This is a genomic window from Chlamydia muridarum str. Nigg (assembly GCF_000006685.1).
Taxonomy (GTDB): Bacteria; Chlamydiota; Chlamydiia; order Chlamydiales; family Chlamydiaceae; genus Chlamydia; species Chlamydia muridarum.
In genome coordinates, this window is record NC_002620.2 from 807,401 (window position 1) to 865,071 (window position 57,671).

Sequence of the window (57,671 nt, forward strand, 5' to 3'; positions counted from 1 at the left end):
GACGCAGATGTTGAAATTGTTGATAAACCTGAATAATATTCCGTTTTTATCTTCCTAAACAATAGCCCCCTCTTAAGGGGGCTATTGCCTTTTCCTCATCTAAAAAAATCTTATTTTTTTTTAAATTCTCCGCTACGCTTCTTTCTTAAGAGTAATTAATCCCTTTGTTCATGTATGCTAAATGGTACGTGTCTTGACTGTTATAGCATAAACGTTCCTTCTAAAAGGCGTTGTATAATTAAAAACCGACTGCCCTAATACCTCTAGCTTCAAGATGCAAAACATTTTTAGAGGTTTGAGAAGCAAGACTGTACAGGCAGTACGACAGCAATGGAGTTTAGCTTGTGGGAAAAGCTAAAAACAAAAAGAAAGTTCTAAAAAATAAACAGCAGGTTCTGGTTCCTGGTATTTTATTCGTTCATCCTAAAAAAGGGTTCGGATTCGTTTCTCCAGATCAACCAGATCTATACCCCTTTGATATTTTTGTCCCGGCCAGTGATTTAAAAGGCGCTTTAGATGGGGATCATGTTCTTGTTGCTCTCCCCTTCTCCCAGCGTGGAGGGGAAAAAAGAAAAGGAGTGATTCATAAAGTTCTTTCTCGTGGGAAAACTGTCTTAGTAGGAACTATCATCTCCCTTATCAGCCCAACCTTGGCAATGGTTTGTGTTAATGCTATCAGTCCCGAAGTTCCTTTAAAAGCAGAGCTTCTTCCTAAAAGGACATATAAGATCGGAGATCGTCTATTACTCAAAACTCCCGGATGGAAAGAAAATTACCCAAGTAAAGAGCCTCCTCCCCTAGCTATGTTAGAATTCATGGGGAATATCTCTAATGCAAAAACAGATTTTCCTGTCATTAAGGCTGAATTTTCCATTACAGAAGAGTTCCCTGAAGCTGTTGTTCAAGAAGCTAGTCAGTTCTTGCAAAAACACGTTACACAAGCTTTACACTCCAGAAAAGATCTTCGCGATCTTTTATGCTTTACCATAGACTCTGCTTCGGCTAAAGACTTCGATGATGCCGTTTCGCTAACTTATGATCATGAAGGGAATTATATTTTAGGCGTTCATATCGCTGATGTTTCTCACTATGTTACTCCGAATTCGGCCCTAGATCAAGAGGCTGCTAAACGATGCAATTCCATCTATTTCCCAGGGAAAGTAATTCCTATGCTTCCCTCAGCTCTTTCTGATAATTTGTGCAGTTTAAAACCCAATGTGGATCGTCTAGCGGTGTCCGTGTTTATGACTTTTTCCAAGGAAGGGTTCCTCTCAGATTACAGAATTTTGCGTAGTGTTATCCGCAGTAAATACCGAATGACTTACGATGAAGTAGATGAAATTATCGAGAAGAAATTAGCTCACCCTATTTCTAAAACCATTTTAGAGATGGCTGAGCTGAGCCGTATTTTTTCCGATATCCGCGAACAACGTGGCTGCACACGTCTCGTGCTTCCCTCTTTCACAATGTCTCTTGATAATTTACAAGAACCTGTAGCCCTTGTCGAAAACAAACAAACTGCTGCCCATAAACTCATTGAAGAATTTATGCTGAAAGCTAATGAGGTGATCGCTTATCACATTTCTCATCAGGGAATCACTATGCCTTTCCGCATACATGAGCCCCCGAATGAAGAGAATCTTCTTCTTTTTAGAGAAACTGCGAAAGCTATGGGCTTCACTATCACACAAACTCCTACACAAGAGCCCGATTACCAATATTTGTTACAAGAAACCTCTGCTGGACACCCTCTGGAGCCTATTCTTCATTCCCAGTTTGTGCGCAGCATGAAGACCGCTTCTTATTCTACAGAAAACAAAGGTCATTATGGTCTTTGTTTGGATTACTATACGCATTTTACTAGCCCGATTCGTCGATATGTGGATCTTATTGTTCACAGGCTTCTTTTCCATCCGCTTTCTGTAGAAGAAGGACATCTTGAACAAATTGTTCGAGCCTGTTCATCTCAGGAACGTGTTGCAGCAAAAGCTGAAGGAGCTTTTATAAATATAAAAAAAGCTCGCTTTTTGAAAAAATTCCTTGATGAGCAGCCTGCAACACTTTACAAAGCTTTCATCATTACAGTATCTCCGGAAGGGCTCTCTTTCGTTCTTCCTGAATTGTGTCATGAAGGGTTCATCCCCGCTGCTAAGCTTCCCAAGAAATATGTCATAAAAACAAAGCTTGGATTGGAAGAGCTTCCTGAACATTTGCTCCCAGGAATACCTATTTCGGTACAACTTGCTTCCGTTACCTTACTTACACAGGCTATTGAATGGACTTTGATTGAATCTAAAGAGAGAAGCTCCTCGAAAAAAAAGAAAGCAAAAGCAAAATCCAATGCAACGCAAGTGAAGAAAAAGAGTTCTTCTAAAAAGAAGAAAGCGGTCTCCAAAGCTAAAAAAAATCGAGGAGGAAAATAGCCCTATTACTCCCTCTCTTTCAAGAAATTCTTTACAAGATTGACTTTCTTCTTTTGAAAAAGGTTTTCTTAAACAAAACGTGCTTTACTTCTTGCAGAAAAAGCGGTAAACTTGCCGTTTCGTCTGGGCAGACTCATTCGCGTCTTTTTTCAAAATCCTTCTTTTAGGAAGTTTTTTGGAATCGCATCCAGATTTTCAGGATTAGAGGCTGACTGACACTACAAGCTCATATCAAGGTAAGGAAAGATTTCCATGCATGACGCCCTCCAAAGTATTTTGGCTATCCAAGAGCTCGATATTAAGATGATTCGTTTAATGCGAGTCAAAAAAGAACATCAAAATGAGCTCGCTAAAATTCAAGCTTTGAAAACGGATATCCGTTACAAGGTAGAAGAGAAAGAACAAGAAATGGAGAAGCTGAAAGATCAGATCAAAGCTGGAGAAAAACGCATTCAAGAAATTTCTGATCAGATCAACAAATTAGAAAATCAGCAAGCTGCTGTAAAGAAAATGGATGAGTTTAATGCTCTAACTCAAGAAATGACTGCAGCAAATAAGGAACGCCGAACTTTAGAACAGCAACTCAGTGATCTGATGGATAAGCAAGCTAGCGGCGAAGATCTTCTCATCTCCTTGAAAGAAAGTCTATCTTCTACAGAAAGTAGTAGCAGTGCAATCGAAGAAGAAATCCGAGAAAATATTCGAAAGATTAATGAAGAGGGTCGTTCTTTATTAAGTCAAAGAACTCAGCTAAAAGAAGCCACGGATCCAGAGTTATTCAGCGTTTATGAACGGCTTCTTAACAATAAAAAAGACCGCGTTGTTGTCCCGATCGAAAACCGTGTTTGCAGTGGCTGTCATATAGCACTTACCCCTCAACATGAAAATCTAGTACGTAAACAAGACCATTTAGTATTTTGCGAACATTGTTCAAGGATCCTTTACTGGCAAGAACTGCAAGCTACATCGGCAGAGGGATCCACTACAAAACGTCGTCGTCGTCGTACTGCAGTGTAACGAATTAATCGGAAGGGTAAGGCAACCGCTGAGCCAGTTTTAGAAAAACTGCGTATCAGAGGAAAGTCCGGACTTCGTAAGAAAAGATGCTGGAGAAATTCCAGGGGCCGTAAGGCTACGGAAAGTGCAACAGAAAACATTCCGCTATAAATGATATCATTTATAGACAGGCTGAAAAATCCTACTTTAGGAGTAGGAGCTGCTAGGGAGACCTGGTAGACTTGTAAACCCCATCTGAAGCAAGAGAAAAAGTTATTTGTCTCTGCAAAATCCTTTCTAATGAAAGGCATAAACTTTTTCATAATCGCTTGAGGAGTACAGTAATGTGCTCCCTAGATGAATGGTTGCCCACAAGTAAGAATTTCTTATTCGTACTTGTTGACAGAATCCGGCTTACTCGCTCTTCCGAGCTTTTTTCAACTATAATAATCCCGCTCGTGCTAGCGTATGCATATGTAATAGCCCAACAATAAAACGTTGGTGTTGAGCATCTACTACAGGAAGCACAGTCACCGGATTGCCAGATTCCATCATTTCTAACCCTAATAACACATCAGAGTCTTCAGAAATTACTTTAGGCTTTCTTGTCATAACCTGCTCTAATGGACATTCCAAGATAGCACCGCCACATTCAGAAAGCCCCCGTCGTAAATCTCCATCAGTGAATATCCCTAACAATTCGAATTGCTCATTCACTACACAAACACATCCATACCCATATGAAGAAAGTACAGTAAGAGCCTCGGACACAGTGATTGAAGGAGAACAAAAAGGCACTTCCGTCCTTGGAGAAAGATAATCTCTAACTTTCCCATTAGCTTTTAAACCTATCTGTCCACTGGGATGATTCTTCCCATAATCTGACAAAGAGATCTTGCGACAACGTAAAACTGTCATCGCTAAAAGATCGGAAAAGAGCAACTGACATGTAGTTGACGTTGTAGGAATAAGGTTAAAAGGATCTAGCTCTTCTAGCTTAGGCAACATCACAACAAAATCGGAAAAAACAGCTAAACTAGAACAAGGAGAAGAAGTGATCCCAACTAGAAAAACTTGTCGATTTTTTAAATGTGGAATCCATTCTAAAATCTCTCTGGTCTCCCCACTATTCGAAAATAGACAAACAATATCCCCTGAAGAAACAACGCCTAAATCCCCGTGAAGAAGATCACCTGAAAGAAAAAAAGCCTTCTCTCCAAATGATTGCATCGTGGCAACTAATTTACGCGCAATACAACCACTTTTCCCTATTCCAGAAAAAAATACCGCTCCCTGATGACAAAGCAATCTTTCTGTAAGTTGGCGAACAACATCACAATGAAAGTTGGCGAAGTACCGCGAAATAACCTGCTTTTGCTTATGAAAAATATCTAAACAAAGGTCTTCTGCAACATCAGGCACGTACATGAATTCGCCCGCCTATTAAAAATCTTTTTTAGCTCATCGTAACAGACTCTAAACGATTTTTCAAAGCGGTTAAAAATTCTCCGCCGTAAATCCCATCTAAAACTCGATGATCAAATGTCAAAGTAACATACATCATTTTTCTAATAGCCAACGAATCATCCTCTCTCACAACAACACGTTTTTGGATGGTTCCTATTCCTAAGATCGCCACTTCTGGATAACGGATAATTGGCATACCAATAAGAGCTCCTGTCATACCAAAGTTAGTTAGGGTGACACTCCCTCCTTTAGCTTCTGAAGCATCTAACTTACTAGCTCGAGCCCTAGAAGAGAGATCAGCAAGGGCTTTGGCGATACTCACTAATCCTCTATCCTGACAATTATGAATGACAGGCACAACCACGCCTTCTTTATTTAAATTTACAGCTACACCTACATTCACAGCTTTCTTTAAAACAATCGTATCTCCATCTAAAGATCCATTGAGCAAGGGAAATTGTTCCAAAGACTTGGCTAAGCATTGTATAATGAAGCTTGTAATTGTAAGCTTAACTCCATGAGCGGCCGCAAAACGCTCCCGTTCTAAAGAGATAAGATTCATTAAATCTGTTACATCCACATCAACAACTAAAGAGGCATGCGGAACCTCTTCCGAGGACTGTCGCAAAGAAGAAGCGATAGCCCGACGCAAGGGAGACATAGGGATTCTATTTTCTTCCTTAGAACAGATTGGAGCTCTAGCCTCTCTTTTATCAGAAAGATAACGTTCTACATCTTTTCGAGTAATTCGACTATTCTCTCCCGTACCAGAAATCTTTTGCAATTCTTGGAGATCTAGTCCTTCTCTTTGCACGATTCCTAGAACTGCGGGAGATAACCACTGATTCTCTCTGTTTACAAGAGATTCTTCCTTAATAGGACTTTCTTCTACGGAAGTGGGTACCGATGTATCTACAGGTGAAATTTCTCGCAAACGCGCTAAAACATCTCCAGGGGAAACCTCCTCCCCTTCTTGAACTAAACACTCTTCTAAAACACCTGCTTGCGAAGGAGATAACTCCGTTGCAATCTTATCTGTTGAGACCTCGATCAATGGCTCATCTTTCTGAATAGAATCCCCGACCTGTTTCAACCATCGGACAACTATACCCCCAGATGCGGTCTCCCCTATTTTTGGAAATCGAAACTCAAACATGAATCCCCTTATCTCTGAACTAGTAAACGTTTTAGTGTTTTTCAACTCAACATGAAGTGAAGGCAATATCTTTTTACAGATAAGAAACGATCTCTTGAAGATCTAATGGCCCATAAGACGTTAAAATATTTCTCATGTTACACTAAACACTTTTTGAAGCTACAGAAAAGAATTCAGGGAATCTTAAAAAGAAAACGAAGAGAGTTTTCTCTCTTCGTTAAAAACGTCTTCTAACCATTTTGAGGAAGAGCTTCCTCTTCTTCTGGAGAAGCCAACTCTCCTTCTCCATTAGCGACATATAACGCAACAACAGAATCTCCTAAAATGTTCATAGGAGTACCGATAATATCTCGTAAGCGATCAATACCAGCTAAAACTGCAATCCCTTGGATAGGTAGTCCTACAGAGGCTAGAACAGAACCTAGCGTAATCATTCCTCCTCCAGGAACCCCTGCACTGCCTACAGCAGAAAATGTTGCTGTCACAACTAAAAGAAGCAAACTTGTTAAAGAAAGAGGGCAATTATATGCCTGAGCGATAAACACTGCGGCCATCCCTTGAAAAATCGCTGTACCATTCATATTTACAGTTGCTCCTAAAGGAAGCACAAATCCCGATATTTCAGAAGAAACACCAAGATTTTTTGAAACACAACGCATGGTAACAGGTAGTGTTGCAGAACTACTTGCAGTAGATACAGCACAAGAAATCGCGTCCATCATCGACGACAAAAAGCCGCTGAACGAACGTCTACATCCCAACCGAACTAAACCACCAAACACCAACACGGCATGACAAATACAGGCGATATAATAGACGACAAGGAACTTCCCTAATTGAAGTAAAACGGTTAACCCATGATTTCCAGATATCCAGGCCATACTTGCTGCTACCCCATAAGGAGCAAAAGACATGATCATATTGACCATTCGTAACATAATTTCGTTACATCCGTGGATCACCTGTTCTACAGGACGAGCTACCTCTCCTGCCAAACGCAGGGCAATTCCTGTAAATAAAGCGAATATAATGATTTGCAAAATATTTCCTTCAACAAAAGAACGCATGGGGTTGGAAGGGAAAACCTGTGCAAATGCAGTTAAAAAATTGATCTCACTAGGTTGACCAGCAGAAAAATCTATCCCATTAAATCCCTGAAGATCGCATCCCCTCCCCGGGCAAAAGAAAAGAGCAAAGGCCAAGCCGATGCCAATCGCAACAGCAGTGGTCCCTAAATACAATCCTAGGCTTCTCAAGCCTATACGCCCCAATTTTTTCATATCACTAATCGAAGCAATTCCTAGAACCATAGAGCAAAAAACTAAAGGATACACCACCATGCTCAGTAGATTTAAAAATATATCCCCAAAAGGCTTAACAAAAACTGCTTTGTCTTCTAGAACCAAGCCAGAAACAACTCCGATGATTAGGCCTATAAAGATTTTCATCCATAATTTCATGTAGTCACCTTCTTATTCTTCTGGATGGCTTCTATTGCATCCAACATGGCTACCATTCGTTCTTCATTACACACACAAGAAAACCGCATACGGACTTCTCCTATTGGCAATGACATTTCCTCAGCGAAAGCTTCTATTTTTACGCTATCCTTTTCTGTGCATAGGATACCAACTCCTTGGCGCAAAATAATTTTCTTACAAAAAAGTTCTAACTCTTGTTTTGTTATTCCCGAATGATCCGGCAATAAATGCGTCCCTAAAACATGGATTCCCGCATTTCTCAACATAGTCAAAAACCCTTTAGGAAAACCTAAACCACAAAAAACCCCTACTCCTAAACCTTCCCAATGATCTCGAGGCATATTTGCAGACTTGTTCAACCACACAATTTCCGAAATCTGCGGTTCAACAAGAATTTTGGCTGCAGGGTTTAATAGATCTAACTCACGCTGATCGGATGGTGAGCACTTACCGTTAACAATTACGTAATTCGCCTTAGCTAATCTTTCTGGAAAGTCCCGTAGCCTCCCTTTTGGGAAAAAGGCTCTTCCACCAAAAGGATCCGATCCATTCACCAATACAATCTCTACATCCTTATGAAGACGATTGCATTGAAAACCATCGTCTAATAACAATACATCGAAGGCCCCTGCACTTTTTTCAGCAAGAGCTTTACGGTCTTTTTGTATTCTCACAGTTCCCGCTGGCAAATGCTTGGCTAAAAGCAATGGCTCATCACCAACACATGCCGCTGTATGTAGCGCGGGATCTACAATAGTAAACGACTTCCTTTGGCTACACTTCCCTTTGTACCCTCTTGATAAAACAGCGCAAGAAATCCCCCTCTCATTTAAAGCCTGCGCTAACCACAGTACCAAGGGTGTCTTTCCAGTCCCTCCGACAACAATATTCCCTACGCTTACAACCGTGGCCTGTACCTGATGAGGAGGTTTTGCAATCTTATATCGCAGCCAAACGGAACCGGAAAACACCTTGGCAATAGCTCCCCAAACCCAGCCCAAACGATCAGACAAAGCCCCAGAAGCCGCAGAGATGATGAAATGACGGAAAAGGTCTCGAATTCCAGACAAGAAACTAAATCTCATGGGTGCCTCTTTACTCAAGTTCTTCCTAAACGAACAACCTGCAAAAACTACGACAACCCTAAAGGGCTGAGACAGACTCTTCGTCCCCTTTACCTAAACAGCCCTTCCAAATGAAGATACCCTACAGAATTACATATAAAACATTAAAAATCAAGTTTTAAGCCAGAACGCCAAAAAATTTTTATGACAATAGTGTCATCTACTTCTTTGACGCACAACCTCATAAGCAACTGCTGCAACAGAAGAAGAGAGGTTCAATGAATCCGCTTTCCCTAGCATAGGCAAAGCGATGTTACAAAAACTTCCATCTAACCAAGAGGGGGAAAGTCCATCCTTTTCTGAGCCAAACACCACAGCCAATGGTTGGCAAAAATTTTGATCAAAATAAAAAGTTTGAGTAGATGGAGTAGTGGTAAAAATTTTCCACTCTTGTTCACGAACTAGAGCCAAAACTTCCTCCAAAGAGGCCTGCCAAATAGGTACTGTGAACACAGCGCCTAAGGAGGAGCGAATGACATTAGGATTATATAAATCCACTACGGGATCACAAAGAATGACTCCATCGACTCCAGCTCCATCAGCAATTCTCAACAATGCCCCAATATTCCCTGGTTTTTCTGCTTGCTCAACAATCAAATAAAAGGGTTGCTGATTCTTGCGCTGTAATCTCAAAAACTCTTGGCAAGAGAGCCGTTTTTTTTCAAAAACAGCAATGAAATTATCCGGATGCTCCTTAAAAGAGAGCCTCTCTAATATCTCTTTAGGACAAGGTAATTTTTCGATGCCAAGAGCAGTTAGCTCTTTATCAAGATCCCGCTCCTTATCAGATATCAATTCTCCGCAAAACACATGTAAACAATGGTACCCGGAAATCAAGGCCCGGTGAATCTCGCGGAACCCTTCTAATAAAAAGTATGAACTATTACGTGCTCGCTGTCGCTTTAAAGCAAGAGCCGCTTTAACACGAGCATTATTTTTTCCTATAAACTCCATTGCGCAAAAACTCCCGAAGGCAACCGTTGATCTCCCTCACCACAAAAATTCTCTCCCAACCGCCATTTTTGGGAAGAAAGCATAGGAAGCGCCCTTTTAGCTAAGCAATGCAAAAATTCAGGGGTATGTCCTGGCGTATGCGAAGTAATCAACATATGCGAAAAAGAACTAGAAAGCAGCTGTGAACAGGCCTCCAATAATGGGAAAAAATCCCGATCTATTTTAAAGGTTTCTCCATCAGGACCTCGTCCATAAGTTGGGGGGTCCAAAAGAATCACATCATAGGTTTTTCCCCTACGAATTTCTTTTTTTAGAAATGAAAAAACATCTTCTATGATCCAAAAAATTCTTTTTTCTGAAAAAGAATTCCCTTCCACATTTTTTTGAGCCCATTTTACAGCAGCCTTAGAAGCATCTACATGATAGACAGCAGCCCCCTGCTGGGCACAAAAAATAGAAGAAGCTCCAGTATAAGCAAATAAATTCAAGACCTTACAAGAAGGCTTCGATAAAGAGGGGCTTAGATCTTGCCAGAATGTAGCATGCTCAGGGAAAATCCCCACATGACCAAAGGGAGTAAGCTTCAACAAGCATGACACAGAATCAATAGTTATCCACCATTCCTTAAGATGTGAATTGCGGTATTTCCACTCTCCTTTCTCCCCAACACGAACAAACTCAGCAGAATATTGTTTCCACAAAGCTGGTGAAGTTTTTGGCCAAATAGCCGTAGCAGAAGGACGAATTAAAACAACATCCTTAAATCGCTCAAGTTTCTTACCATCCCCGCTATCTAATAATTCGTAATCCATCATTTGCCTATCTTTTCGGCCTGGAACCGCATAACTGTATCCACCTGCATTTTTGTCATCATATCGGGCTCCATATTTACGTGAGAACCAACCTGTTTGTAACCCAAAGAAGTCCGAGCTCGAGTTTCAGGAATCACGCTGACGGAAAAGATATCTCCCCTTACCTGAGCGATCGTCAAACTAATACCATCAATAGCGATAAAGCCTTTTTCGAGTACATAAGGCACCAAATTTGTTGGAGCCTTAAAAAACATATAAGATTTTTCTACGGCAATGATGGTACCCACACCACAGACATGACCAGAAACAAAATGCCCACCTATTTCATCCCCTAATCGAACAGAACGCTCTAAATTCACCATACTCCCCACGGTGTAATTTTTAATCGTGGTACAAGCCATGGTCTCTTCTGTCACATCAAAAAATAGTAATTCGAATTCTCTTTTGACTAAAGTCAAACAGATCCCATCAACAGCGATACTACTTCCCGGAACCCCATCTACTAGATTACGTGCAAAAATTCCTATCTCCATGGAATCCCCGTAATGATGAATAAGGTCTACACGTGCTACCTCTTGAATAATGCCTGAAAACATGGATAACCAAACACCTTTGCTAGGCTGTGACAAAATAATTCTTAGTAACTTAAGAAACTAGATACACGAAAAAGCCTCTGGATCACATTGAGGCAAACTACGGTTGCTTATAATCAAAAAATGATTATACTCCGAGACCGCCTATAGAGAAAAACCTTTCCAAAAAATGGGATCTTTTCAGAACAAGAGACAGGATTTTATCCATTAAAATAAAAACCATGGTATCTTGGGCGTCCCACAGATATTAGGCGACTTTTGAAAAAAAATCATCACAAATCACAATCAAGAATTGTGTTACCAGATCCACTAAACTACATCTTTCATTTCTGAAGGACCTTTCAGTAGTCAATAAGGATCCAATGTTTGAATTTTTAGGAGGAATCTCCCATGCTATGCCCATTTTGTAACCATGGAGAGCTTAAAGTTATTGACTCTCGAAACTCCCCTGAGGCGAACGCAATTAAACGCCGCCGCGAATGTTTACGATGTAGTCAAAGATTCACCACCTTTGAAACTGTCGAATTAACGATACAGGTGTTAAAACGGGATGGTCGCTATGAAAACTTCCAAGAAGCTAAGCTGATAAATGGACTTAAAGCTGCTTCCAGTCACACAAGAATCGGGCAAGAACAAGTACAAGCTATAGCCTCCAATATCAAACAAGATCTACTTGGAAAACAAAATCGAGAAATTTCTACCAAAGAAATAGGTGAACTAGTAATGAAATATCTAAAAAAAGCAGATATGATTGCGTACATTAGGTTCGCCTGCGTTTATAGAAGATTTAGAGATGTAGGAGAGCTCATGGAAGTTTTATTATCTGCAACCCCAGACGGTGAAAAATAAATACGAAAAGGAGAATTTTATGCCCCTAACGGACGAAGAAATAGCCGATTTTAAAACACGTCTTCTAGAAATGAAGGCAAAATTGTCTCATACTTTAGAAGGAAACGCCCAAGAAGTTAAAAAACCTAATGAAGCAACTGGGTATTCCCAACACCAAGCAGATCAAGGCACGGATACGTTTGACCGAACCATCAGCTTGGAAGTGACAACTAAAGAATATAAACTTCTTAGACAGATTGATCGCGCCTTAGAAAAAATAGAAGAATCCTCTTATGGTATTTGCGATGTGAGTGGAGAGGAAATTCCATTAGCAAGATTAATGGCAATTCCTTACGCTACAATGACTGTAAAATCACAAGAAAAATTCGAAAAAGGCCTTCTTTCCGGAAACTAGTTACAATGACGACCCGCTCTCTATCGACCTTCCTCACCTCTTTTCTCCTAGTCTCTCTTGATTGGGTCTCAAAACTAGTTGTGTTACTAAAGAGCTGTCAGCTCTCCCCCCACTCCCCTGCTTTACTTTATAGCTATGTGTGGGGACATTTCTCTTTTCTCATTGTGCCCTCTTTCAATGAGGGAGCGGCCTTTGGCCTATTTGCTCAATACAAAATACCCCTGCTCATTTTCAGAGTTTTCGTTATCTTATGTCTTTTTTTATTCTTAGGAATTAAATTTAGATCTTTACATATTAGAACGCGAATCGCTTTAACCCTAATTCTTGCAGGAGCTCTGGGTAACGTTGGAGACATCTTATTTCATGGTAAGGTGGTCGATTTCCTCTCTATTAACTACTATTCTTGGAGTTTCCCCTCCTTCAATTTAGCAGATGCTTTCATCTCCCTTGGCACTCTCCTCCTTGTCGGGCATCTGTATTTCAGCAAAGAAGATAAAAAATATTTTTAATAAAAATTGTTCTCTAAAAGATCCTCTACCAAACAAAAAAGAAAAAGAGGATAATATAGGGCAATTTTCAGAAGAAAATGATTTAAATTACATATTTTATGAACACGTTTCTATCTTTTTTGACAGCTTTTGATGACTTTATTTGGTCATATGTAGCGTTTATTTTAATCCTTTCGCTCGGAGTCGTGTTCACGTACAAATCGAATTTCGCACAATTCACGCAGCTTCCTTCATTTTTTAAACTGTTCTATCGATTCTCGAAGGAGTCTTCGTCTACACAGAAAGATCTGAAGAAAGGTGTTCATCCATTAAAAGTTTTTTTCGCTTCCGCTGGAGGAAATATTGGTATAGGGAACGTTGTTGGGGTAGTCACTGCTGCTAGTGTCGGAGGCCCTGGAGCGCTCTTTTGGGTCTGGATAGCAGGGATTCTTGGATCTATCGTTAAATACTCTGAAGTTTATCTAGGAATTAAATTCCGCCAATCCGACGCACATGGTGTGTATCACGGAGGACCCATGTTCTTCCTTGATAAGGCCTATAAAACCCGTATTGTCTCCATCATTGTGGCCATTCTTCTCTGTATCTATGGAGTGGAGATTTACCAATTTTCGGTGATTACAAACACTTTAACCTCCTGCTGGAACGTTCCTAAAATTATTTCTATCGCCTCCCTTCTTTTCTTAGTTATTTTTGCTGTGCAAGGAGGTCTGCAACGAATAGGGAAAATCTGTTCCTTAGTTTTACCCTTCTTCATGTTGATTTACTGCGGAATGGCTTTTTACATCTTAGCTCATGAAATCCATACCCTTCCAACGCTTTTCTCAAGCATCTTCCGTTCCGCCTTTACAGGTCATGGCGCTATTGGAGGATTTGCTGGCTGCACCGTTGCATCCACTATTCGCCAAGGGCTCTCTAGAGCTGCCTATTCGGGAGACATCGGTATTGGGTTTGATTCCATTATCCAAAGCGAGACATCGGCTACAAATCCCCAGACACAAGCTCAACTCAGCATTGTCGGAGTTGTTGTAGATAATCTTGTCTGTACATTAAGTCTTCTCATCGTCCTCGCTTCTGGTGTTTGGCACAGAGTAGGCCTGGAGGGATCTGAGGTTGTGGAACAAGCCCTTTCCTCATATTTCCCCTATATTCGTATATTCCTTCCTGCATTCCTTTTTGCGACAGGATATACAACGATTATTTCTTACTTCCTTGTAGGGAAGAAATGCGCGAATTTTATTTGCGGTAACAAAGGATCTAAATTCTATACCTGTTATGGTATTTTAGCTTTGCCAGCTTTCTGCTTTCTACCACAAGATACGGCATTACTCGTTATGTCTGTCTCAGGGGCATTGTTGCTATGCATCAATCTATTCGGAGTTTTTTTAATGCGAAAAGAACTCGTCTTCCCCAAAAAAGCTGAGGAAACTCTTGAAGTATCTGGATCCTCTTTCTCTTCTTAGTGAGAAAGAGGTATAAAGCTGTTGCCGATCAAAGTGACGTTCCTTATATATGGTTCTTCTGACACCATAAAAAATTTTTAGAAACTTATAGGTAGTTTTTCCATTACAAACGAAATTTTTCTGTTATAGGAAGAGCCTTGTCGGAGAGGAGTCTAAAACCTCTCTTATTCAAGGCCAAAATTCCCCAGACTTTTTAACTTCTAATGTCATATAATGATGGCTTGCAACCAAGAACTTCTTTCGCCTAGAGGCTTAGATTTGCTCAGCAAAAATTCTCATTCTAATCTTACTCCTACGATATTCTATCCGTCGGACCACAATATTGATCTGCAAAGCTTCTCTCCTCATGCCCTTTCCGTTGTGAGAACTTTAAAAAAAGCTGGGTATGAGGCCTATATCGTTGGAGGATGTATTCGTGATCTCCTACTAAAAACGGAGCCTAAAGATTTCGATGTCTCTACTTCTGCCAAACCTGAAGAAGTTAAAGCCTTATTCAAAAATTGTATTCTCGTAGGCAAACGTTTTCGTTTAGCTCATATCCGCTTCCCCAATCAAATCATAGAAGTCTCTACCTTTAGATCCGGTAGTAACGAAGAAGATTCTTTAATTACAAAAGATAATCTTTGGGGATCCGCTGAAGAGGATGTACTGCGAAGAGACTTTACTATTAATGGCCTTTTCTATGATCCGAGCTCCGAAGTCATCATTGACTACACGGGAGGGGTGGAAGACTTAAAAAATCGCTATTTAAGAACCATTGGCGATCCTTTTCTCCGATTCAAACAAGACCCTGTGCGCATGCTGCGCCTATTAAAAATCTTGTCTCGCTACGCCTTTACTGTGGATCCAAAAACTCTTGAAGCTCTTCGAGAGTCTCGCCATGAGCTAATAAAAAGCTCTCAACCAAGAGTATTTGAAGAGCTTATAAAAGTATTAAGCTCCGGAGAATCCACTATTTTTTTCCAGCTAGCTTCAGAATATCGGATCTTAGAAATTCTGTTCCCTTATATGTCTAAAGCTTTTGGCTTAAGCAAAGTTCTCCAAGATCAGACTTTTGCTAGCTTAACGGCTTTGGATGCTAAAGTGCGGCAGCGTTCTTTCTGCTTAGAAAGACATCTTCTGTTGTCGATATTGTTGTTCCCTATCGTAAACTTCAATGTTCGATATAAATATAGTCAGCATCCAACAATGTCTATTCAGGATATTTTTGATTATATTAAAAACTTTTTAACAGAATTTTTTGCCGACTCTTTTACCAGCTGCTCAAAGAAAAACTTTATTTTGACAACTTTACTTTTACAGATGCAGTATAGGCTGACCCCTCTAGCTCCATTAAAAAAAGAAAGAAATTCGTTCTTCAATAAAAAGCTTTTACGCCATACCTACTTTCTTGAAGCTCTTTACTTGTTAGAAATCCGCAGTCAGGTATTTCCAAAAGTAAAAGCTCCGTATGAGGAGTGGCTCAACCAGTATGAACGAATTTCGGAGTAATCATTCCTAGTTAAAATTAGGAAAATTCTTCTCCCCACGGATTTATAGTTAGTTGTTATGTTTCCCCAGAAAATCACGCTTTGGTTATACCCTTTAGGACTTTTTGCTAATCTTTTCTTTGGTACAGCCTTTTGTGTGCAGTGGTTCTTAATTAAGAAGAGGGGCTGTTCTTTTGTTCCTAAAATTTTCTGGCATCTGTCTTGCTCTGGCGCTGTTTTGATGATCTGCCATGGATTTATTCAAAGTCAGTATCCTATTGCGCTACTCCATTCTTTTAATCTCATTATTTATTTCCGGAACCTTAACATAGCTTCCTCAACCCCGCTCCCCATCTCCAAAATAGTCTCATTGTTGGTCGTTTCTGCAACAGCCATTACTCTATCTTTTGCAATTGGCACACAGTACCTTCCACACATGACGTGGATGGCTTCTCCAAACATTTTACACTTAAATCTTCCGGAAGCTAATTTTTTGTGGCAACTCATAGGCTGCATTGGATTGACTATCTTTTCCTTAAGATTTTTTATCCAATGGTTCTACCTAGAATACAAAAACCAATCCTCTTTACCTACTCCTTTCTGGAAAGCTAGTTTGGTAGGAGGATCCATCTGTCTCATTTACTTTTTACGGACTGGAGACATTGTCAATGTCTTGTGCTATGGATGTGGCTTATTCCCTTCCCTAGCGAACCTTCGCATAGCTTCTCGAGAAGCTATCCAAAAACCGTTTAGCTGCAGTTGCTTCATCTCCGCAGGAGAACATAGCGGAGATACTTTAGGAGGAAATTTATTAAAAGAAATCCATGCAAAATATCCTGATATTCACTGCTTTGGCGTAGGAGGCCCGCAAATGCGGGCGCAAAACTTTTGCACGCTTTTTTCTATGGAAAAATTTCAAATCAGTGGATTTTGGGAAGTTCTTCTTGCCCTACCCAAACTATGGTATAGACGCCGTATTCTGTATAAAACGATTCTTAAAAGAAATCCTCAAGCTGTTATCTGCATTGACTTCCCTGATTTTCATTTTTTATTAATAAAAAAACTCCGTTCTCTCGGATATAAAGGGAAAATCGTCCACTATGTGTGCCCTAGCATATGGGCTTGGAGACCATCAAGGAAAACTACTTTAGAAAAGTATTTGGACCTTCTTCTTTTAATACTTCCTTTCGAACAAAAATTATTCAAAGATTCTCCCCTTCGTACGGTATACATAGGGCATCCTCTCTCAGAAACTATCAAACTTTTCTGCCCTAAGCAGAATTGGAAAGAACGGCTCCATCTTCCAACCGATAAACCCTTTGTCGCTGCCTTTCCGGGTAGCCGTCACAGTGATATTCTGCGCAATCTTACGATTCAGGTACAAGCTTTTCAAGCATCAGATTTTGCATCCACACATCATTTACTTGTATCGTCCGCGAATCCTGCGTATGACCATCTCATTCTAGAAATCCTACAACAAAATCGCTGTTTGCATAGCAATATTGTTCCTTCTCAATTTCGATATGAACTAATGAGGGAGTGTGATTGTGCTCTTGCTAAATGCGGAACCATTGTTTTAGAAACAGCTCTTAATCTTACTCCAACAATAGTTACCTGCCAACTCCGCCCTCTAGATACGTTTTTAGCGAAATACATATTCAATATTATCCTCCCAGCCTACTCTCTCCCCAATATTATTCTAGGAAGAACCATTTTCCCAGAGTTTATAGGAGGCAAAAAAGATTTTCGGTATGAGGATGTCGCTGCTGCTCTGAACATTCTTAAAACATCTCAAGCTCAAGAAAAACAAAAAAATGCCTGTAAGGATGTTTATCAGGCAATAAACGAATCTGCATCGACTATAAAAGAGTGCCTTCCTTTCATATTTGAAGCTTCTTATTAATTCTATATCAATGACTTGCGACAAATTCTAGAGTCGATAGAAAAGGAGTTTTCCGTTTATAGTTCCTGTTCACAATCGTGCCACAAGCGCTTATAATAAAGGAACTTATGAATCAAGTCATAAAAACCATTGCTCTTTGCTATCAAAAATATATCTCTAGAGCATCTAACAAAACCTTCTCAATACATAATACTCTTTCCCTATCTCTTCTTCCCAAGTGTCTACTTGGATCCCTAATCATCTATACCTCACATGCATTTGGAGAAATGGAATTAGCCATTTCTGGGCATAAATATGGCAAAGACAGAGATGCTTTTACTATGATCTCCTCATGCCCAGAAGGGACTAATTACATGATTAACCGTAAGCTCATTCTGAGCGAATTTTCTTCGCTAGATAAATTCTCATCAGGAGGAGCTTTTAAGAATCTTGCAGGAAAAATAGCATTCTTAGGAAAACACTCCTCTTCCTCGATCCACTTCAAACACCTCAACATTAACGGATTCGGATCCGGAATCTTTTCCGAATCTGCTATCGAATTTTCTGATTTACGCAAACTTGTTGCTTTTGGCTCTGAAAGCACTGGAGGCATTTTTACAGCAAGAGATGACATCTCATTTAAAAATAATCACTACATCGCTTTCCGCAACAATATAGCCAAAGGAAATGGCGGAGTAATTTTACTTCAAGGAGATGAAAGAGGAACTGTATCTTTTACAGATCAACAAGGAGCTATTATTTTTGCCAATAACCAAGCTTTAGTCTCTCCATCTATAAAACATAGTGGGCGTGGAGGAGCTATTAGCGGAGACTTCGCTGGATCTCGAATTATTTTTCTCAATAATCAACAGATCACATTTGAAGAAAATAGTGCTGTTCACGGAGGAGCTATCTACAATAAAAATGGGGTGGTAGAATTTCTTGGCAATGGAGGCACTCTTTCTTTTAAAGAGAACAGCACAAGAGCCAATGGAGGTGCTATATACACTGGTAAATTCAAAGCAAATCAACAAACGGCTCCTATTATATTTTCACAAAATAACGCTAATCAAAAAGGCGGCGCTATTTACGCTCAATACGTTAACTTAGAACAAAATCAGGATGCTATTCGTTTTGAAAATAATTCTGCTAAAGAAGGCGGAGGAGCAATCAGCTCATCTCAATGCGCAATCACAGCCCACAATAGCATCACTTTTTCAAACAATTTTGCGGGAGATCTTGGAGGCGGAGCTATCCTATTAGGAGGGAAACAACCATCGCTATCCTTGGTCGCTCACAATGGAAATATTGCATTTATTGGCAATACTATGCTTCCTGCAACAAAAAAGGCCTCTTTACCTCGAAATAATTCGATCTTAGTCAAAGAATCTCCCTATAAAATTCAATTCGCAGCGAATAAAAATCGCTCTATTATTTTCTTTGACCCAGTAATTGCTTTGTCACCTTCTACGTCTCCCGTAGAGATTAATTCTCCTGAACACGAAACGCCTTTCTTCTCTCCTAAAGGAACTATCGTTTTCTCTGGAGCTAATCTTATAGACGATGCCAAAGAGGATATTGCAAATAGAACTTCTATTTTCAATCAGCCTGTTCTTCTCCATAATGGAACCCTTTCTATTGAAAGCGGAGCTCATCTTGTTGTTCAAAGCTTCAAACAAACTGGTGGACGAATTAGCTTATCTCCAGGGTCCTCACTAGCTCTTTATACAACCAATACACTCTTTCATGGCAATGTTTCTAGCACAGACCCTTTGGAAATTAATGGTTTAAGCCTTGGAGTAGATACTTCTCCTTCCAACCTTTATTCTGAAATCCGCGCAGGCAGCGCTCCTCTCAAATTATCAGGGTCTCCAGATATTCATGATCCTGAAAGACTGTTTTATGAAAATCGGGATTCCGCAGCATCTCCATATCAAATGGAAATTCTTTTATCCTCTGACAAAATCATTGATGTTTCTAACTTTACAATCGACGCTCCCGTACCAAATAAAGAAGCTGGGTTTCAAGGATCTTGGCACTTCAGCTGGCAGCCCAATACTGTCAATAACACTAAACACAAGGTATTGCGTGCTTCCTGGATCCCAACTGGCGAATATATCCTTGAACCAAGCCGTGTTGGAAATGCTATCCCTAATTCCTTATGGAGCACATTTTTACTTTTGCAAACGGCTTCTCATAACTTAGGAGATCATTTATGCAATAACTCCGATCTAGTCCCTACTTCATACTTAGGGCTTTTAATTGGAGGAATTGGAGCAGAAATGCGCACTTATTCCGCAGAAAAAGAAAGTTTTATCTCCCGTTCAGGCACTACAGGAACCACCATTATACGCTTAACTCCAACCCTCACTCTATCGGGAGGTGCGACGCATATGTTCGGAGATTCCTTTGTTACAAAATTACCAGAATTCATTGCTTCTGAAGGAATGGTACAAAATGTTGGTCTTACCCAAATCTTAGGACCATTAACTGTAAAATCCACATTATGTGCAGCCTTAGATCATAATGCTATGATTCGCCTATCCGCTCAAAAAAATCATACACGTGCAAAATGGGACACTTTTGGAATACGTGGAACATTAGGTGCCTCTTATTCATTGCTAGACTATGAAAATATGGTACGTATTTTCACATTTGCTAATGTTGAAGCCACAAATGTTTTACAGAAATCATTTACGGAAACGGGATACAATCCAAGAAGTTTTGCAAGAACAAGACTCACGAACATCGCAGTTCCGGTAGGGATTGGGTATGAATTCTGCTTAAGCAACCACTCTTTTGCTCTATTAGGGAAAGGACATATTGGTTACTCTCGAGATATCAAACGAAAAAATCCAGTAACTTTTGCTCAATTAGCTATGAATAACTTCTCCTGGACTGCTAATGGCTGCCAAGTCCCAACCTCAGCACATACAATAGCGAACCAACTAATCCTTCGCTATAAAGCCTGCTCCCTATACGTAAATGCAGTAGCTACCAAACTAGAAAGCACATATCTCTCAAGCAGCTTATCTTGCGGAGGCTATGTTGGTTTCTAATCTGACCTTAGGGATGCACAATTTTTAAAACCTCCACATCTTCATGGTAAATTAGGCAAGGAATACCTTGCCTAATTTACTTTTCTGATTTATCTAACGCCTATTAAGATCGTACGTATTCAATAGGTTTGTCGTCTATGAAATGGCTGTCAGCTACTGCTGTGTTTGCTGCTGTTCTTCCTTCAGTCTCAGGGTTTTGTTTCCCGGAATCTAAAGAATTGAATTTCTCTCGCACAGGAACCTCTTCTTCTACTACTTTTACAGAAACTATTGGAGAGAACGGTACAGAATATATTGTCTCTGGTAACTCGTCATTTACTAATTTCACTAATATTCCAGTCAAAAAACCAACGACTGATGACTCAAGTACGTCAACCCCTACCACATCCTCTGCTGTAGATCCAACAGAAAAGATTGTCAGGGCCTCTTCTTCATCTTCGCCTAATTCTGGGGATACGTCAGCTACTCCCGATCCTAAAGGTGGCGGAGCTTTTTACAATGAACACTCCGGAATTTTATCTTTTATGGCAAGATCTGGAGTAGAAGGTTCTCTCACTCTATCTAATATCAAGATGACCGGTGATGGAGGAGCTATCTATTCCCAAGGCGAACTTCTATTTACAGATCTAACTGGTTTAACCATCCAAGGAAATCTATCCCAATTATCTGGAGGAGGAATCTTTGGAGGCTCTACTATTTCATTCTCTGGAATCAATCAAGCCACATTCTCATCCAATACTGCAGAAGTTGTCCCTGAAGAAACTACACCGAACCCAAATCCAGGAACTCAAACAACAACCTCACAACCATCACCCACTTCCAAGGTCCAAAGTCTATTCACTTACTCTTCATCTACTCAAGCTAATGGAAACGGTGCAGATTCTCAAACTCCATCCCATAAACCGGGATCTGGAGGAGCTATCTATGCCACAGGAGATTTAACCATTTCCGACTCTCAAGAGATCGTTTTCTCCGTAAACAAAGCTAGTAAAGATGGAGGAGCCATCTTTGCAGAAAAAAATGTTTCTTTCGAGAATATCACAACACTAAAAGTACAAAACAATGGAGCAGAGGAAAAAGGAGGCGGTATCTATGCTAGTGGAGATCTGTCCATTCAGTCCTCTAAACAAAGCCTTTTTAATTCCAATACCAGCAAGCAAGGAGGCGGAGCTCTTTATATTGAAGGGAATGTAGACTTCAAAGATCTCGAAGAAATTCGCATTAAGTACAATAAATCAGGAACTTTCGAAACAAAGAAAGTTACTTTATCGTTACCCGAAGCCCAGACAAATAAAAGCTCTGTAACTGCTGCTTCCCAGTCTGGACCCAATACTACACCAACTCCTACTCCTCCAGTCACGGCTAAAGGTGGAGGTTTATACACCGAAAAAAATCTTTCCATCTCTAATATTACAGGGATTATTGAAATTACTAACAATAAAGCAACGGATGTTGGAGGAGGAGCTTACGTAAAAGGAACACTCACTTGCAAAGATTCTCATCGCTTACAATTTCAGAAAAACTCTTCCGAGAAAAAAGGAGGAGGACTTTACACAGAAGATACGATTACCTTATCTAACCTGACAGGTAAAACTCTATTCCAAGAGAATACCGCTAAAGAGGAAGGTGGGGGTCTTTACATCCAAGGAGATGACAAAACTTTAACCATGACAGGACTCGATAGCTTCTGTCTGATCGATAACACTTCAGCAACCCATGGTGGTGGAGCCTACGTCACTAAAGAGATTTCTCAAACTTATACTTCCGACGTTGAAGAGTTCCCTGGAATCACTCCTGTGCATGGAGAAACAATCATCTCGGGGAATAAAGCTACTGGTGGTAGTGGTGGTGGAGTATGCACAAAGCATCTTGTTTTGTCCAATCTCCAAACCATCTCTATATCCGAAAATTTTGCATCAGAAAATGGTGGTGGTGCCTGTACATGTCCAGATAATTTCCCTGCTCCTACAGCATCTACTCCTTCTACCAATCAAACTGCCGCCCCTAAAGACGATAAAGACTTTTTAATCGATTATGTTGTTAGCACAACGATCGACAAGAATAAGGCAACAAAAAAAGGTGCCGGTGTCTATGCTAAAAAAGCTAAACTATCCCGCATAGACGAACTCAATATCTCCGATAACGCTGCTCAAGAAACAGGAGGTGGCTTCTGCTGTACGGAATCTTTAGAATTGGATACCATCGCCTCTCTATCCGTAACTAAAAATCTTGCTGGGAAAGAAGGTGGAGGACTCCACGCTAAAACATTAAACATTTCTAATTTAAAATCAGGATTATCTTTCTCAAACAACACAGCGAACTCTTCTTCTACAGGAGTTGCAACGACCGCAACTACATCACAATCCCCTACAGTTTCCTCATTCTTACCTCGAGCTACTGCAGGAAGTTCTCCAGCTCCTGCGCAAACAACTCCAACTTATGCCGGAGTAGTAGGTGGAGCTATTTACGGAGAAACGGTTTCCTTCTCCAAATGTAGCGGACTGTGTCAATTTACAGAGAACTCTGCTATTGATAATACTCCTTCTAGCCCCTCGCTAAATGTTCAAGGAGGAGCTATTTATGCCAAAACATCGTTATCCATAGAGGCAGAAGATCCTAGTACCTCTTATGTCTTCTCTAAAAACTCTGTCTCTACAGGGAAAGCGCAAACAACCGGTCAAATAGCTGGAGGAGCTATCTACTCTCCTTCAGTCACATTAAACTGTCAAACAGTATTTTCCGGTAATAGCGCCTCTATGGCAACAACAAATCCCCCCTCCGGAACCTCGCCAAAAGATACTATTGGTGGAGCTATTGCAGGAACCACAATCTCCTTATCTAAAACTTCTCATTTTTCGGAAAATACTGCTGATTTGGGAGCTGCTATAGGAACCTTGTCAGGAGGGTCTTCATCCAATCTTACGGAAAAAATTACCTTATCGAACGGATCATTTACCTTTGAAAAAAACAAAGCGAATAAACGCGGAGTTATCTATGCTCCTAGCGTTTCCATTAAAGGGAACAATATTACCTTTAACCAAAACACATCTACTCATGACGGAAGTGCGATCTACTTTACTAAGGATGCAACAATTGAGTCTTTAGGATCTGTTCTTTTTACAGGAAACAATGTGACTGCAGAACAGGCTAGCTCAACAGCAACTGGAGGACAAACCACAAATACTACAAATTATGGCGCGGCTATCTTTGGAGATCCTGGTACTCAAACTACTGACACCACATTAAAACTGATCGCTTCCTCCGGGAATATTACTTTCAGTAATAACAGCCAAAATACTGCCACAAATAACCCTGCCACTAAGTTCTGTAGTATCTCAGGATACGTTAAGCTCACTTTACAAGCAGCACAAGGGAAAACGATCAGCTTTTTTGACAGCATCCGAACTTCCACCAAGAAAACAGGTCAAGCACAAAATAGTTACGAAACTTTAGATATCAATAAAACAGAAAACAGTAATACGTATGCTGGGACTGTGTTATTCTCTTCCGAGCTCCACGAAGTGAAATCCTATGTGCCACAAAACGTAGTTCTCCATAACGGGACATTAGTTCTTAAAAAGAATGCAGAGCTGCATGTAGTCTCTTTTGAACAGAAAGAAGGCTCCAAATTGATCATGGAACCCGGAGCAGTGTTATCTAACCAAAATATAGCTAACGGAGCGTTGGCTATTAATGGATTAACCATTGACTTATCCAGTTTAGGAGCTCCACAAACGGGAGAAGTCTTCTCCCCTCCTGAATTACGAATTGTTGCAACAACTTCTAACTCTGGAGGAGGTGGTGGAGTTGGAGGTTATGTCACAGCCTCCAAAAATCTCTCCGCAGCATCCCCTACCGTTGCAGCTACAAATCCAACCATGGCAGACAACAAAGTCTTCTTAACCGGCGCTCTGACTTTGATCGATCCAGATGGAAACTTTTACCAAAATCCTATCTTAGGGACAGATTTAACCGATGTACCGTTAATCAAACTCCCTACAACAGCAAATCAAGTTGATGTTTCTAACTTAACACTATCCGGAGACCTTTCTCCTAAGAAAGGGTATACAGGAACCTGGACGCTAAATCCTGATCCACAAACAGGAAAAGTTGTTGCCAACTGGAAATTCGACATGTACCGCCGTTGGGAATACATACCAAGAGATAACCATTTCTATGCCAATTCGATCTTGGGCTCCCAAAACTCCATGATTGTTGTGAAACAAGGGCTTATTAATAACATGTTACATAATGCCCGTTTCGATGACGCTGCTTACAACAACTTCTGGGTCTCAGGAGTTGGAACTTTCCTATCGCAACAAGGTACTCCTCTTTCTGAAGAGTTTAGTTATTATAGCCGAGGAACTTCTGTAGCTATCGATGCAAAACCACGACCAGATTTTATCCTGGGAGCTGCTTTTAGTAAGATGGTAGGAAGAACTAAAGCGATTAAGAAGGTACATAATTATTCCCATAAGGGATCCGAATACTCATACCAAGCCTCTGTTTACGGAGGTAAGTTCCTGTACTTCTTACTTAATAAACAACATGGCTGGGCACTACCCTTCTTATTACAAGGGGTCGTATCCTATGGGCATATTAAGCATGATACAACAACCCTCTATCCTTCTATCCATGAAAAAAATAAAGGAGACTGGGAAGATCTGGGTTGGTTAGTAGATCTACGCGTCTCTATGGATGTTAAAGAACCTTCCAAGAGATCTTCTAAACGCGTTGCTCTTTACGGAGAACTTGAGTACTCCAGCATTCGTCAGAAATCATTCACGGAAATTGACTACGATCCTCGACGCTTTGATGATTGTGCTTACAGAAACCTATCGATTCCTATGGGCTGCTATTTTGAAGGGGCTATCATGAGTTATGATATTCTCATGTATAACAAGCTTTCCTTAGCCTATATGCCATCTATTTACAGAAATAACCCTGTCTGTAAATATTGGGTCCTATCTTCGAATGAAACTAGCAAAGTTGTCTGTGGAGTCCCCACAAGAACATCCGCTCGAGCAGAGTATAGTACACAACTTTATCTAGGGCCCTTCTGGACCTTATATGGGAATTACACCATAGACGTGGGTATGTACACATTGGCACAAATGACGAGTTGTGGTGCCCGTATGATTTTCTAACTTTTTACAGCCAGTCCTTTAAAAAGGGACTGGCTTTAAAGAGATTTTATCAAAATACGCTATGAATAGGATTTTCTATTCTTTTTAGCATTTTCCTTTTCGTTGAGAATCTTGATTTTTTTCGTTTCATAATCTATCTAACGCCTATTTTTTAGGTTATATCTAGGGTATTCAGATTATGAAGTTTTTATCAGCTACCGCTGTATTTGCTGCAGCTCTTCCCTCTATCACAAGTGCTAGCTCCGTTGAATCCCAAATAGAAACAAAAGATCTAAACTCTAGTAGAACAGGATCCTCATCATCGCAATCCTTCACTGAAATAATTCCAGAAAATGGCGCAGAATATAGGGTATCTGGAGATGTTTCATTTTCTGATTTTTCAAATATACCAGAAGAAGCAGAGACTCTTGCTATATCGCACAAAGAACAGCCTAATAACGAAGTAGTACTCTCCGAAGAAAACCACCAAGCATCCTTTCAAGATTCTGCACAAAACCAAACTGAAAATGCCTCTGAAGGAAACTCTCCTAATAGCGAGAATACTAACCAGTCATCTACCACAGAAACCGAGTCTATAACTACTGATGAACAAGTGCAGAATGATAATGAATCTGCAGCTTCTGTACCTACTACTGTAGAAACAGCAACAGCTATGCGCCTCCCCTCTTACCATCTACAAACAGAATCATTAGTAGAAGGGGCTACAGAAGAAGATCAAAATCAACCGAACTCTCAAAATACATCTAGTGGCGGCGGAGCATTTTATAACTCTCAACAAGGACCTTTATCCTTTATCAATGATCCCGATAAAGACAGTTCTCTCACCTTATCAAAAATTCGAGTAATAGGAGAGGGTGGTGCCATTTACTCGAAAGGACCATTAAGCATAACAGGTCTTAAAAAATTAGCTTTAAAAGAAAACTTATCCCAAAAGGCTGGAGGAGCTATTTGTGCAGAATCCACTATTTCAATAAGTAGTGTAGATTCTATCATTTTTTCTAAGAATACAGTCACTCCTCCAGCTGCCAATAAACCTGAACTCCCTAACGATCCCTCTGGGAGTAATGGTAATGATGGTTCTGATGACAGTAACTCCTCAGGTAATACTGACTCAAATGAAAGCAACCCTAACAACAGCGCTTCTAATAACACTGGCTCTGAAAATGAGCTTTCTTCCAGTACCCCATCCGCACAACTTCCCAATCCCGCAACACCATTTTTATCATCTGTTTCTACAAACTCTCAACCTATAGACACAGAACCAGAAAATGCATGGCATGCTGAATCAGGGTCTGGAGGAGCTATCTATTCTAAAGGCAAGCTTTCTATCGCAAGCTCTAAAGAAGTAGTCTTCGATCACAACTCGGCCACCAAAAATGGAGGAGCTATCTTCGGAGAGGAAGAAATTGCTCTCGAAAAAATAGCGTCTCTGAAATTCGATTCCAACACTACCGGTGAAAAAGGTGGGGCTATTCATGCGAAAACAGTTACACTATCTGATATCAAAAACACTTTGATTTTCGTTAATAATACGGCTAAAACACCGGAAGAAAACTCTCTAAAATCTTCTCAACTAAACAACCAAAATCCTTCCGAAGAAGAGCACCAAGATACTAGTGAGGGTGAAGAAAGCCAGTCTCTTGAAACGTCACCTATAACTAATCAAGACTCTGCATCCTCTCATGTAGCCATTTTCCGTTCTATAGCAGCATCCTCCTCTCAATCTAATAGCGAAAATATCCCTAATGCAGATGGGTCTACATCTGCTGGGGGAGACGCAGGAAGCTCTTCACAACCATCGACACCAGGATCCGATTCTTCGATAAATCATGTGATTGGAGGAGGAGCTATCTATGGAGAGGCAGTCAAAATCGAGAACCTCTCTGGATATGGAACATTCTCCAACAATAACGCTGTTGATCATCAAATTTCTGGATCTACATCCGATGTTTTAGGAGGAGCTATCTATGCTAAAACATCACTAACTATCGATAGCGGGAACTCTAGTGGAACCATTACATTCTCTGAAAATACCACTTCTTCCAAATCTACAACAGGACAGGTTGCTGGAGGAGCCATCTTCTCCCCTAGTGTAACCATCACCACACCAGTGACCTTTTCTAAAAACTCTGCGATAAATGCCACAACCAGTTCTAAAAAGGATACCTTTGGGGGAGCTATCGGTGCAATCTCTACAGTTTCTCTATCCAAAGGAGCTCGATTCTCAGAAAATATTGCCGATCTTGGATCTGCTATTGGATTAGTACCTACTACACAAGATGCAGAAACTGTTCAGCTAACAACAGGTTCTTACTATTTTGAAAAGAATAAAGCACTAAAACGAGCAACTGTTTACGCTCCTATCGTATCTATCAAAGCTCATACCGCAACATTCGATCAAAATATCTCTGCAGAAGAAGGAAGCGCGATTTATTTCACTAAAGAAGCCACCATTGAGTCTTTGGGATCCGTTCTTTTTACAGGGAACTTGGTAACCCCAATACAAAGCACAACAGTGTTAACTTCTGGAAACACCTCAAAATACGGGGCTGCTATTTTTGGACAAATAGCGAATGCAAGCGGATCTCAAACTGATAACCTCCCCCTCAAACTGATCGCTTCTGGAGGGAATATCAGCTTCCGAAATAACGAATACCGTCCAGATGCCACTAATACTGGACAATCTACTTTCTGTAGTATCGCTGGAGATATTAAATTAACCATGCAGGCTGCAGAAGGCAAAGTAATCAGTTTCTTTGATGCTATACGAACTTCCACTAAGAAAACAGGAACTCTGGCCTCTGCTTATGACACACTAGATATCAATAAATCGAATGATTCAGGGTCCATAAATTCAGCCTTTACAGGGACCATTATGTTCTCCTCTGAATTACATGAGAACAAATCCTATATTCCACAAAACGTAGTCTTACACAGTGGCTCTCTCATATTGAAAGCAAATACGGAACTTCATGTGCTTTCGTTTGATCAGAAAGAAGGCTCTTCTCTTATTATGGAACCTGGATCTGTTCTTTCAAATCAAGATATTGCTGATGGTTCTTTAGTAGTAAATAGTCTTACCATTGATTTATCGAGTGTTGGAAGAAACAGTGCCTCTGGAGACAATATCTTCATGCCTCCAGAATTAAGAATCGTAGATACCTCTACAAATTCTGGAAACAGCTCTTCTACCCCGCCCTCATCGAATACACCACCAAACTCAACTCCGACAGCACAAGCTCCTATTTCCAAAAATTTTGCTGCCACAACCACGACACCAACAACACCTCCGACAACAGGGAACATCGTTTTCCTTAACGGAGTTATTAAACTGATTGATCCGAATGGGACATTTTTCCAAAACCCTGCATTAGGATCTGACCAAAAAATCTCTCTACTAGTACTCCCTTCAGATCAAACAAAACTCCAAGCTCAGAAAGTTGTGCTAACAGGAGACATCTCTCCTAAGAAAGGATACACAGGAACATTAACTCTTGATCCTCAACAATTACAAAATGGAGTAATCCAAGCTTTATGGACATTCAAATCCTACAGACAGTGGGCCTATATTCCTAGGGATAATCACTTTTATGCCAACTCGATTCTGGGATCCCAAATGTCTATGGCTACTGTCAAACAAGGATTAATCAATGATAAATTGAATCTTGCTCGCTTTGATGAGGTTGCTTACAATAATTTGTGGATATCAGGACTAGGAACCATGCTCTCTCAAAGAGGAGGCCAGCGATCAGAGGAAATGACTTATTACAGTAGAGGAGCTTCTGTTGCTTTAGATGCGAAACCTACCCAAGATTTGATCATTGGAGCAGCATTTAGTAAAATGATCGGAAGAAGCAAATCTTTGAAACTAGAGCGTAACTACACCCACAAGGGATCGGAATATTCCTACCAAGCATCGGTTTATGGAGGTAGTCCTTTCTATCTTACAATTAACAAAGAAGCAGGCCGATCCCTCCCTCTCTTATTACAAGGGGTTATCTCCTACGGATACATCAAACACGATACAGTTACCCACTATCCTACAATTCGTGAATTAAACAAAGGAGAGTGGGAAGACTTAGGATGGTTGACCGCTCTTCGAGTCTCTTCCATCTTAAAAACACCTAAACAAGGAGACTCCAAACGCATTACTGTTTACGGAGAAGTTGAATATTCTAGCATCCGTCAAAAACAATTTACGGAAACGGAATATGATCCTCGTTACTTCAGTAACTGCACCTATAGAAACTTAGCAGTTCCTGTAGGATTAGCCTTAGAGGGAGAATTCAAAGGTAACGATATTTTGATGTACAACAGATTCTCTGTAGCTTACATGCCATCCATCTATCGAAACTCTCCAGTATGCAAGTACCAAGTACTCTCATCTGGAGAAGGTGGAGAAATCGTCTGTGGTGTTCCCACCAGAAACTCCTCTCGAGCAGAATATAGTACGCAGTTATACCTTGGTCCTCTATGGACTTTATATGGATCCTACACATTAGAAGCGGACGCTCACACGTTAGCCAATATGATTAACTGTGGGGCTCGCATGACATTCTAAAACTTACTAGAAGGTAGCTCTCCACAAGGGAGCTGCCTTCTATAAGTCCTCTCCTAGGAGAACTCTCGTTTTCAATAAAACCAAGACAAAAAAAAAGACACATTTGCAGTGGTGAGGGTCACGCTAGCAAATGTGCCAGACGGAGAGAGAGGGATTCGAACCCTCGGTACGCGTTAACGCACACACGCTTTCCAAGCGTGCTCCTTAAGCCACTCGGACATCTCTCCAACAAGTACTATCTAAATCCTGAAAGTCTAAGTCGACGCCATCCAACAAACAGACCGTCAAGGAGGTAGACAAGACATTCTTAGTTTTTTAAGATTTTATCTCCAGCTTTTTTCATACAAATTTCGTTTTTTTCTCAAAAAACGACTTGATCCATGATTTTTAGAGGATAGCATCTATAAATACCTTACTCTAAAAAATACTAGGCAAATCTTTAAAAGACTCTTTCCTCAAGAATGCAATTGTACATGAGACAAGACATTGAACAAAATTGCACAACAATAGAATAATAGTCCGTTATTAATATTTTAAGATAGTATGCGCTTACTCATTTTACTCCTCTTTTCTTTTGGAATCATCTACTCTCATGGGGATGAGATTCCTACTCAAAAGCAGGTTTTGGTTAGCATTGTTCCCTATAAATTTCTTGTGGAACAAATCTCTGGAGATACATGCCAAGTATTTTCCATAGTCATGGGTAATCGTGACCCCCATAACTATGAGCTCCCTCCTAAATATATAGAAAAAATACGCCAAGCCGATCTTTGGTTTCGTATTGGGGAAGGATTTGAAAGAACTTGTGAGCGGATTGTTTCTTGTAAACAGGTAGACCTCGCAGCCAATATCGATAAAATAATGAATGGATCCTGTTGCCAACGGTTCCTTAATTTCGATACTCACACCTGGTTAAGCCCTAAAAATCTAAAAATTCAAATTGAATCTATTGCAGAAGCATTAATTGCTATAGCTCCAGAACATGCGGATTTATATCGTAAAAATTGCTCCTTACTTCAAGACCAACTTGATCTTTTAGATCAAAAAGTTTCTTCTATTGTTTCCCAATCATCTCAGCGTAACGTCTTAGTTGCTCATGGAGCGTTTGCCTATTTTTGTAGAGACTATGGCTTCGTACAACATACTATCGAACGATCTAATCACTCAGAATTATCACCTAAAGACATCGTTCGTGTAGAACAAACTATTCGTGATCATAATTTACACTCCGTTGTTTTACTAAAACATGCGGGGAAACGTAGTAGCGCCGCTTTAGTGCGAAAGTTCAATATGACGCCTGTTTTATTGGATCCTTATGCAGAAGATGTCTTCAGTAATTTAATAGCTATCGCAACGGCCTTCGCAGATTTATGACAAAACAACTGATACTAGAAAATGTGTCTTTTCGCTATGGGAAGACTGGCCCCTGGATTGTTGACCATGTTTCTTGCGAAGTTCATTCCGGGGATTTTATTGGAATTATTGGTCCTAATGGGGGTGGGAAAACGACTCTTACTCAACTCATGCTTGGGTTATTGCAACCCGTATGCGGGAAAATTTTCACATGCTTCACACAAGAGAATCGTCCTTTATCCATAGGTTGGGTCCCTCAACATTTTGCCTATGATGCAGCATTTCCTATTACCGTTAAGGAAACAGTTCTTTCTGGAAGGCTAGCCACTCTTCCATGGTATGGCCGCTACACAAAAAAGGATCATGATGCTGCTGAAGAAGCCCTTCATACGGTAGATCTGTTAGAGTACAAGGACTCCTGTTTCTCCCACCTATCTGGAGGACAAATCCAGCGAGTTCTTCTAGCTAGAGCTTTATCTGCTCGTCCAAAATTTCTTCTATTGGATGAACCCACAGCAAATATTGATCCCTCTAATCAACAAAAAATTCTACAAATCCTTTCGGACCTAAATAAACACTGCACAATTCTCATGATCACTCATGATTTACACCACACTGCAGGGTGTTTCAATAGAGTATTTTTCATGAATAAAAAATTAACCGCTTTAGCAGATACTACAACAATTTCGGAAAGGTTCTGCTGCAACACTTTTGGTAAATGCTCATGATCTCTATTCTCTATTCCCTATTCCCTCCTCTTCTGTTTCCCTCTCTGTTAGCAGCTTTTGGAGCTTCTATTGCCGGAGGAATCGTAGGGTCTTATATTGTAGTGAAACGCATTGTATCTATTAGTGGAAGCATAGCGCACTCGATTCTAGGAGGAGTTGGTATTGCTTTATGGCTTCAATATCAATTTGATCTCCCTATCTCCCCCTTGCACGGAGCTATTGCTAGCGCTATCTTTGTGGCTATCTGTATTGGGAATGTCCATCTGAAATATCATGAACGCGAAGACTCTATTATTTCCATGATTTGGTCTATCGGTATGGCCGTAGGGATGTTATGTATATCTAAACTCCCTTCTTTTAACTCAGATCTTGCAGACTTTCTTTTTGGAAATATTCTTTGGGTAACTTCGAGAGATCTGTACTTTCTTGGGATCCTAGATCTACTCATTGTTGCAACTGTATCGATTTGTCATACCCGATTCTTAGCCTTATGCTTTGATGAGAAATACATGGCGTTAAATCGCTATTCCATAAAAGCTTGGTATTTCTTGCTACTTATCCTAACGGCCATCACAACAGTCGTTCTCATGTACGTAATGGGAGTAATTTTAATGTTAAGTATGCTAGTTCTCCCCGTATCAATAGCCTGTCGCTTTTCTTATAAAATGAGCAGCATTATCTTCACCGCATCTATTTTAAATATCTGCTGCTCATTTCTAGGAATTATTCTGGCCTATATCTTGGATCTACCAGTTGGACCTATTATAGCGATCCTAATGGGAATAGCCTATTCGCTAAGTTTACTTTTAAAAAGATCGTGTAATACATCCACGCCTTCTCCAGTAAGTCCTGAAAGCAAAATAAACTCTTGATCTGGAAACTGTTGTTTTAAAAGAGCTAAGCGTTCCTCGCGCTCATCGGGTAATAGTTGGTCAATCTTATTTAAAGCAATTACCATACTTTTATTCTTGAGATCTTCTTTATAAGCTAAGAGTTCCCCTATCAAGATTTGAAGATCTTTTTCAGGAGAGCTTCTTTCTATCCCAGAGATGTCCACTACAAACAACAACAATCGCGTACGCTCAATATGACGAAGGAAGTCTAATCCCAATCCCCGATTTTGAGAAGCTCCTTCAATAATACCGGGAATATCTGCCATGATCCAAGGCTTTTGATAAAGATATCCTTCTTGATGAACCAACCCTAAAGAAGGGTGTAATGTTGTAAATGGATAGGCGCCCACTTTAACTTCTGTTCGCGCAAGGGTATTAAACAAAGTGGATTTCCCAGCATTAGGGAACCCGACAAGACCAATATCAGCTATAAGTTTAAGTTCCAATTCAACTAAACGAATCTCTCCAGGCTTACCTGGAGTCGCTTTTGTTGGAGCTCGGTTAGTAGAGGTTTTAAAGAACACGTTTCCTTTACCTCCTCTACCACCCTGGCAAACAACAATACGCTCCCCATCCTTAGTGAAATCGTGTATTAGCTCGCCAGTCTCAGCATCTCGTAAGAGAGTCCCTTCAGGAACTTTTAAAACGAAATCTTTGCCATTTTTTCCCGTGCGATTATTACTAGCCCCAGCTTGACCATCACCTGCTTTAAGAAAACGAAGGTTACGGTATTCCTCGAACGAATACATGTTCGTAACAGCCTCGATAAGGATAGAGCCACCATTCCCTCCATTACCGCCATAAGGGCCTCCTTTGGGGAGATACTTTTCCTTTCTCCAAGCTACAACACCATTACCGCCTTTCCCTGCGCGTAACTCTAAAGTAATTTGATCAACAAACATGAAACAAGTCCTGAGACAAATAAAAAAAAGCCCTATTTTTACGTTTATGCAAAAACAGAGCTCGAACAAACTGAATTATAAATAAAACTAGACTAAGCTTGAGGTATAACAGAAACGTAAGTACGATCTGTTTTTTTCATTACAACGATACCATCCACTAAAGCAAATAATGTATCGTCTTTCCCTCTACCAACGTTTACTGCGGGATGCCACTTGGTTCCCCGTTGTCTAACTAAAATGCTTCCAGTAGAAACTCTTTGCCCTGCGCCAACTTTTAATCCAAGACGCTTTGATTCGGAATCGCGACCGTTACGGCTTGCTCCCTGACCTTTCTTATGTGCCATGACTCAAAAACCCTTTATGTTTCCCTACAATTTACATAACCAAATCGCAAATCTTCACCCGAAGGTAATTTTGACGATGACCTATTTTCTTGTGGTAATTCTTACGTTTTTTGTACTTGTAAGCCACAACCTTTTCCCCACGAACGAAAGAAATCAACTCTCCTTTCACCACAGCGTTGCCAACTGTTGGAGAACCAACGGAAGCTTTCTCTCCATCAAAAACAAACAAAACCTCTTGAAAAAGGACTTCTTTATTCTCTTCAGAAATACCATCCAACAATTCGACGTCTATAACATCACCTTTGCGAACCTGGTATTGCTTATTTCCAGTCTGAACTACAGCGTAAGGCTCCATCAATCTTTCCCTATAAACTTTACTTGTTGAAACTCTCCATTCTAAAGGAAGTGCCTGACTCGGCAGGAGAGCCCTTGTTAGCGCCTAAGAACACACAATCCCTAAGCGAACAACAAATATAACTACTTCCATCATATTCGAAAAGACCCGCCTTACTTTTTCTTATCTGGGACGTCGGCAAGACAAAATATAACTGGACCGTAGAAATTATTTAACTCTTTTTAGCAAATGCGAAACCTGCTACAAAAAAATTTAGAGAGCTTTCCGTCTAAACCCTCTAAACACCATTAGCGAATATAAATCGCAAACTCATGGGATGGCCAGAGCCGGGATCGAACCGACGACACAAGGATCTTCAGTCCTCTGCTCTACCAGCTGAGCTATCTAGCCATACAGGGAGCTATTGTAGATAAATCCCCGCTTTAAATCAATGATATTTCTTAACATACATGATTTCTTTAATCCTCTCTAAAAGTAAACAGTCCCTGCCAGAGAAAGGCTCTCCATCATCACTTCAAAAACGAATTACAAGTTATAGAAGATTTAGCTATAGTCTCGCCTAGGATTCCAAGCGAGAGGGAATTCCCAAGCCAAAGGAGCTCTTTGTATGAAAAAGCATTTTATTACTGGCCTAGTTATTCTCCTTCCTCTAGCGATCACCATCGCTGTTGTGGGGATGATCATGAATTTTCTTACACAACCTTTTGTGGGCATGGCATCTGATTTATTCGAAAAATTTAGTTTCTATGCTAAATATAAATCCGTTCTTAGATTTGTCTTGCAAATCGTGCTCTTATTCGGACTTTTCTTCACAACAGTCCTCCTTGGGTTTCTCGCTCGCCTCATGATTTTCAAATCTTTACTATCCGTGTACGATAAAATCCTCCATAGAATTCCGATTATCAAAACAGTATATAAGGCTGCTCAACAGGTCATGACCACCATCTTTGGCTCCAAGTCAGGATCTTTCAAACAAGTCGTTATGGTCCCATTCCCCAACAAAGGGGTACTATGCATAGGCCTAGTGGCAGGAGATGCTCCAACAACATGCTCTCAGGACGTCAATGACCCCATGATTACTGTATTCATTCCAACCACTCCAAACCCTACCTCAGGATTTTTGACTCTATTCAAAAAATCTGACATTACTTTTTTAGATATGAAAATTGAAGACGCATTCAAATACGTGATCTCTTGTGGAGTATTAAATTCGGACCCCTGTGCTTCTTCTCCATTCATAAACCCCAAATCCTAATACTCCTACCGGCATCCACTTCATGAAAAGAGAAGATTTAGTCATCATCCCGCTTAGAGCTCTATTGAAAAAAAAACAGCGCTCTACTATTCTATTCCCTTCATGAGCAACAGCGAAGTTGCCATTTTCTTTTTAAATCCCTTTCCATCCGGAAAGGAAGAAAGATCTTGTTGGGTTATTTTATGACACGAATGAGTAAACAAGCTCGCCGTAGAGCTCAAAGTCCAAAGAAACGCAAACCCATTTATGCTATTCAGCATCCAAAAGATGCTCCAAGAATTGCTTTTAAGGCCCATACCAACACAGTAAAAAGTGTTAGCGTTTTTGTTCCTCAAATTGGTTAGTTATTAGGGAAGAAACATGTCTAGACATCGTAGTTACGGAAAATCCATTAAGGGAGAAACCAAAAGAAACGTTCTTAAACGTTTTGAGCGCATTGAAGTGTTACGTAAATTAGGACGCTGGGATGACGCTACTGCTAAAAAAGCCACAGGACTTCTGAAGACTCCTGTAATTAAATAGTTCATATTTTTGCTTATTTTGGATCGATCTTCTCCTCAAATTTTTATTTCCAATGAACAACAGGACGTTGATATAGATTTACAATCTGTTCAGCGTCTTGTTATTTTGTTTTTGGAACTGCAAAAAGTCTCTACAGATCAGGTATACATTTATTTTTTGAGCGATGCCGCTCTTGCTCAGTTACACGATGAGCAATTTTCTGATCCCTCTCTCACAGACACTATCACTCTTCCGATAGATAGACCTGGCATCCAATCTTTCCCTCACGTCTTAGGAGAAGCTTTCGTTAGCCCTAGAGCGGCTATGCGATTCTTAGGGCAATACACAGAAGCCCAACTATACCATGAAATCTCCCGTTATGTAGTCCATTCCTTGCTACACATGCTAGGATACGATGATCAAACAGATGAAGATAAGCGTATTATGCGAGAACAAGAAGATTCTTCCCTAACCTTCTTAGCTCAGAACCAAGCACTGTTGCATCCTACTGTATAAAAAGTCTTCCACTTTCTCTAGAAATCTCTATATCGATAAAAATTTTTATCATAACATGTGAAGAGGCTATAAGTTCTTTCTTGAATATAGTCCTGAAATAATTTCTTTTTTTACGGAGAAGATCATTTCATTTCTCATCATGCTGTATATTCTGCTGGCTACCATTATTCTTTTCCTTTTTCTCGGCTCAGCAATAAATCGCAGGGTCACTACCTTAGCGTATGGAACTGATGGGATCCCAGTTCCCCCCTCCTCTTCTAGATTACTTCCTCTGCTTTGCCTACTTTATGGGATACTCGGAGCACCTATTTATCAGTATATCAATACTTTCTTCTCTATTCCCTTGCCTATTTTTTGGGGTACTTTCCTATTTTTAATCCTAGTAGCCTGTAAATTTTTACCCTCCTTTTATGGTTGTTCGAAAAACTGGTGGGGTTCCCAGATCCCAATTTCTACAGTTAAAGCTCTAGAAAAATGTCTGATGGGATTAAAAAAATCCTCATCAACTACAATTCCACAACTTCCTGCCCCAACACCATCCAACGAGCTATCCGCAAATATCTCTTGCCTTGAAGATATGATTGCTCGAGAAATTATGACCCCGAAAGCCGATATTTTCGCTTTACCAAGCGAAATCCCTATTTCTCAAGCTTTCCCCCTAATCATAGATGAGGGATATAGTCGCGTTCCTTTATTCACTAAAAATATCGATGACATTACAGGAATGGTTCTTGTGAAAGACCTACTCCCTGTGTATTATAAGGATCCACATACCACCCAACCACTATCATCCATCGCTTATCCTCCCTTGTATACTCCCGAAATCCGTCGCGTCTCTCTGCTTTTACAAGAATTTCGACAGAAACGTTGCCACTTAGCCATTGTTGTAAATGAATACGGATTCACAGAGGGTCTGGTTTCCATGGAAGACATTGTTGAAGAAATTTTCGGGGAAATTGCAGACGAATACGATGACCAAGAAGATGTTCACTACAAAAAAGTAGGTAATGCTTGGATTGTGGATGGACGAATGAACATTTCCGATGCCGAAGAATATTTTGGGCTGCGCATAGCACATGAGAGCAGTTACGACACTCTTGGCGGTTATGTTTTTCATAAGTTAGGCGCCGTCCCCGAGAAAGGAATGAAAATCTACTATGAAGATTTTGCTATCGATATTTTATCCTGCTCTGACCGCAGCGTAGAAAAGATGAAAATTACACCAAGAAAGCGAAAGCCTTTATCACGGAACAACCGATTCTAAATGAAACATTAGTAAATTCTGTTCTCTCTATCCGTTGTCCTAAAATGTATCACCATAGTAGAAAGAAAATTACAAAAAGGTCCCTCTAATCAGAATATTCATAGAGTTCTAACCTTTTTAAAAATACAAAGCATCCTCATTAACTACCCAAGATTAGGAGCCCTAGACCCAATGAGTAATTTTCAAAAAGAAGAACAAGGCCAAACAGGCATCCTTCATTTACAAGGAAAACTCGATGGTGTCTCCTCCCCTGCCGTACAAGAAAGCATTTCCGAATCTCTTTCGAATGGAATGAAAAACATTATTCTGGATTGTGCCGCTTTAGATTATATATCTAGCGCAGGGATTCGCGTTCTCTTACAGAGCTATCATCAGGTAGGAAAAAATGCGGGGAAAATTGCTCTAACCTCTATCTCCAAGACCGTCGAACAGACTCTTTACGTCACAGGATTTTTGTCTTATTTCAAAGTTTTTGACTCTATAAATGAAGCCTTACAAGCTTTAGAAAAAGAAAACTCCTAGTCCTATCTTCAACTCAGTCTCTTTTCAATTGGATGTCATAATCAAAGTTGTGTAGTCCTGAAAAAATTTTTGGTGTAACATAACCTTGTCTTTGAAGATCCTTTGGTAAATCATGCGGAATCAAAAAGTTTGCATGAAAAGGACTTCCCGGTTACTCAAACTTATATATTAGTTGCTATGCGCAGATCTGTTTGTTACGTTACTCCTTCAGTTGCTAGGGCTGGTCAAATTTCTACCTGGAGGTTTGAATATTCTTCAGCTAATTTCCTTCCCGAGGGGACATTATTAAAATTTGATTTAGGAATAGATGGACGTCCTATAGACTGGGAGATTCCTTCTACAGACCTCTCTCAACCATGTAATACGATCTACTTGGAAACTCCCTCTGAGAGTATCGTAACAGCAAAAGCTGTTTATGCTCCCGGATCCTACATCCCTACATTTGAATTTATTCTTCCTTGCGAAATAGAAGCAGGAGACACCTTCTCCATCATTCTTGGAAGTTCTCCTAATTTTCCTCAAGAAGATGCTTCTGGCAACGGAGCCCAATTATTTACCCAGCGTCGTAAACCTTTTTCCCTTTACGTTGATCCAACGGGAAAAGGAAATTTTGAAGATCCTGATATCTTCACAATAGACATCCGCGGAAATGTTTTAAAAAATATCCGTATCTTTGCTCCTTCTTATGTGGTCAAAAATAAGCGCTTTGATATTACAGTTCGCTTCGAAGATGAATTTGGAAATTTAACAAACTTTTCCCCAGAAGAGACCCAGATCGAACTTTCGTATGAGCATCTGCGAGAAAATCTCAGTTGGCAATTATTTATTCCTGAAACAGGATTCGTTATTCTCCCGAATCTTTATTTCAATGAACCTGGGATTTACCGTATTCAATTACGCAATCAAGCCACCAAAGAGATTTTTACGTCTGCTCCAATCAAATGTTTTACAGAAACGTCACCCCATCTTTTATGGGGTCTGCTGCATGGAGAATCTGAGCGTGTAGATTCGGAAGGCAATATTGAATCCTGCTTACGTTATTTCCGAGATGACTGCGCTTTGAACTTCTTTGCCACATCTTCTTTCGAAATTCAAGATGGGCTTACTCCCGAAACGATTAAAAGCATTAATCAAACGGTCTCTGATTTCAATGAAGAAGATCGTTTCATTGCCCTGTCGGGGGCACAATATGTTTCTGAAGAACCTGGCGAGGGAATTCGTGAAGTCCTTCTAATAAAAGAGCCTAAATCTCCAGGAAAGCACAAAGAGTGTAAGTTATTCCCCCTATCTAAACTATATAAGCAATCAACCAGTCATGAGTTAATTTCGATCCCTAGCTTTACTGCATCGAAAAAATTTGGTTGTGATTTTCAAAATTTCCATGCCGAATTTGAGCGAGTTGTAGAGATTTACAATGCCTGGGGATGTTCTGAAAGAACTGAAGCTGAAGGGAATCCATTCCCTATTAAAGGTTCTATCGACTCAGAGAATCCAGAAGGGACTATTTTGTCTGCTTTAAAGAGAAATCTACGTTTTGGATTTGTAGCTGGCGGTCTCGATGATAGAAACTTGTACAGTAACTTTTTTGATTCCGATCAACAGCAATACTCTCCTGGATTAACTGCAGTCATTTGTAATAAATATTCTCGTGATTCTCTGCTTGAAGCTCTATACCAACGACAATGCTATGCGACAACAGGTCAAAGAATCATTGTAAGTTTTCAAATTACATCGGCTCCTATGGGTTCTGAGCTCTCCACAGCTATCAAACCAGGACTAATGATTAATAGACATATTTCAGGATACGTAGCGGGGACTGCAAAGATTTCTACTATCGAAATCATCCGTAATGGAGATACACTCCACACCTTCTACCCTGATGGCAACAATTTTGAATATGAGTATGACGATCTGACTCCATTTGCTCAGGCTACTCTTGCAGATCCTAAAAATGGGGCTCCTTTTGCCTTTTATTACTTACGAGTAACTCAAGAAAATGGAGCTATGGCATGGAGTTCTCCTATTTGGATAGATCTCAACTAACAGAGAGCTCCTTATGACCTCTTTGTTTTTGCTCATCTGTTGTGCTACTGTTTTATTAAGTATAGGGGTAGCTTCTGTTCTGATAGGATCTTTTCTACTAGGAAGACCTTTATCTAAAGGTTGCGGCCGAAGTGATTGCTGTCAGAAAAAGAAGTCTTGCCCTTATGGAAACAAAAACTCGCAACCCGACAACGATTATGACGACCTCGACAACTCGCATTCTTCCTAAAAGTGCTTGGCTTAAAACTTTGTTTAACGACTATTTATCTGGAGCTCGTCTTTCTGAAGAACAGGCTTTGCAGTTGCTTCTTATTGATGATGAAGATCAGCAGGCGTTATGGAGTTTTGCTGATCAGATTCGCGCAAATCGTGTTGGCGATACCGTTTACTACTCTTCCACTCTCTATCTTTATCCCACAAACTTCTGCCAATTTAACTGCACTTTTTGTTCTTTCTACGCTAAACCAGGTAATCCTTCAGGCTGGTTCTTCACTCCTGATCAACTCATTCGTTCCATAAAAGAAACTACTTCCCCCATTACTGAAACCCATATCGTAGCAGGTTGCTATCCATCATGTAATCTTGCTTACTATGAAGAGCTGTTCACGAAAATTAAACAAAATTTTCCAGACCTACATATCAAAGCGCTTTCTGCTATTGAATATGCCTATCTAGCAAAACTGGAAAACCTTTCTGTCAGAGAGGTCATGGAACGACTACGTATTGCAGGCCTGGATTCTATTCCTGGGGGTGGTGCAGAGATTCTAGTTGATGAAGTGCGAGAAACCCTTTCTCGAGGAAGACTATCTTCCCAAGGTTTTTTAGATATCCATCGAACCGCACATTCTTTGGGAATTCCTAGTAATGCTACCATGCTTTGTTACCATCGAGAAACTCCAGAAGATATGGTAACACATCTGAGCAAGCTACGTTCTCTCCAGGATGAAACGTTGGGATTTAAAAATTTTATTCTCTTGAAGTTTGCCTCAGAAAATAATGCTTTAGGCAAACGATTACATAAAATGACTGCAAGACATTCTATTCCCCCCGCGACCATCATTGCAGTTGCTCGGCTGTTTTTAGATAATTTTTCCAATATTAAGGCTTTGTGGAATTATCTAGGGCTTGATGTTGCTCTGCACCTACTTTCTTGTGGAGCTAACGACTTTTCTTCCACACATCTAGGAGAAAAGGTTTTTCAAATGTCCTCTTCCAAAGAGCCCATCCGAATGGACATTGAAGGGATGGCTAAGCTGATTACGCAACAAGGTCGTATCCCATGTCTCGTCAGTTCCGCTCTTGTTTAACTGTTGGGTGTGTATGCTACGTTAACGCCCTACCTTTTTCTATTGGGTTGTCCCAAGCTCCAGGAGTTTCTCTCCAGACGGATACGCCATCTAATCTGGTTTCTAAGCTACTTTCAAAGGAAATTGATTATGCATTAACTTCAGTAATAGCGAAATTTTCTTCTCCATTACACCAAGTTTCCTTTTTTGGAATTGCTGCCTATCAAAAAATCTTAAGTGTGAACTTACATGCCACGCCTCAATTTTTTGCTAAAGAGGCTCCACGTATAGCTGCTACCAAAGAAAGTCGCTCTTCAATTGCACTTATGCGCATTCTTTGCAAGAATCTTTGGAAAATTCCGTTTCCTTCCATTACCCTTCTTTCTTCAAAGGAAATTCTTGATCAAGTAGAGCTGTACGATGCTTTATTATTAATAGGAGATACAGCTCTCCACCACCAGATCATTCCTGGATTTCAAACTTATGACCTAGTAACTTCTTGGCATGACCTTACATCAAAACCATTCGTTTTTGCTGGAGTTCTTAGCCATTCTTCAACCCTTCCGTTGCAACTTCAGCAAGAATTTTTTTCTTCCCTCCATTATTTCCAAGATCATAGGGAGGAAATCTGGAGAAAAGCAGCCGCATTACTGAAGCTTCCAGAGTCACTAATGCAGCAATATTACTCTTTATGTCGTTACGAACTTTCTGAAGAAGATTTTGCAGGTTTACAACAGTTTAAGAACTATTATGACAAACTTCCAAGACAAGCCGAACATCCGAATCATGTTTGATTCCCTAGCACCCACCTACGATAAAATTAATAAAATTCTGTCGTTAGGTTTGCACCTCACATGGAATCATTCTTTTGTTTCTCTTTTAGGTAGATCTGACCATTTATTGGATTTATGTGCTGGGACTGGACACGTGGCCTTGTCCTATATCCAAAAATATCCCCAAGCTTCGGCGACGCTCGTTGATTTTTCAACCAAAATGCTAGAAAATGTTCAGGAATGCCATCCTTTAGCTCCTTTCTCCTACGTCATAAGCGATGTAACAAGCATGCCTCTTCCGAATGACACTTTTCATTTAGCTTCTATGGCATATGGACTCCGGAATCTATCCTCCCCTCTTGAAGCGCTCAAGGAGGTACATAGGGTTTTAAAACCTAAAGGACGTTTAGGCATTCTTGAGCTGACTCGTCCAGCAACTTATAACCCAGTCCACCTGTTACATAAACTCTATCTTAATCTAGTTGTCCCTAGTGTTGGAAGGTTTTATTCCGGGAACAGTTACGCTTACTCTTACTTAAAAGAAAGCATCCGAAACCTTCCCTGCGACACCTCTCTGGAAAGAGTTTTTCACAAATCAGGGCTACACATTATCCGAAAACGAAAATTGCTCTTCGGAACTGCAACTATTTGGATTTTAGAAAAATAGAACTCACAAGATTTAACAAAAATGCTTATGAACGAGCCTTCTTACGACCACGCTTGGCAGCCTTTTTCGGCTTAACATCATCGTCATCATCATCGTCGTCGTCATATTCCTCACCAAAGAAGTCGCTGGCATCTCCATCTCCATCATAACCAAGCTTAGCGGACAATTCACGCAAAGAATCAAAACGCTCAGAAAACTTAGCTAGATTTAGTTGGTCTTCCAACCGACCCCCTCCTCGCAAGTGTGCTAAGAACTCTTCTTCCGTATCAAACTTTTCAGAAAAAGTTAACGAGGAAGCAGACGTAATTTCTGGTAAGAACAGAAAGCGTCTCGCTGCAGAAGGTACTTTTGTATAGATATCACTAGACACGGTGGTCTCTGCCTCGACCTTTGCAGACTGTTTGGGAGGACGCCCTCTCTTAGGACGAGGATTCAAAGCTTCATTCGAATAGTATACTTTAGATTTATTCACAAGAAGCTGACGAGCCTGTGTCAACTCTTTTGACACTTTTGCGTCAAACAAGTGTACCTTCAACTGCTCTAAAACATGTTTTGAAAAATCAAGATCTTCTTCAAAAACGAACTGGAACTTATTGTTCCGCAACCACTCAATAATACGAATGCGAGAACGCTCAACATAAAACTGCTGCCACTTCTCTTGTTCTGTCTCATGGTCGTATAAAAACTCTAAAAACTGCTCACGAGCATTTTTAGACTGTACGATTTCTAAAAACTTTTCTTTGGTATCAATATCGTAAATTTTTTCATTTACGAATGTCTCCATGATCTTCTTGATCTCGTAGAAGGTCAATTTTGGAATTAAACAATACCGATCTGCATTCTCTTCTAGTTCTTGATAGACCTTATCTAAATCTTCCTGATCTTTATCAAGATCTATGTACAAGATAAATCCTTCCACGCGATCTACATAGAAATCTCTCTCATCATCAGACTTCGAGAAAGCATCCATCAAGCGAAGGACTCGTAATAAAAGAGGATTTTGAGGTACAGGATATGTTGTCATAGGCTCCAGTATAGGGAATGCTCTGTTAGATAGCAACCCTCTCTTGTTTTATCCTCAAATTTGTCTAATACATCTAGATTAGGGGGCAAACTCCCCAATATTTTCACTACAATTCAAAAGGGTTACAGGCCCTTCTAAAAAAACCTTACCGTTTTCAGAAAAAATCTTAACAATGTTTCCACTCCGAGAACATACTAACAGAGAAAAATCTTGTTCTAACGAAAAAACATCTGCAGCAACTAAAGCACTCGCTAACATTCCTGTCCCACAAGAAAGAGTTTCTCGCTCGCATCCCCGCTCATAAGTATAAACAAGTAGCGTGTCTTCTTTCTTTGTCTGAACAAAGTCTACATTGACTCCATTAGGCCTAAAATCTTCATGATAACGAAGGAAAGCCCCCCATTCTTGTACAGGAACCTTATTCACATCAGGAACAAAGACAACAACATGCGGGACTCCCGTATCAATAAAGAATACCTCTTCCGGCATGCCAGGCAATACATGTGTTAATGTTTTCTTAGTCTTCTTCCAATCAAGTAATGTCATATCAACTAATACTCGATCCATAGAAAAAAACTTACCTTGATAGACCCCGCGAACGGTTTCAATGGAAACATCCTCTAAGCCCAAACTCTGAGCTACATGAGCCATTACGCACCGCAATCCATTGCCACACATAGAAGCTTCAGATCCATCGCTATTAAAAATCGTTAGCTTAGCATCTGCTATCTCAGAAGGTTCTACACATAAAAATCCATCGACCTTCTCTTTCTGGCATAGAAACACAATATGTTGGAGGGGAGGTATGAACTCCCCTAAAATAAAACTATTACCAGTTCCAGAATATAGATGATACCTATAAGTCATTAAAGGAGAAAAGGATCCCATCTAATAGACCAAACTCCATAGCTTCATTGGCACTCATCCACATATCTCGATCAATAGCTTTCTCTATCACCTCTCGAGACTGCCCTGTTGCTTCAACATACACATCAATAATGCGAGCCTTAGTTTTTAAAATCTCCCGCGCATGAATATCCAAATCAGTGGCCTGGCCAGTAATGGTGCCTCCAATAGAAGGTTGATGGATCATAATACGCGCATGAGGTGTAGCAAACCGTCTTCCTGGAGCAGCGCATAAACTTAACACAGATCCCATAGATGCTGCTAACCCTGTAACTACTGTTGTTACAGGAGAAGAGATCATCTTAATTTGGTCCCAAACAGCAAATCCCGCGTCAACAGATCCCCCTGGACTGTTAATAACGAATACAATTGGCTGTCCCGGACTTGTGAGTTCCAAATACCAAAGCTTTTTGATAGCCTCTGCAGCGCTCTTCTCTGTTACAGGCTCAGAGAAAAAAATACGCCGAGAATCTAACAACTTTCTATCTATGATATCTTGTAACTTATGCATCATTTCCCCTTCAGGCATAGAGTCTCCCACTAAACTAGCGTTTCCAGATCGATTTCAGGGTAAAGAGGGAATCTTCCTAATAAATCAGCTACTCGTTGTCTCGCTTCTTGAGCGATCTCCTCCGATAGCACTCCCTCACTTTTACTAGAACTGCCCTCAGCATTGCGTCTCACAGTAATATTTCGCAATACTTTCGCGATAATATTCGCAACTTCCTCCATTTCAGCACTACCCATACCTAATGTTGTTAGAGCAGGTGTACCTAACCGAATACCCGAAGTTTTCCACTGTCCAGAAGCATCCGATGGAATAGAATTCCGATTCACCGCAATACCTACAGAGGTTAACATATCCTCCGCGATACGTCCAGGAACTCCAAGAGAAGTCAGGTCGATAATCAGCATATGATTATCGGTTCCTCCAGTTAATAATCTCAAACCATTACGCTGAAAAATTTCAGCTAAAGTTCGAGCATTTTCGACAACCTGGTGCGCATATTTCCTGAAATTTATTGTCATAGCCTCTTTCAAAGCCACTGCTTTGGCAGCAATTACATGAGGAAGCGGACCTCCCATCATTAACGGACAAGCTTTGTTTAGAGTATCAGAATATTCTTTTTTAGCTAAAACAAGCCCCCCTCTTGGCCCTCGCAGAGTCTTATGAGTAGTTGTTGTAACGATATCTGCATAAGGAATAGGATTTTCTTCTCCGATAAAAACACCTCCAGCAACTAATCCTGCGAAATGAGCCATATCCACCCATAAAACTGCACCGCAATCTTCCGCAATTTGCTTCAGTGTAGCAAAGTTTAATCGTCTAGAATAAGAAGAGTAGCCCGCAATAAGAACAGTAGGCCTATGTTCTTTCGCTATTTTCGCTATCACGTCATAATCAAATAACTCGGTATCTAAGTTGACCTCATAAGGAAGACAATGCATCAATTTAGACATAACATTTATACGCACAGTCCCATGCGTTAAATGTCCGCCAGAATTTAAAGACGGGCCTAGGCATTTGTATTGAGACATTTCGGCCTTTAAAGCCTCATACTCTTGTTCCGGGAGATCGTTGATTGTCTTGTATCCCAGTCTCTGAACAGCTGGGCTTTGGATCTTCTGCGTAATAATCGACATAATAGCCAGTAAGTTTGCATCAGCTCCAGAATGTGGCTGAACACAAGCACTTTCTGCACCAAATAATTCCTTTGCCGTCTCCACGCACTCCCACTCAATAGCGTCCACATTCTCACAACAAGAATAAAAACGCTTGAATGGACTTCCCTCACAATACTTATCTGTGAGTAAATTACCCATAGCAAGCTGAACAGATAGAGAAGAAAAGTTCTCTGAAGCAATCATTTTCAAACGAGATCGCTGACTTTTCAATTCTTGTACTATGCTTTGTCCTATGGATGGGAAAGAGTGTAATAGATGATCTAATGCTGCTAAATAAGCTACGGATGCTAAACTTTGCTGTCCTTTCCCGGAAATATTTCTCAAATATTTATCTAATAAAGAAGTCATATTTCCACCTCCACTGATTGAATCCCCAAAATCTTACTGAGGAACCCTTTTCTTATTTGCTACAATCCTTCTCAGGAGTCTCATTTCAACTAGGACGAACCCTTCTTTAGAGAAAAGCAGATTTATTCTAACTATAGAGAAACCAACGACACAATAATCGTTAACAGCAATCTATTTTCTTTTGTGCTGACCGAGGATCTTTTACATTGAGGCTTCAGTTGATCACATTCTTACCGCAAAAGTCAAGAAGCTTCCTACCAACAAAAAGCTTCTCTTCAATTCAAAAAAAACTCTAACATATCACTTTGAAACAGGGGCATCTCCTCGATCCATATGGCACTGTATTTAGGGCTCAATCCATCCTTTGCTAAGCAATATTCTGCTATTTTTCAGCCAATTATTCGCATAATTCCTTTTTCAAAGCATGCCCCTCAGATGCGTCAAGCGAGGCAATTCCTTGTATCTGCTTCCCATGTTTTATTAACAAGCCCTTCATCCACCCACTGTTTTTTTTCTTCCATTAAGAAAACAGTTTCTCCGTCTGCGTTAATGAGCAAATGCTTCGTTACTATTGGAGAAGCTACCTCTTCTCGCGTACGCGCCCACCTTCCTAAAGCTAATATTGTGCAAGTTCCATTCCCTCAATCAGAAGCTTTTCAACCTATTCTATCCTCCCTCCCATCCAATACCTCTATATTATATCCTCATTCTTCCCTTGCTCGACCCATTATCCGATCTCTGCTTAACAAACTACAGTATCCCTTCTTTTCCTATTCCCACTACACTGTCAAACCTATCAAACTTTCTCTAAACATATTTTCCCCACACAAAATTATTATTCTTACCAGTCCTTCGATTGTTCGCGCATATGCGAAATTATTCCCATCCCTTCCTAGTAAAGAACACTGGTGCCTAGGTGAAATCAGCGCAGAGGAATTTAAAAAAATATTCCACTGCCCTCCATCTAAAATTCTCTTCCCAATAAAGGAATCCCAAGGCTGTTGCTAACAATCTTTCTGTTTATTTTAATAAATGCTTCTTCCAGAATTAGCAGAGAAAGTTCTTTTTTAAATATAAACACATGTCTGAACCATCCTCTTGTTTTGTTCTTCCGGATCCTGAATGGATTTACCGTGTCGGCATTGGGCAGGACAGTCACCGTTTTCTTCCTAGTGACAATCCTAAACCTTGTGTCTTAGGAGGGATTATTTTTGAAAACACCCCAGGTTTTGAGGCAAATTCGGACGGAGATGTCGTTTTTCATGCTATTTGCAATGCTTTTTCATCTGTAACACATCAAGTCATTTTAGGAGCATTGGCGGATGAACTATTAAAAGCAAAGGGGATTTCTGATAGTGCAGTTTATCTGAAGGAAGCGGTTGCATCTTTAAAGCCTACACAAAAGATCTCTCATCTGGCTATTACTATAGAGGGACAACGCCCTAAACTACTTCCTAAAATATCTGCTATGCGAGAAAAAATAGCAGAGATACTTCGAATCTCTTTAGATTCTGTTAACATCACAGCAACTTCTGGAGAAGGGCTAACGAGCATGGGCCAGGGACATGGCGTACAATGTTTCTGCGTTTTAACCGTTATGGAATTCTGCCCACGTTAATATACGTCTAAAACCAGTCTTTTTTGTAAAACAAGCTCTTGTACTGACTCTGAACCTAAAATATTTCCCAAAGCGCGTTTAGTTTCTATCCCAAGGGTCTTCTTCCCGCACACAAAGAAAAAGGCTCCTTTCTCATAATTTTCTTGTATAAGTTCCCTTTGCTGTTCAATTGCATCCTGAACATACATTTTAGATTCAGAGTCCCTAGAAAACGCGGTGAACAATTGTAGATTCCCTGAAGCAATCAGCCCCTGCAAAAAATCCCGATAATAAAAGTTGCTTTTCTCAAAACGCTCACCAAAAAATAGAATGTTCGCACCAAAATCCTGGTGATACAATCTATGTTGTAAAAATCCTTTATAGGGAGCAATTCCTGTTCCCGCTCCAATCATAATCAGAGGTTTCCCAAAGCTATTCTGTTGTAATGTAAAATGCTTTGTTGGCTGTACAAACCCTTGAAAAATCGTTCCTTCTTGCAAATCTTTACATAAAAAAGCCGAACACAATCCATACCGTAGTTGCATCTTTCCTGGGAAGCTAACACAACGCACCAGCAACTCTAATTGTCCATGAGAATATTCTGGTGAAGAAGCTATGGAGTAAAACCTAGGTAATAAAGGCATTATTCCCTGAACAAATTCTTCTAAAGAAATCTGGGGACGATAAAATAGAATCGCTTCAGATAAGGACCAAGAATCATCCAAATCCTCAGGGAAAAAGGGCTTTAGAACTTTCGAAATCTTATCAAGATCTACATAACTAATAAGAAATTCTCGAATAGAGAGAGTTGTATCTGCATGTCGAGAAACAACGACAGTATGAGGATCATACTGTAAAACGGACAATATGGAATCAACCAAAGAAGAAGGATTCGTCGGAAAAACCCCCAACGAATCCCCCACCTTGTAAGAGATTTCAGAATTAACGGGACCACATATAATTTTAAAAACTGGGTCTAAAGAGGTTTGCCCGCCATCCTGATTATAAGAACAAAGCTCACGAGAATGTAAAACCATCCACTGAGCTTTGAATTTAGCAAATAAAGACATTCTCAAATCAAAAGATTAAGCAGCCTTAATTTTAATATCGACTCCAGCAGGCAAAGACAACATCTTCAAAGCATCGATTGTTTTTCCTGTAGGATCTAAAATATCAATTAATCGCTTATGTGTACGAATTTCAAACTGCTCACGAGATTTTTTATCTACGTGAGGGGAGCGCAAAACCGTATACACCTCTCTCTTCGTTGGTAAAGGAATTGGACCAACAACACGAGCTCCGGTTCTTTTAGCAGTCTCAACAATGTTTGCTGTAGACTGATCGAGCTGCCCTTGATCAAAACCTTTCAAGCGAATCCGAATTCTTTGTTTTTGCTGCTTCATATATCCCTTACTTCTTAACAATCTCTTCTTGAATTTTCTGAGGAACTTTAGCAAAGAATGCAGGTTCCATAGTCGACGTAGCTCGACCTGAAGTCAATGATCTCAATGAGGTCATGTAACCGAACATTTCACTCAAAGGTACCTCTGCATTGACCTGGGCCATATTTCTAGAAGCTTCTTGGCCTAGAATCTTACCTCTACGACGGTTTAAATCTCCAATTACATCTCCCAAGTGGTCTTCTGGAGTTATAACTGTCACTTTCATAATAGGCTCTAAAATGACAGGAAGGGCCTTTCTACAAGCTTCTTTCACAGCCATTGACCCACAAATCTTAAAGGCCATTTCACTCGAGTCAACTTCATGGTAAGATCCGAATACAATGCTTACCTTAACATCGACCAAACCATACCCAGCTAAAACTCCGGAATTTAATCCCTCTTCAACTCCTTTAATTACCGCAGGAATGTACTCTTTAGGAATTACTCCCCCAACGATCTTGCTGACTACCTCATTACCTTTACCAGGCTCATTTGGCTCGATTTCCAAGCAAACGTGAGCATACTGTCCTCGACCACCAGACTGCTTCACATACTTTGTTTCACTATCACTTGCTTTCGTAATCGTTTCTTTGTAGGAAACCTGAGGTTTACCAACGTTAGCCTCAACTTTAAACTCTCGGATCATACGATCGCGGAGAATATCAAGATGTAACTCTCCCATTCCAGAAATAATTGTCTGACCAGTTTCTTCGTTTGTAGAAACTCGGAAAGTTGGATCCTCTTCAGAAAGAGCACTTAAAGCCTGAGCTAATTTCTCTCGGTCTCCCTTAGATTTAGGCTCAATTGCCATATCAATTACAGGCTCAGGAGCTTCAATACGCTCTAATACAATCTCTTGGTTTTCATCACAGAGAGTATCCCCCGTTACAGAAAACTTAAGACCTACACATGCCCCGATATCCCCAACAGTAAATTCATCTCTGTCAGTACGCTCATTAGCATGCATTTCTAACAGTCTTGAAATACGTTCCTTCTTATCCTTAGTAGAATTAAGAATAGCAGAACCTTTTTTCAATGTTCCTGAATAAATACGGATGAAAGTAATACGACCAACATAAGGGTCTGTCATAATTTTGAAAGCAAGCGCAGCTAAAGGCCCATCTTTCGAAGGCTTCAAGCAAACTTCTTCACCTGTCTTTAAATTCATTCCACGAACGTTACCACGATCAAGAGGAGAAGGCAACCACTTGACGATCACATCAAGAAGCTGTTGAACCCCTTTGTTTTTGAAAGCACTTCCACATAGGACTGGATTAATTTTGCCTTCAATAACTCCCTTACGCATTACTCTGTGAATTTCTTCTTCTGTAATACTCTCAGGAGCCTCAAGGACTTTCTCCATAAAGGCTTCGTTAGTTTCGTCAACAGTTGCTAACTCTTCAAGCAACTGCATTCTTAGGACTTCGCACTGCTCTTGAAGATCTTCTGGGATTTCCCGCTCTTCCCACTTAGCTCCTAAAGAATCATCTAGGAAGTAAAGAGCCTTTTGAGAAATCAAATCAACCATTCCCACAAATTGGCTTTCAGCACCAATTGGACAGTGAACTGGAATAGCATTTGCCCCAAGTTTCTCTCTCATGGACTCAACAGCGCCAAAATAATTTGCGCCCATACGGTCCATTTTGTTTACAAAAGCAACTCGAGGAACGCCATATTTGTTTGCTTGTCGCCAAACAGTTTCAGATTGAGGCTCAACCCCGGAAACAGCGTCAAAAACGGCAACAGCACCATCAAGCACGCGCAAAGAACGCTCTACTTCAATAGTGAAATCGACGTGACCGGGAGTATCGATAATATTGATCTTGGATCCCAACCAAAATACGGTTGTAGCAGCGGAGGTGATCGTAATTCCCCTTTCTTGCTCCTGCTCCATCCAGTCCATGGTAGCTCCGCCCTCATGAACCTCCCCAATCTTATGAGTTCTTCCCGCGTAGAAAAGAATTCGCTCTGTCGTTGTTGTTTTTCCTGCATCGATATGCGCCATGATACCGATATTTCTAATCGCGTCTAAACCGAACTCTTGATCGCTCATCGAAATTTTTTGCCTCTCACACACGAATGTTAAACGTTATCTTACCACTTATAATGAGCAAATGCTTTATTTGCTTCAGCCATGCGATGGGTGTCCTCGCGTTTCTTAATCGTAGCTCCTTGTTTGTTGAAGCAATCGATCAATTCATTAGCTAGGCCAATTTCCATACATTTGCCTGGCTTAGAACGCGCATGCTTAATAATCCACTGCATAGCAAGACAACTTCTTCTATCAGGAGCCACTTCAACAGGCACCTGGTAAGTAGCCCCACCCACTCTACGGGAACGCACTTCAAGAATAGGTTTCGCATTCTCTAAAGCCTCTTCAAATCCTTCTAAAGGATTTTCTAAGCCCAATCTTTTAGCGAAGCGCTCCAAAGCTCCGTAAACGATTTTTCTGGCAATGCTCTTCTTCCCGTGCAACATTACTTTGTTAATAAATCTCTCTAAGACTACGCTCCCGTAAACAGGATCGCCTGGAATAACTTTCTTCTCAGCCGCATGTCGTCTTGACATATAAACTCAACCTCTTCGTACTTCTTTTCTTTAGGTTTCAAAAACCAACCTACTTAGGACGCTTCGCGCCGTAACGGGAACGACTCTGTTTTCTATTTTTTACGGCAGCACAATCTAAGGCCCCTCGCACAATATGATAACGCACCCCTGGCAAATCTTTAACCCTTCCGCCTTGGACCAAAACGATGCTGTGCTCCTGCAAGTTATGACCTTCTCCACCGATGTAGGCAATTACCTCTTGTCCATTGGACAAGCGAACCCAAGCAACCTTACGCAAAGCTGAGTTAGGCTTCTTCGGAGTTTTAGTTTTCACCTGAAGACAGACCCCTCTTTTTTGAGGAGACTTTTGTAAAGCTGGAGATTTCTTTCTAGTTGCGCCAGACTGACGCTTCTTACGTATTAACTGATTAATCGTCGGCATGTACTCTTCTCGATTCAACCTCTCTTACAAACAGGAAAATATAGAATAAGAATATCTTTGTTTGCAAGGGGTTATTTCTAGGACTAGTAAGAGTTTATGGAGCTCTATAACAATTTTATTAAGAAAATATTCTTCTCAAAATATTTTCTTAAAACAAGACTCCCCTAAAAAGAACTAATAAAAAAAGAGTTGAACCCTTGCTGATAAAATGATTTCTTAGAATACTGTTAGTTCCAAAACTTGAAAACAAGACCTTTATCATGAAAGTTGTTGTGAATCCTGCTTGCGAACATTCACAAGCTTCAACTCCGGTATCCCAGAAACAGCGAACTGTGTTTTTTAGAAATACAGCGATGCTGACCTGTAGTATCTTGTTCACTCTATGTTCAGCAATTTTATTTATTATTGGTCTTTTTCCCCAAACTACCATTCCATTTGCAGGAGCATTTTTTGTAATCGGAATGTTTCTCTCTTTTTCAGTACTCTCTATTTTTCTTGTTGCTCTTGTCTATAACATGAAGAACTGGTTATTAAATAAACCTATTCCCCTACCGTTTTTTTCCAATATTAATTTTCTTATCTCTCAAGAAAAATAATTCCTCTGCTCTCTTTTGTCAGAAAAAAGTTTTTTTTCGGATCGATAAAGTAAACAACCAGGGACTTGAGGGTTCATAAGACAAAAGCCGACTCAAGTTTGAAAAACTCGTGTCGAAGATACGAATAATCACTATTAATAGAGATATTCGTAATGAAGAGACTCGCTCGTTTTTGTCTTCTAGCCTTAACTTTATTCCCACAACTTGCGTTTTCCTCAGCCCCCCTCCGACAACAAGATGTCCGCAAAACCGTAGAAAAATTAGTCGAGCACCATATTGATACAAAACATATTTCTCCCCACATTTTATCGAGATCTTTGGAAGACTATGCTCGATCATTCGATTCTCATAAAGCATACTTAACCCAAGATGAGGTCCTAACATACGTCTTTTCAGAAAAAGCGACCCATTCCTTATTTAAACAATACCAAGAAGATAATTTCGCTTCTTTTAGAGAGTTACATACTTGTATTCAACAGAGCATTTCCCGGGTAAGAGAGTGGCGTACTGTGTGGTTATCAGATGCTGTTCGCGTCATTCAAGATGCTTCCTCACATACTATCCCAAAAAAACCAACTACCTGGGGATCTTCTATTGAAGAGGTAAAGCAAAGACAATATGAGCTTCTTCTTTCCTATGCATCTATCTACCTAGAAGATGCTACAAAAAATCGCTATCAGGGGAAAGAACATGCACTAGTGAGATTATGTATTCGCCAGATTGAAAATCACGAAAATCCTTATATAGGAATCAATGACCATGGACTCAAAATGTCTCTTGAAGAAGAGGCCAATAGCTTCCATATTCGCATCATTAAATCCATTGCTCATAGTTTAGATGCTCATACAGCCTACTTCAGCAAAGAAGAAGCCCTTTCTATGCGAGCTCAGCTGGAGAAAGGTATGTGTGGAATAGGGGTAGTTCTGAAAGAAGACATTGATGGTGTAGTTGTTAAAGAAGTTCTTCCTGGAGGGCCTGCTGATAAAACAGGAAGTCTTCGTGTGGGCGATATTATTTACCGCGTTAATGGGAAAAATATTGAAAACACCCCTTTTCCTGGAGTTTTAGATTCCCTAAGAGGATTACCAGGATCTTCCGTCACTTTAGATATTCACAGACAAAACAACGACCATGTCGTTCAACTACGCCGAGAAAAAATTCTCTTAGATAGCCGCCGTGTTGATGTATCCTATGAACCTTACGGTGACGGCATTATCGGGAAAATCACCCTACACTCCTTTTATGAAGGAGAAAATCAGATATCTAGTGAACAGGATTTACGACGAGCTATTCGAGAACTGCAAGAAAAAAACCTTCTTGGGTTAGTTCTTGATATTCGAGAAAACACCGGAGGATTTTTATCTCAAGCCATCAAAGTTTCTGGTTTGTTCCTAACCAATGGAGTTGTTGTTGTCTCTCGATATGCGGATGGATCTGTAAAACGCTATCGCACGATTTCTCCTCAAAAATTTTATGATGGGCCATTAGCTGTTTTGGTTTCTAAAAGCTCTGCTTCCGCAGCAGAAATTGTTGCACAAACACTTCAAGACTATGGTGTAGCCCTTATTGTCGGAGATAAACAAACCTATGGGAAAGGAACCATACAACACCAAACGATTACAGGGAACAACTCTCAAGAAGATTTCTTTAAAGTAACTGTAGGGAGATACTATTCTCCTTCAGGGAAATCCACACAACTGGAAGGTGTTAAATCAGATATTGTTATCCCCTCCCGATATGCGGAAGACAATCTAGGTGAACGTTTTTTAGAATATGCTCTCCCAGCCGATCAATATGAGAATGTTTTGAACGACAATTTAGGAGATCTCGATATCCATATTCGTCCCTGGTTCCAAAAATACTATTCTCCACATTTACAAAAAACCGAGCTTACGTGGAGAGAAATGCTTCCCCAACTCGTCGAGAACAGTCAGCAGCGTCTTGAAAAAAACAAAAATTTTGAAATTTTTGTTCAACATTTGAAAAAAACAGATAAACAAGAACAATCATTTGGAAGCAATGACCTGCAAATGGAAGAGACTGTCAATATTGTTAAAGACATGATTCTTTTGCAAACTTCATTAAGATCTCCCGCACAATAAATCAGGGGAGGGGGTGGGTTACCCCTCCCCCCCCCTTTTTTTATGCTGTTTAGAAACACATTGAATTTCGGTCTTTGCATTTCTAAACAATTTTTTAGCTTAGAGAACTCTCTTATGCCACACTATTTCTTCTACTAGATAGGGTTATAACAATATCCTCCACCCTACTTAAATTGTCATCAGTAAATATTTTATTTGAATTATTAAGCTCCCCATCATCCAAAATATCTTCAGAAGTTTTTAATACGTTTTTACACAACTTCCACTTCGCTTCTGAACAAGATCCCTTATTCATAGATAAAATCCCAATACAGATGTTCACGCATCCTAAAATAGCTGGAATAGCCAGATAAATTGGATTGCTCGCAGCAGTTGCAGGCAATATGAATAGCAAAACAATACTAAGAATAACCAAAAATATCCCCACTACTGCTAATCCTACCTTAAATGCGGTAGAAGATAGGATCTTCGATGCACGCTCTTTTAGAGTTAAGGATCTAGCGTTATTAGAAACATTTTCCGATGAATTGTTTTGACTCGTGACTCCACTAACAATGGGTGTAGTGCTCATTTCCCTCTCCTATTTGAGTTATCGGACAAGGAGTCTAAGCAAAAACATTTATTTTTACAAAACCCATTTAGAAAGCTCTCTGAGCAGGAAAATGAAAAAAATATTTTTTTTCAGAAAATAAAAAAAGCCGCCCAAGACATCTCTTGGGCGGCTTTTTCACACATCTATTTGAAATTCAAAGATTAATAGATATGTGTATTCTCCGTATCAGATACAGGAACTGTCAATGTATCGGAAGAAAGAATAGCTTCCCCACGAGCATCTCCAGCGGATACTGCTTTCAACGTTACAGAAAACTCTACAGTTTCTTTAGAACCTAATCTAGGTAACGAATCAAACACTACCGTGTTTCCTGTAATGGTTCCTTTAGTTGGTCCAGAGAAAGATATAGGTTGTAATTCTTTAGAGAATTTCAAAATTAAGGACACATTTGTATCTTCAGCAGAACCTCTGTTTGTCACACAGATACGATAAACAGTGTTCTCTCCTACGCAAATAGGATCACAAGTATCTACTACGCACATATGAGTAGCAGCAACTCCTTTCCAGTAAGTTGTTGCTTCTGCGCAAGAAGTACAAATACCGCAATCAGAGCAACTTTTCACAACAACGTTGTTTGTGAATTGCCCTGGAGTTTGAGCTCTTACTAGAACCTTATATTGTAAAGACTCT

51 protein-coding genes, 2 tRNA genes and 1 other RNA gene (2 of these 54 running past the window's edge) are annotated in these 57,671 nt (G+C 40.2%); 31 read left to right on the top strand and 23 right to left on the bottom strand.

Annotated elements, in window-relative coordinates; translation table 11 throughout:
• The 4 genes from dnaK to rnpB all read left to right on the top strand — a co-directional run.
• Nucleotides 1–36, top strand: partial view of a molecular chaperone DnaK gene (gene dnaK, locus TC_RS03430; protein ID WP_010231193.1) — the 3' end only. Its footprint begins 1,932 nt before the window's first position; the window shows 36 of its 1,968 coding nt (coding positions 1,933–1,968); its start codon lies off the left edge, out of view; its stop codon occupies nt 34–36.
• 308 nt (nt 37–344) lie between these two features.
• Nucleotides 345–2,423: a ribonuclease R family protein gene (locus TC_RS03435; protein WP_010231197.1), complete on the top strand. Its 2,079-nt coding sequence runs from the start codon at nt 345–347 to the stop codon at nt 2,421–2,423.
• 252 nt (nt 2,424–2,675) lie between these two features.
• Nucleotides 2,676–3,440 (top strand): zinc ribbon domain regulatory protein CdsZ, encoded by a 765-nt coding sequence (gene cdsZ / locus TC_RS03440; protein ID WP_010231200.1) that lies wholly within the window; start codon nt 2,676–2,678, stop codon nt 3,438–3,440.
• Between the two features lie 9 nt (nt 3,441–3,449).
• Nucleotides 3,450–3,852: RNase P RNA component class A (gene rnpB, locus TC_RS04740), an RNA gene on the top strand.
• A gap of 8 nt (nt 3,853–3,860) precedes the next feature.
• On the opposite strand, the gene TC_RS03445 is transcribed toward rnpB, so the two are convergent.
• The 7 genes from TC_RS03445 to TC_RS03475 all read right to left on the bottom strand — a co-directional run bounded on the left by TC_RS03445 (nt 3,861) and on the right by TC_RS03475 (nt 11,009).
• Entirely contained in the window at nt 3,861–4,847 is a 987-nt protein-coding gene (locus TC_RS03445) for a KpsF/GutQ family sugar-phosphate isomerase (RefSeq protein WP_010231203.1), read from the bottom strand.
• 28 nt (nt 4,848–4,875) lie between these two features.
• Complete coding sequence (locus tag TC_RS03450) at nt 4,876–6,042, bottom strand: dihydrolipoamide acetyltransferase family protein (protein ID WP_010231205.1); 1,167 nt, start codon at nt 6,040–6,042, stop codon at nt 4,876–4,878.
• A gap of 230 nt (nt 6,043–6,272) precedes the next feature.
• Nucleotides 6,273–7,502 (bottom strand): dicarboxylate/amino acid:cation symporter, encoded by a 1,230-nt coding sequence (locus TC_RS03455; protein ID WP_010231208.1) that lies wholly within the window; start codon nt 7,500–7,502, stop codon nt 6,273–6,275.
• Nucleotides 7,499–8,608 (bottom strand): tetraacyldisaccharide 4'-kinase, encoded by a 1,110-nt coding sequence (gene lpxK, locus TC_RS03460; protein ID WP_010231211.1) that lies wholly within the window; start codon nt 8,606–8,608, stop codon nt 7,499–7,501. The genes TC_RS03455 and lpxK overlap by 4 nt, the downstream gene beginning before the upstream one ends.
• 195 nt (nt 8,609–8,803) lie before the next feature.
• Entirely contained in the window at nt 8,804–9,601 is a 798-nt protein-coding gene (locus tag TC_RS03465; protein ID WP_010231213.1) for an RNA methyltransferase, read from the bottom strand.
• Complete coding sequence (locus TC_RS03470) at nt 9,589–10,416, bottom strand: class I SAM-dependent methyltransferase (protein ID WP_010231215.1); 828 nt, start codon at nt 10,414–10,416, stop codon at nt 9,589–9,591. Before TC_RS03470 ends, TC_RS03465 begins: the two co-directional genes overlap by 13 nt.
• Complete coding sequence (locus TC_RS03475) at nt 10,413–11,009, bottom strand: riboflavin synthase subunit alpha (RefSeq protein WP_010231218.1); 597 nt, start codon at nt 11,007–11,009, stop codon at nt 10,413–10,415. Before TC_RS03475 ends, TC_RS03470 begins: the two co-directional genes overlap by 4 nt.
• Before the next feature lie 387 nt (nt 11,010–11,396).
• Here TC_RS03475 and nrdR point away from each other — a divergent pair, with 387 nt between their 5' ends.
• The 9 genes from nrdR (at nt 11,397) to TC_RS03520 (ending at nt 30,336) form a co-directional block, all read left to right on the top strand.
• Complete coding sequence (gene nrdR / locus TC_RS03480; RefSeq protein ID WP_010231220.1) at nt 11,397–11,855, top strand: transcriptional regulator NrdR; 459 nt, start codon at nt 11,397–11,399, stop codon at nt 11,853–11,855.
• 19 nt (nt 11,856–11,874) lie between these two features.
• On the top strand, nt 11,875–12,249 hold the full coding sequence (locus tag TC_RS03485) for a TraR/DksA family transcriptional regulator (protein ID WP_010231222.1): 375 nt from the start codon (nt 11,875–11,877) through the stop codon (nt 12,247–12,249).
• Nucleotides 12,250–12,254: 5 nt separating this feature from the next.
• Entirely contained in the window at nt 12,255–12,758 is a 504-nt protein-coding gene (gene lspA, locus TC_RS03490) for a signal peptidase II (RefSeq protein ID WP_010231225.1), read from the top strand.
• Between the two features lie 98 nt (nt 12,759–12,856).
• On the top strand, nt 12,857–14,218 hold the full coding sequence (locus TC_RS03495) for an AGCS family amino acid carrier protein (RefSeq protein ID WP_010231227.1): 1,362 nt from the start codon (nt 12,857–12,859) through the stop codon (nt 14,216–14,218).
• A gap of 213 nt (nt 14,219–14,431) precedes the next feature.
• Nucleotides 14,432–15,709 (top strand): polynucleotide adenylyltransferase PcnB, encoded by a 1,278-nt coding sequence (locus tag TC_RS03500; RefSeq protein ID WP_010231231.1) that lies wholly within the window; start codon nt 14,432–14,434, stop codon nt 15,707–15,709.
• 57 nt (nt 15,710–15,766) lie between these two features.
• Complete coding sequence (gene lpxB / locus TC_RS03505) at nt 15,767–17,590, top strand: lipid-A-disaccharide synthase (RefSeq protein WP_010231237.1); 1,824 nt, start codon at nt 15,767–15,769, stop codon at nt 17,588–17,590.
• A 107-nt stretch (nt 17,591–17,697) separates the two neighbouring features.
• Nucleotides 17,698–20,628, top strand: coding sequence for a polymorphic outer membrane protein middle domain-containing protein (locus tag TC_RS03510; protein ID WP_010231239.1), 2,931 nt, complete (start codon nt 17,698–17,700; stop codon nt 20,626–20,628).
• 137 nt (nt 20,629–20,765) lie between these two features.
• The gene (locus tag TC_RS03515; protein ID WP_010231242.1) at nt 20,766–25,775 is read left to right on the top strand and encodes a polymorphic outer membrane protein middle domain-containing protein; all 5,010 of its coding nucleotides are present in this window, start codon (nt 20,766–20,768) and stop codon (nt 25,773–25,775) included.
• A gap of 652 nt (nt 25,776–26,427) precedes the next feature.
• Nucleotides 26,428–30,336: a polymorphic outer membrane protein middle domain-containing protein gene (locus TC_RS03520; protein ID WP_411674939.1), complete on the top strand. Its 3,909-nt coding sequence runs from the start codon at nt 26,428–26,430 to the stop codon at nt 30,334–30,336.
• 140 nt (nt 30,337–30,476) lie between these two features.
• Here TC_RS03520 and TC_RS03525 read toward each other — a convergent pair.
• Nucleotides 30,477–30,563, bottom strand: a tRNA-Ser gene (locus TC_RS03525).
• 316 nt (nt 30,564–30,879) lie between these two features.
• Here TC_RS03525 and TC_RS03530 point away from each other — a divergent pair.
• The 3 genes from TC_RS03530 to TC_RS03540 are packed head-to-tail and all read left to right on the top strand — an operon-like array spanning nt 30,880 to nt 33,289.
• Nucleotides 30,880–31,710 (top strand): metal ABC transporter solute-binding protein, Zn/Mn family, encoded by an 831-nt coding sequence (locus tag TC_RS03530; protein ID WP_010231248.1) that lies wholly within the window; start codon nt 30,880–30,882, stop codon nt 31,708–31,710.
• The gene (locus tag TC_RS03535) at nt 31,707–32,417 is read left to right on the top strand and encodes a metal ABC transporter ATP-binding protein (protein WP_010231251.1); all 711 of its coding nucleotides are present in this window, start codon (nt 31,707–31,709) and stop codon (nt 32,415–32,417) included. Before TC_RS03530 ends, TC_RS03535 begins: the two co-directional genes overlap by 4 nt.
• Nucleotides 32,408–33,289 (top strand): metal ABC transporter permease, encoded by an 882-nt coding sequence (locus TC_RS03540; protein WP_010231254.1) that lies wholly within the window; start codon nt 32,408–32,410, stop codon nt 33,287–33,289. The genes TC_RS03535 and TC_RS03540 overlap by 10 nt, the downstream gene beginning before the upstream one ends.
• Here TC_RS03540 and obgE read toward each other — a convergent pair.
• The 4 genes from obgE to TC_RS03560 form a co-directional block, all read right to left on the bottom strand.
• Nucleotides 33,205–34,212 (bottom strand): GTPase ObgE, encoded by a 1,008-nt coding sequence (gene obgE / locus TC_RS03545; RefSeq protein ID WP_010231256.1) that lies wholly within the window; start codon nt 34,210–34,212, stop codon nt 33,205–33,207. The genes TC_RS03540 and obgE overlap by 85 nt on opposite strands.
• A 92-nt stretch (nt 34,213–34,304) precedes the next feature.
• On the bottom strand, nt 34,305–34,556 hold the full coding sequence (gene rpmA, locus TC_RS03550; protein WP_009871771.1) for a 50S ribosomal protein L27: 252 nt from the start codon (nt 34,554–34,556) through the stop codon (nt 34,305–34,307).
• A gap of 31 nt (nt 34,557–34,587) precedes the next feature.
• Entirely contained in the window at nt 34,588–34,911 is a 324-nt protein-coding gene (gene rplU / locus TC_RS03555) for a 50S ribosomal protein L21 (RefSeq protein WP_010231275.1), read from the bottom strand.
• 317 nt (nt 34,912–35,228) lie between these two features.
• A tRNA-Phe gene (locus tag TC_RS03560) sits at nt 35,229–35,301 on the bottom strand.
• 217 nt (nt 35,302–35,518) lie between these two features.
• Between TC_RS03560 and TC_RS03565 the strand changes: the two genes are divergently transcribed.
• The 11 genes from TC_RS03565 (at nt 35,519) to ubiE (ending at nt 43,738) form a co-directional block, all read left to right on the top strand.
• The gene (locus TC_RS03565; RefSeq protein ID WP_010231276.1) at nt 35,519–36,166 is read left to right on the top strand and encodes a DUF502 domain-containing protein; all 648 of its coding nucleotides are present in this window, start codon (nt 35,519–35,521) and stop codon (nt 36,164–36,166) included.
• Between the two features lie 182 nt (nt 36,167–36,348).
• Nucleotides 36,349–36,510 (top strand): hypothetical protein, encoded by a 162-nt coding sequence (locus TC_RS04865; protein WP_010231277.1) that lies wholly within the window; start codon nt 36,349–36,351, stop codon nt 36,508–36,510.
• Nucleotides 36,511–36,526: 16 nt separating this feature from the next.
• A complete protein-coding gene (locus TC_RS04815) occupies nt 36,527–36,688 on the top strand; it encodes a small basic protein (protein WP_010231278.1) in 162 nt (53 codons plus the stop codon).
• 9 nt (nt 36,689–36,697) lie between these two features.
• On the top strand, nt 36,698–37,183 hold the full coding sequence (gene ybeY, locus TC_RS03570; RefSeq protein WP_010231279.1) for an rRNA maturation RNase YbeY: 486 nt from the start codon (nt 36,698–36,700) through the stop codon (nt 37,181–37,183).
• A 139-nt stretch (nt 37,184–37,322) separates the two neighbouring features.
• Nucleotides 37,323–38,447 (top strand): hemolysin family protein, encoded by a 1,125-nt coding sequence (locus TC_RS03575; RefSeq protein WP_010231280.1) that lies wholly within the window; start codon nt 37,323–37,325, stop codon nt 38,445–38,447.
• A gap of 171 nt (nt 38,448–38,618) precedes the next feature.
• Nucleotides 38,619–38,969 (top strand): anti-sigma factor antagonist, encoded by a 351-nt coding sequence (locus TC_RS03580; RefSeq protein WP_010231282.1) that lies wholly within the window; start codon nt 38,619–38,621, stop codon nt 38,967–38,969.
• 177 nt (nt 38,970–39,146) lie between these two features.
• A complete protein-coding gene (locus TC_RS03585; RefSeq protein ID WP_010231284.1) occupies nt 39,147–41,012 on the top strand; it encodes a DUF3604 domain-containing protein in 1,866 nt (621 codons plus the stop codon).
• Between the two features lie 13 nt (nt 41,013–41,025).
• Complete coding sequence (locus TC_RS04820) at nt 41,026–41,241, top strand: YSIRK-type signal peptide-containing protein (RefSeq protein WP_010904388.1); 216 nt, start codon at nt 41,026–41,028, stop codon at nt 41,239–41,241.
• Nucleotides 41,210–42,319, top strand: coding sequence for a CofH family radical SAM protein (locus TC_RS03590; protein ID WP_010904389.1), 1,110 nt, complete (start codon nt 41,210–41,212; stop codon nt 42,317–42,319). The genes TC_RS04820 and TC_RS03590 overlap by 32 nt, the downstream gene beginning before the upstream one ends.
• Entirely contained in the window at nt 42,292–43,092 is an 801-nt protein-coding gene (locus TC_RS03595) for a menaquinone biosynthesis protein (RefSeq protein WP_010231288.1), read from the top strand. Before TC_RS03590 ends, TC_RS03595 begins: the two co-directional genes overlap by 28 nt.
• Nucleotides 43,049–43,738, top strand: coding sequence for a bifunctional demethylmenaquinone methyltransferase/2-methoxy-6-polyprenyl-1,4-benzoquinol methylase UbiE (gene ubiE, locus TC_RS03600; protein WP_010231294.1), 690 nt, complete (start codon nt 43,049–43,051; stop codon nt 43,736–43,738). Before TC_RS03595 ends, ubiE begins: the two co-directional genes overlap by 44 nt.
• A 25-nt stretch (nt 43,739–43,763) precedes the next feature.
• Here the strand turns inward: ubiE and TC_RS03605 are convergent, their stop codons facing one another.
• From TC_RS03605 to TC_RS03620, 4 genes are all read right to left on the bottom strand, one after another.
• Nucleotides 43,764–44,762 (bottom strand): UPF0158 family protein, encoded by a 999-nt coding sequence (locus TC_RS03605; RefSeq protein ID WP_010231298.1) that lies wholly within the window; start codon nt 44,760–44,762, stop codon nt 43,764–43,766.
• Between the two features lie 78 nt (nt 44,763–44,840).
• Nucleotides 44,841–45,650, bottom strand: a complete 810-nt coding sequence (gene dapF / locus TC_RS03610; protein WP_010231302.1) for a bifunctional diaminopimelate epimerase/glutamate racemase — start codon at nt 45,648–45,650, stop codon at nt 44,841–44,843.
• Complete coding sequence (locus TC_RS03615) at nt 45,619–46,197, bottom strand: ATP-dependent Clp protease proteolytic subunit (protein WP_010231304.1); 579 nt, start codon at nt 46,195–46,197, stop codon at nt 45,619–45,621. The genes dapF and TC_RS03615 overlap by 32 nt, the downstream gene beginning before the upstream one ends.
• A gap of 11 nt (nt 46,198–46,208) precedes the next feature.
• Entirely contained in the window at nt 46,209–47,702 is a 1,494-nt protein-coding gene (locus TC_RS03620) for a glycine hydroxymethyltransferase (protein ID WP_010231307.1), read from the bottom strand.
• A gap of 333 nt (nt 47,703–48,035) precedes the next feature.
• Between TC_RS03620 and TC_RS03625 the strand changes: the two genes are divergently transcribed.
• Together TC_RS03625 and ispF are read left to right on the top strand one after the other, a co-directional pair.
• Complete coding sequence (locus TC_RS03625) at nt 48,036–48,710, top strand: uroporphyrinogen-III synthase (protein ID WP_010231309.1); 675 nt, start codon at nt 48,036–48,038, stop codon at nt 48,708–48,710.
• 73 nt (nt 48,711–48,783) lie between these two features.
• A complete protein-coding gene (gene ispF, locus TC_RS03630) occupies nt 48,784–49,320 on the top strand; it encodes a 2-C-methyl-D-erythritol 2,4-cyclodiphosphate synthase (RefSeq protein WP_010231311.1) in 537 nt (178 codons plus the stop codon).
• Here ispF and TC_RS03635 read toward each other — a convergent pair.
• Genes TC_RS03635 through rpsL form a run of 5 tightly spaced genes read right to left on the bottom strand, consistent with a single transcriptional unit; the run spans nt 49,317 to nt 53,730 of the window.
• On the bottom strand, nt 49,317–50,369 hold the full coding sequence (locus tag TC_RS03635; protein ID WP_010231313.1) for a sulfite reductase flavoprotein subunit alpha: 1,053 nt from the start codon (nt 50,367–50,369) through the stop codon (nt 49,317–49,319). The two genes, ispF and TC_RS03635, sit on opposite strands and share 4 nt — an antisense overlap.
• Before the next feature lie 15 nt (nt 50,370–50,384).
• A complete protein-coding gene (gene rpsJ / locus TC_RS03640; RefSeq protein ID WP_009871791.1) occupies nt 50,385–50,702 on the bottom strand; it encodes a 30S ribosomal protein S10 in 318 nt (105 codons plus the stop codon).
• 7 nt (nt 50,703–50,709) lie between these two features.
• Nucleotides 50,710–52,794, bottom strand: a complete 2,085-nt coding sequence (fusA, locus tag TC_RS03645; protein ID WP_010231341.1) for an elongation factor G — start codon at nt 52,792–52,794, stop codon at nt 50,710–50,712.
• A 41-nt stretch (nt 52,795–52,835) separates the two neighbouring features.
• The gene (gene rpsG / locus TC_RS03650) at nt 52,836–53,309 is read right to left on the bottom strand and encodes a 30S ribosomal protein S7 (protein ID WP_010231342.1); all 474 of its coding nucleotides are present in this window, start codon (nt 53,307–53,309) and stop codon (nt 52,836–52,838) included.
• Nucleotides 53,310–53,358: 49 nt separating this feature from the next.
• On the bottom strand, nt 53,359–53,730 hold the full coding sequence (gene rpsL, locus TC_RS03655) for a 30S ribosomal protein S12 (protein WP_009871794.1): 372 nt from the start codon (nt 53,728–53,730) through the stop codon (nt 53,359–53,361).
• A 260-nt stretch (nt 53,731–53,990) separates the two neighbouring features.
• Between rpsL and TC_RS03660 the strand changes: the two genes are divergently transcribed.
• Together TC_RS03660 and TC_RS03665 are read left to right on the top strand one after the other, a co-directional pair.
• Entirely contained in the window at nt 53,991–54,326 is a 336-nt protein-coding gene (locus TC_RS03660; RefSeq protein ID WP_010231346.1) for a hypothetical protein, read from the top strand.
• A 152-nt stretch (nt 54,327–54,478) separates the two neighbouring features.
• Complete coding sequence (locus TC_RS03665) at nt 54,479–56,428, top strand: S41 family peptidase (protein ID WP_010231347.1); 1,950 nt, start codon at nt 54,479–54,481, stop codon at nt 56,426–56,428.
• A 112-nt stretch (nt 56,429–56,540) separates the two neighbouring features.
• Here the strand turns inward: TC_RS03665 and TC_RS03670 are convergent, their stop codons facing one another.
• Both TC_RS03670 and omcB read right to left on the bottom strand, forming a co-directional pair.
• Nucleotides 56,541–56,999, bottom strand: coding sequence for a sulfur-rich protein (locus TC_RS03670; protein ID WP_010231348.1), 459 nt, complete (start codon nt 56,997–56,999; stop codon nt 56,541–56,543).
• A gap of 182 nt (nt 57,000–57,181) precedes the next feature.
• Nucleotides 57,182–57,671, bottom strand: the final stretch of a protein-coding gene (gene omcB, locus TC_RS03680) for an outer membrane complex protein OmcB (RefSeq protein ID WP_010231361.1). 1,175 nt of this gene lie beyond the right edge of the window; the window shows 490 of its 1,665 coding nt (coding positions 1,176–1,665); its start codon lies off the right edge, out of view; it ends in the stop codon at nt 57,182–57,184.

Coding starts and splice junctions, on each gene's coding strand:
- rpsL (WP_009871794.1), bottom strand. CDS start 53,730: ATGCCGACGATTAATCAGTTAATACGTAAGAAGCGTCAGTCTGGCGCA.
- TC_RS03520 (WP_411674939.1), top strand. CDS start 26,428: ATGCGCCTCCCCTCTTACCATCTACAAACAGAATCATTAGTAGAAGGG.
- ispF (WP_010231311.1), top strand. CDS start 48,784: ATGTCTGAACCATCCTCTTGTTTTGTTCTTCCGGATCCTGAATGGATT.
- TC_RS03445 (WP_010231203.1), bottom strand. CDS start 4,847: ATGTACGTGCCTGATGTTGCAGAAGACCTTTGTTTAGATATTTTTCAT.
- TC_RS03495 (WP_010231227.1), top strand. CDS start 12,857: ATGAACACGTTTCTATCTTTTTTGACAGCTTTTGATGACTTTATTTGG.
- TC_RS03515 (WP_010231242.1), top strand. CDS start 20,766: ATGAAATGGCTGTCAGCTACTGCTGTGTTTGCTGCTGTTCTTCCTTCA.
- TC_RS04815 (WP_010231278.1), top strand. CDS start 36,527: ATGTCTAGACATCGTAGTTACGGAAAATCCATTAAGGGAGAAACCAAA.
- TC_RS03670 (WP_010231348.1), bottom strand. CDS start 56,999: ATGAGCACTACACCCATTGTTAGTGGAGTCACGAGTCAAAACAATTCA.
- rpmA (WP_009871771.1), bottom strand. CDS start 34,556: ATGGCACATAAGAAAGGTCAGGGAGCAAGCCGTAACGGTCGCGATTCC.
- dapF (WP_010231302.1), bottom strand. CDS start 45,650: ATGGGATCCTTTTCTCCTTTAATGACTTATAGGTATCATCTATATTCT.
- rplU (WP_010231275.1), bottom strand. CDS start 34,911: ATGGAGCCTTACGCTGTAGTTCAGACTGGAAATAAGCAATACCAGGTT.
- TC_RS03635 (WP_010231313.1), bottom strand. CDS start 50,369: ATGTCTTTATTTGCTAAATTCAAAGCTCAGTGGATGGTTTTACATTCT.
- TC_RS03620 (WP_010231307.1), bottom strand. CDS start 47,702: ATGACTTCTTTATTAGATAAATATTTGAGAAATATTTCCGGGAAAGGA.
- TC_RS03455 (WP_010231208.1), bottom strand. CDS start 7,502: ATGAAATTATGGATGAAAATCTTTATAGGCCTAATCATCGGAGTTGTT.
- TC_RS03485 (WP_010231222.1), top strand. CDS start 11,875: ATGCCCCTAACGGACGAAGAAATAGCCGATTTTAAAACACGTCTTCTA.
- TC_RS03510 (WP_010231239.1), top strand. CDS start 17,698: ATGAATCAAGTCATAAAAACCATTGCTCTTTGCTATCAAAAATATATC.
- TC_RS03450 (WP_010231205.1), bottom strand. CDS start 6,042: ATGTTTGAGTTTCGATTTCCAAAAATAGGGGAGACCGCATCTGGGGGT.
- fusA (WP_010231341.1), bottom strand. CDS start 52,794: ATGAGCGATCAAGAGTTCGGTTTAGACGCGATTAGAAATATCGGTATC.
- TC_RS03470 (WP_010231215.1), bottom strand. CDS start 10,416: ATGATGGATTACGAATTATTAGATAGCGGGGATGGTAAGAAACTTGAG.
- TC_RS04865 (WP_010231277.1), top strand. CDS start 36,349: ATGACACGAATGAGTAAACAAGCTCGCCGTAGAGCTCAAAGTCCAAAG.
- TC_RS03565 (WP_010231276.1), top strand. CDS start 35,519: ATGAAAAAGCATTTTATTACTGGCCTAGTTATTCTCCTTCCTCTAGCG.
- TC_RS03575 (WP_010231280.1), top strand. CDS start 37,323: ATGCTGTATATTCTGCTGGCTACCATTATTCTTTTCCTTTTTCTCGGC.
- nrdR (WP_010231220.1), top strand. CDS start 11,397: ATGCTATGCCCATTTTGTAACCATGGAGAGCTTAAAGTTATTGACTCT.
- obgE (WP_010231256.1), bottom strand. CDS start 34,212: ATGTTTGTTGATCAAATTACTTTAGAGTTACGCGCAGGGAAAGGCGGT.
- TC_RS03665 (WP_010231347.1), top strand. CDS start 54,479: ATGAAGAGACTCGCTCGTTTTTGTCTTCTAGCCTTAACTTTATTCCCA.
- TC_RS03475 (WP_010231218.1), bottom strand. CDS start 11,009: ATGTTTTCAGGCATTATTCAAGAGGTAGCACGTGTAGACCTTATTCAT.
- TC_RS03595 (WP_010231288.1), top strand. CDS start 42,292: ATGTCTCGTCAGTTCCGCTCTTGTTTAACTGTTGGGTGTGTATGCTAC.
- TC_RS03625 (WP_010231309.1), top strand. CDS start 48,036: ATGGCACTGTATTTAGGGCTCAATCCATCCTTTGCTAAGCAATATTCT.
- rpsJ (WP_009871791.1), bottom strand. CDS start 50,702: ATGAAGCAGCAAAAACAAAGAATTCGGATTCGCTTGAAAGGTTTTGAT.
- TC_RS03535 (WP_010231251.1), top strand. CDS start 31,707: ATGACAAAACAACTGATACTAGAAAATGTGTCTTTTCGCTATGGGAAG.
- ubiE (WP_010231294.1), top strand. CDS start 43,049: ATGACAAACTTCCAAGACAAGCCGAACATCCGAATCATGTTTGATTCC.
- lpxB (WP_010231237.1), top strand. CDS start 15,767: ATGTTTCCCCAGAAAATCACGCTTTGGTTATACCCTTTAGGACTTTTT.
- TC_RS03500 (WP_010231231.1), top strand. CDS start 14,432: ATGATGGCTTGCAACCAAGAACTTCTTTCGCCTAGAGGCTTAGATTTG.
- TC_RS03605 (WP_010231298.1), bottom strand. CDS start 44,762: ATGACAACATATCCTGTACCTCAAAATCCTCTTTTATTACGAGTCCTT.
- cdsZ (WP_010231200.1), top strand. CDS start 2,676: ATGCATGACGCCCTCCAAAGTATTTTGGCTATCCAAGAGCTCGATATT.
- lspA (WP_010231225.1), top strand. CDS start 12,255: ATGACGACCCGCTCTCTATCGACCTTCCTCACCTCTTTTCTCCTAGTC.
- lpxK (WP_010231211.1), bottom strand. CDS start 8,608: ATGAGATTTAGTTTCTTGTCTGGAATTCGAGACCTTTTCCGTCATTTC.
- TC_RS03590 (WP_010904389.1), top strand. CDS start 41,210: ATGACGACCTCGACAACTCGCATTCTTCCTAAAAGTGCTTGGCTTAAA.
- TC_RS04820 (WP_010904388.1), top strand. CDS start 41,026: ATGACCTCTTTGTTTTTGCTCATCTGTTGTGCTACTGTTTTATTAAGT.
- TC_RS03540 (WP_010231254.1), top strand. CDS start 32,408: ATGCTCATGATCTCTATTCTCTATTCCCTATTCCCTCCTCTTCTGTTT.
- TC_RS03465 (WP_010231213.1), bottom strand. CDS start 9,601: ATGGAGTTTATAGGAAAAAATAATGCTCGTGTTAAAGCGGCTCTTGCT.
- TC_RS03615 (WP_010231304.1), bottom strand. CDS start 46,197: ATGCCTGAAGGGGAAATGATGCATAAGTTACAAGATATCATAGATAGA.
- TC_RS03580 (WP_010231282.1), top strand. CDS start 38,619: ATGAGTAATTTTCAAAAAGAAGAACAAGGCCAAACAGGCATCCTTCAT.
- rpsG (WP_010231342.1), bottom strand. CDS start 53,309: ATGTCAAGACGACATGCGGCTGAGAAGAAAGTTATTCCAGGCGATCCT.
- TC_RS03660 (WP_010231346.1), top strand. CDS start 53,991: ATGAAAGTTGTTGTGAATCCTGCTTGCGAACATTCACAAGCTTCAACT.
- TC_RS03585 (WP_010231284.1), top strand. CDS start 39,147: ATGCGCAGATCTGTTTGTTACGTTACTCCTTCAGTTGCTAGGGCTGGT.
- TC_RS03530 (WP_010231248.1), top strand. CDS start 30,880: ATGCGCTTACTCATTTTACTCCTCTTTTCTTTTGGAATCATCTACTCT.